Origin of the sequence: Serratia sp. ASV30, from assembly GCF_016428815.1 — a bacterium.
GTDB lineage: Bacteria > Pseudomonadota > Gammaproteobacteria > Enterobacterales > Enterobacteriaceae > Chania > Chania fonticola_C.
Window position 1 is genome coordinate 53868 of the sequence record NZ_JAELTL010000010.1, and the last position, 57671, is coordinate 111538.

Annotated in this window: 54 protein-coding genes (2 of these 54 cut by a window edge); 22 read left to right on the forward strand and 32 right to left on the reverse strand. The window is 55.5% G+C overall.

Translation table 11 applies throughout. The features are described 5' to 3' along the window. Positions 1-265: the final stretch of an Abi family protein gene (locus tag JHD74_RS06465; RefSeq protein ID WP_199062152.1), read on the forward strand. 698 nt of this gene lie to the left of the window's left edge; only the last 265 of its 963 coding nucleotides appear in the window; its start codon lies beyond the left edge, outside the window; the stop codon is at positions 263-265. Positions 266-277: 12 nt separating this feature from the next. Here the strand turns inward: JHD74_RS06465 and JHD74_RS06470 are convergent, their stop codons facing one another. Further along, positions 278-709, reverse strand: coding sequence for a hypothetical protein (locus tag JHD74_RS06470; protein WP_199062153.1), 432 nt, complete (start codon positions 707-709; stop codon positions 278-280). Between the two features lie 1353 nt (positions 710-2062). On the opposite strand from JHD74_RS06470, the gene xisR reads away from it, so the two are divergent. Further along, complete coding sequence (gene xisR / locus JHD74_RS06475) at positions 2063-2317, forward strand: excisionase family protein (RefSeq protein ID WP_199062154.1); 255 nt, start codon at positions 2063-2065, stop codon at positions 2315-2317. A 56-nt stretch (positions 2318-2373) separates the two neighbouring features. Here the strand turns inward: xisR and JHD74_RS06480 are convergent, their stop codons facing one another. Then, entirely contained in the window at positions 2374-2745 is a 372-nt protein-coding gene (locus tag JHD74_RS06480) for a hypothetical protein (protein WP_199062155.1), read from the reverse strand. 318 nt (positions 2746-3063) lie between these two features. On the opposite strand from JHD74_RS06480, the gene JHD74_RS06485 reads away from it, so the two are divergent. The 3 genes from JHD74_RS06485 to JHD74_RS06495 all read left to right on the forward strand — a co-directional run bounded on the left by JHD74_RS06485 (position 3064) and on the right by JHD74_RS06495 (position 5723). After that, positions 3064-3327, forward strand: a complete 264-nt coding sequence (locus tag JHD74_RS06485) for an excisionase (protein ID WP_199062157.1) — start codon at positions 3064-3066, stop codon at positions 3325-3327. A gap of 335 nt (positions 3328-3662) precedes the next feature. Then, positions 3663-5168 carry a PLP-dependent aminotransferase family protein gene (locus tag JHD74_RS06490; protein ID WP_199062159.1) on the forward strand — a complete coding sequence of 502 codons (1506 nt, stop codon included), beginning with the start codon at positions 3663-3665 and terminating at the stop codon, positions 5166-5168. Between the two features lie 99 nt (positions 5169-5267). Further along, on the forward strand, positions 5268-5723 hold the full coding sequence (locus tag JHD74_RS06495; RefSeq protein WP_024527889.1) for a GNAT family N-acetyltransferase: 456 nt from the start codon (positions 5268-5270) through the stop codon (positions 5721-5723). A 46-nt stretch (positions 5724-5769) separates the two neighbouring features. Here JHD74_RS06495 and rhaM read toward each other — a convergent pair whose 3' ends face one another. The 5 genes from rhaM to rhaB all read right to left on the reverse strand — a co-directional run bounded on the left by rhaM (position 5770) and on the right by rhaB (position 10820). Beyond that, positions 5770-6084 carry an L-rhamnose mutarotase gene (rhaM, locus tag JHD74_RS06500; protein WP_199062161.1) on the reverse strand — a complete coding sequence of 105 codons (315 nt, stop codon included), beginning with the start codon at positions 6082-6084 and terminating at the stop codon, positions 5770-5772. Between the two features lie 16 nt (positions 6085-6100). Continuing rightward, positions 6101-7249, reverse strand: a complete 1149-nt coding sequence (gene fucO / locus JHD74_RS06505; RefSeq protein ID WP_024527891.1) for a lactaldehyde reductase — start codon at positions 7247-7249, stop codon at positions 6101-6103. 67 nt (positions 7250-7316) lie between these two features. Continuing rightward, positions 7317-8141 carry a rhamnulose-1-phosphate aldolase gene (gene rhaD, locus JHD74_RS06510; RefSeq protein ID WP_065683752.1) on the reverse strand — a complete coding sequence of 275 codons (825 nt, stop codon included), beginning with the start codon at positions 8139-8141 and terminating at the stop codon, positions 7317-7319. A gap of 10 nt (positions 8142-8151) precedes the next feature. Then, complete coding sequence (locus tag JHD74_RS06515; RefSeq protein ID WP_024527893.1) at positions 8152-9408, reverse strand: L-rhamnose isomerase; 1257 nt, start codon at positions 9406-9408, stop codon at positions 8152-8154. Then, the gene (rhaB, locus tag JHD74_RS06520; RefSeq protein WP_233169468.1) at positions 9405-10820 is read right to left on the reverse strand and encodes a rhamnulokinase; all 1416 of its coding nucleotides are present in this window, start codon (positions 10818-10820) and stop codon (positions 9405-9407) included. The genes JHD74_RS06515 and rhaB overlap by 4 nt, the downstream gene beginning before the upstream one ends. Before the next feature lie 376 nt (positions 10821-11196). Here rhaB and rhaS point away from each other — a divergent pair, with 376 nt between their 5' ends. Further along, positions 11197-12018 carry an HTH-type transcriptional activator RhaS gene (rhaS, locus tag JHD74_RS06525; protein ID WP_024482890.1) on the forward strand — a complete coding sequence of 274 codons (822 nt, stop codon included), beginning with the start codon at positions 11197-11199 and terminating at the stop codon, positions 12016-12018. Positions 12019-12103: 85 nt separating this feature from the next. Further along, positions 12104-12943: an HTH-type transcriptional activator RhaR gene (rhaR, locus tag JHD74_RS06530; protein WP_024527895.1), complete on the forward strand. Its 840-nt coding sequence runs from the start codon at positions 12104-12106 to the stop codon at positions 12941-12943. A gap of 3 nt (positions 12944-12946) precedes the next feature. On the opposite strand, the gene JHD74_RS06535 is transcribed toward rhaR, so the two are convergent. From JHD74_RS06535 to cpxR, 5 genes are all read right to left on the reverse strand, one after another. Beyond that, on the reverse strand, positions 12947-14371 hold the full coding sequence (locus JHD74_RS06535) for an L-fucose/L-arabinose isomerase family protein (protein WP_199062165.1): 1425 nt from the start codon (positions 14369-14371) through the stop codon (positions 12947-12949). Between the two features lie 10 nt (positions 14372-14381). Continuing rightward, on the reverse strand, positions 14382-15416 hold the full coding sequence (gene rhaT, locus JHD74_RS06540; protein ID WP_024527897.1) for an L-rhamnose/proton symporter RhaT: 1035 nt from the start codon (positions 15414-15416) through the stop codon (positions 14382-14384). 215 nt (positions 15417-15631) lie between these two features. After that, positions 15632-16105, reverse strand: coding sequence for a tRNA (uridine(34)/cytosine(34)/5-carboxymethylaminomethyluridine(34)-2'-O)-methyltransferase TrmL (gene trmL, locus JHD74_RS06545; RefSeq protein ID WP_021807233.1), 474 nt, complete (start codon positions 16103-16105; stop codon positions 15632-15634). Between the two features lie 57 nt (positions 16106-16162). Next, positions 16163-17533, reverse strand: coding sequence for an envelope stress sensor histidine kinase CpxA (gene cpxA, locus JHD74_RS06550; protein WP_024527898.1), 1371 nt, complete (start codon positions 17531-17533; stop codon positions 16163-16165). Then, the gene (cpxR, locus tag JHD74_RS06555) at positions 17530-18228 is read right to left on the reverse strand and encodes an envelope stress response regulator transcription factor CpxR (protein ID WP_021181873.1); all 699 of its coding nucleotides are present in this window, start codon (positions 18226-18228) and stop codon (positions 17530-17532) included. The genes cpxA and cpxR overlap by 4 nt, the downstream gene beginning before the upstream one ends. Positions 18229-18377: 149 nt before the next feature. Between cpxR and cpxP the strand changes: the two genes are divergently transcribed. From cpxP to JHD74_RS06575, 4 genes are all read left to right on the forward strand, one after another. Beyond that, positions 18378-18872 (forward strand): cell-envelope stress modulator CpxP, encoded by a 495-nt coding sequence (cpxP, locus tag JHD74_RS06560; protein WP_024527899.1) that lies wholly within the window; start codon positions 18378-18380, stop codon positions 18870-18872. Positions 18873-19195: 323 nt separating this feature from the next. Then, complete coding sequence (gene fieF, locus JHD74_RS06565; protein WP_071683735.1) at positions 19196-20098, forward strand: CDF family cation-efflux transporter FieF; 903 nt, start codon at positions 19196-19198, stop codon at positions 20096-20098. A gap of 233 nt (positions 20099-20331) precedes the next feature. After that, positions 20332-21294, forward strand: coding sequence for a 6-phosphofructokinase (gene pfkA / locus JHD74_RS06570; protein ID WP_024527901.1), 963 nt, complete (start codon positions 20332-20334; stop codon positions 21292-21294). A gap of 262 nt (positions 21295-21556) precedes the next feature. Next, on the forward strand, positions 21557-22546 hold the full coding sequence (locus JHD74_RS06575) for a sulfate ABC transporter substrate-binding protein (protein WP_074029934.1): 990 nt from the start codon (positions 21557-21559) through the stop codon (positions 22544-22546). A gap of 65 nt (positions 22547-22611) precedes the next feature. On the opposite strand, the gene tpiA is transcribed toward JHD74_RS06575, so the two are convergent. Beyond that, positions 22612-23379, reverse strand: coding sequence for a triose-phosphate isomerase (gene tpiA, locus JHD74_RS06580; RefSeq protein ID WP_024482884.1), 768 nt, complete (start codon positions 23377-23379; stop codon positions 22612-22614). A gap of 127 nt (positions 23380-23506) precedes the next feature. After that, positions 23507-24094 carry a DUF1454 family protein gene (locus tag JHD74_RS06585; protein ID WP_024527902.1) on the reverse strand — a complete coding sequence of 196 codons (588 nt, stop codon included), beginning with the start codon at positions 24092-24094 and terminating at the stop codon, positions 23507-23509. 195 nt (positions 24095-24289) lie between these two features. On the opposite strand from JHD74_RS06585, the gene JHD74_RS06590 reads away from it, so the two are divergent. Further along, positions 24290-24709 (forward strand): DUF805 domain-containing protein, encoded by a 420-nt coding sequence (locus JHD74_RS06590; RefSeq protein ID WP_021181880.1) that lies wholly within the window; start codon positions 24290-24292, stop codon positions 24707-24709. A gap of 1 nt (position 24710) precedes the next feature. On the opposite strand, the gene fpr is transcribed toward JHD74_RS06590, so the two are convergent. Together fpr and JHD74_RS06600 are read right to left on the reverse strand one after the other, a co-directional pair. Beyond that, positions 24711-25457 (reverse strand): ferredoxin--NADP(+) reductase, encoded by a 747-nt coding sequence (fpr, locus tag JHD74_RS06595; RefSeq protein WP_021181881.1) that lies wholly within the window; start codon positions 25455-25457, stop codon positions 24711-24713. A gap of 4 nt (positions 25458-25461) precedes the next feature. Next, the gene (locus tag JHD74_RS06600; protein WP_021807227.1) at positions 25462-26085 is read right to left on the reverse strand and encodes a metalloregulator ArsR/SmtB family transcription factor; all 624 of its coding nucleotides are present in this window, start codon (positions 26083-26085) and stop codon (positions 25462-25464) included. 308 nt (positions 26086-26393) lie between these two features. On the opposite strand from JHD74_RS06600, the gene emrD reads away from it, so the two are divergent. Then, positions 26394-27578: a multidrug efflux MFS transporter EmrD gene (gene emrD, locus JHD74_RS06605; RefSeq protein ID WP_024527903.1), complete on the forward strand. Its 1185-nt coding sequence runs from the start codon at positions 26394-26396 to the stop codon at positions 27576-27578. Positions 27579-27611: 33 nt separating this feature from the next. Here emrD and glpX read toward each other — a convergent pair whose 3' ends face one another. The 3 genes from glpX to JHD74_RS06620 form a co-directional block, all read right to left on the reverse strand. Beyond that, entirely contained in the window at positions 27612-28622 is a 1011-nt protein-coding gene (gene glpX, locus JHD74_RS06610; protein WP_199062167.1) for a class II fructose-bisphosphatase, read from the reverse strand. A 120-nt stretch (positions 28623-28742) separates the two neighbouring features. After that, positions 28743-30251, reverse strand: a complete 1509-nt coding sequence (gene glpK / locus JHD74_RS06615) for a glycerol kinase GlpK (protein WP_074029938.1) — start codon at positions 30249-30251, stop codon at positions 28743-28745. Positions 30252-30294: 43 nt separating this feature from the next. Further along, the gene (locus JHD74_RS06620) at positions 30295-31140 is read right to left on the reverse strand and encodes an MIP/aquaporin family protein (RefSeq protein ID WP_199062170.1); all 846 of its coding nucleotides are present in this window, start codon (positions 31138-31140) and stop codon (positions 30295-30297) included. 521 nt (positions 31141-31661) lie between these two features. Between JHD74_RS06620 and zapB the strand changes: the two genes are divergently transcribed. Beyond that, positions 31662-31901: a septal ring assembly protein ZapB gene (zapB, locus tag JHD74_RS06625; protein WP_021181887.1), complete on the forward strand. Its 240-nt coding sequence runs from the start codon at positions 31662-31664 to the stop codon at positions 31899-31901. A gap of 54 nt (positions 31902-31955) precedes the next feature. On the opposite strand, the gene rraA is transcribed toward zapB, so the two are convergent. The 7 genes from rraA to priA all read right to left on the reverse strand — a co-directional run bounded on the left by rraA (position 31956) and on the right by priA (position 40188). Continuing rightward, on the reverse strand, positions 31956-32441 hold the full coding sequence (rraA, locus tag JHD74_RS06630; protein WP_021181888.1) for a ribonuclease E activity regulator RraA: 486 nt from the start codon (positions 32439-32441) through the stop codon (positions 31956-31958). A 104-nt stretch (positions 32442-32545) separates the two neighbouring features. Beyond that, positions 32546-33463 carry a 1,4-dihydroxy-2-naphthoate polyprenyltransferase gene (locus JHD74_RS06635; protein ID WP_024527907.1) on the reverse strand — a complete coding sequence of 306 codons (918 nt, stop codon included), beginning with the start codon at positions 33461-33463 and terminating at the stop codon, positions 32546-32548. Between the two features lie 97 nt (positions 33464-33560). Continuing rightward, positions 33561-34895: an HslU--HslV peptidase ATPase subunit gene (gene hslU / locus JHD74_RS06640; RefSeq protein ID WP_024482876.1), complete on the reverse strand. Its 1335-nt coding sequence runs from the start codon at positions 34893-34895 to the stop codon at positions 33561-33563. A 12-nt stretch (positions 34896-34907) separates the two neighbouring features. Next, complete coding sequence (gene hslV / locus JHD74_RS06645) at positions 34908-35438, reverse strand: ATP-dependent protease subunit HslV (protein ID WP_024527908.1); 531 nt, start codon at positions 35436-35438, stop codon at positions 34908-34910. A 102-nt stretch (positions 35439-35540) separates the two neighbouring features. Beyond that, positions 35541-36488 (reverse strand): cell division protein FtsN, encoded by a 948-nt coding sequence (gene ftsN / locus JHD74_RS06650; protein WP_074029940.1) that lies wholly within the window; start codon positions 36486-36488, stop codon positions 35541-35543. A 195-nt stretch (positions 36489-36683) separates the two neighbouring features. Continuing rightward, positions 36684-37712, reverse strand: a complete 1029-nt coding sequence (cytR, locus tag JHD74_RS06655; protein ID WP_024482873.1) for a DNA-binding transcriptional regulator CytR — start codon at positions 37710-37712, stop codon at positions 36684-36686. A gap of 280 nt (positions 37713-37992) precedes the next feature. Beyond that, on the reverse strand, positions 37993-40188 hold the full coding sequence (priA, locus tag JHD74_RS06660) for a primosomal protein N' (protein ID WP_024527910.1): 2196 nt from the start codon (positions 40186-40188) through the stop codon (positions 37993-37995). Positions 40189-40387: 199 nt separating this feature from the next. Between priA and rpmE the strand changes: the two genes are divergently transcribed. Then, complete coding sequence (gene rpmE / locus JHD74_RS06665; RefSeq protein WP_021181895.1) at positions 40388-40603, forward strand: 50S ribosomal protein L31; 216 nt, start codon at positions 40388-40390, stop codon at positions 40601-40603. A 72-nt stretch (positions 40604-40675) separates the two neighbouring features. Here rpmE and metJ read toward each other — a convergent pair whose 3' ends face one another. After that, positions 40676-40993, reverse strand: a complete 318-nt coding sequence (metJ, locus tag JHD74_RS06670) for a met regulon transcriptional regulator MetJ (RefSeq protein WP_006317756.1) — start codon at positions 40991-40993, stop codon at positions 40676-40678. 317 nt (positions 40994-41310) lie between these two features. Between metJ and metB the strand changes: the two genes are divergently transcribed. The 3 genes from metB (at position 41311) to metF (ending at position 46024) form a co-directional block, all read left to right on the forward strand. Then, positions 41311-42471: a cystathionine gamma-synthase gene (gene metB, locus JHD74_RS06675; protein WP_021181896.1), complete on the forward strand. Its 1161-nt coding sequence runs from the start codon at positions 41311-41313 to the stop codon at positions 42469-42471. Between the two features lie 3 nt (positions 42472-42474). After that, positions 42475-44910, forward strand: coding sequence for a bifunctional aspartate kinase/homoserine dehydrogenase II (locus JHD74_RS06680; protein WP_024527912.1), 2436 nt, complete (start codon positions 42475-42477; stop codon positions 44908-44910). 214 nt (positions 44911-45124) lie between these two features. Next, entirely contained in the window at positions 45125-46024 is a 900-nt protein-coding gene (metF, locus tag JHD74_RS06685) for a methylenetetrahydrofolate reductase (protein WP_024527913.1), read from the forward strand. A 36-nt stretch (positions 46025-46060) separates the two neighbouring features. Here the strand turns inward: metF and rihC are convergent, their stop codons facing one another. The 4 genes from rihC to argE form a co-directional block, all read right to left on the reverse strand. Beyond that, positions 46061-46996, reverse strand: coding sequence for a ribonucleoside hydrolase RihC (gene rihC, locus JHD74_RS06690; protein ID WP_199062172.1), 936 nt, complete (start codon positions 46994-46996; stop codon positions 46061-46063). Between the two features lie 78 nt (positions 46997-47074). Beyond that, positions 47075-48445, reverse strand: a complete 1371-nt coding sequence (dcuC, locus tag JHD74_RS06695; RefSeq protein ID WP_024527915.1) for a C4-dicarboxylate transporter DcuC — start codon at positions 48443-48445, stop codon at positions 47075-47077. A gap of 301 nt (positions 48446-48746) precedes the next feature. Then, the gene (gene ppc / locus JHD74_RS06700; protein WP_024527916.1) at positions 48747-51383 is read right to left on the reverse strand and encodes a phosphoenolpyruvate carboxylase; all 2637 of its coding nucleotides are present in this window, start codon (positions 51381-51383) and stop codon (positions 48747-48749) included. Positions 51384-51698: 315 nt separating this feature from the next. Then, entirely contained in the window at positions 51699-52844 is a 1146-nt protein-coding gene (gene argE, locus JHD74_RS06705) for an acetylornithine deacetylase (protein WP_074029946.1), read from the reverse strand. Positions 52845-53062: 218 nt separating this feature from the next. On the opposite strand from argE, the gene argC reads away from it, so the two are divergent. From argC to argH, 4 genes are all read left to right on the forward strand, one after another. Further along, positions 53063-54067 (forward strand): N-acetyl-gamma-glutamyl-phosphate reductase, encoded by a 1005-nt coding sequence (gene argC / locus JHD74_RS06710; protein WP_024482861.1) that lies wholly within the window; start codon positions 53063-53065, stop codon positions 54065-54067. A gap of 20 nt (positions 54068-54087) precedes the next feature. After that, the gene (argB, locus tag JHD74_RS06715) at positions 54088-54861 is read left to right on the forward strand and encodes an acetylglutamate kinase (RefSeq protein ID WP_199062174.1); all 774 of its coding nucleotides are present in this window, start codon (positions 54088-54090) and stop codon (positions 54859-54861) included. Between the two features lie 26 nt (positions 54862-54887). Then, positions 54888-56105, forward strand: coding sequence for an argininosuccinate synthase (locus tag JHD74_RS06720; protein WP_074029951.1), 1218 nt, complete (start codon positions 54888-54890; stop codon positions 56103-56105). A 74-nt stretch (positions 56106-56179) separates the two neighbouring features. Further along, the gene (gene argH, locus JHD74_RS06725; protein ID WP_074029953.1) at positions 56180-57553 is read left to right on the forward strand and encodes an argininosuccinate lyase; all 1374 of its coding nucleotides are present in this window, start codon (positions 56180-56182) and stop codon (positions 57551-57553) included. Positions 57554-57583: 30 nt separating this feature from the next. Here the strand turns inward: argH and JHD74_RS06730 are convergent, their stop codons facing one another. After that, positions 57584-57671, reverse strand: the end of a protein-coding gene (locus JHD74_RS06730) for a type II toxin-antitoxin system HicB family antitoxin (RefSeq protein ID WP_074029954.1). 239 nt of this gene lie beyond the right edge of the window; the window shows 88 of its 327 coding nt (coding positions 240-327); its start codon lies beyond the right edge, outside the window; the stop codon is at positions 57584-57586.

Below are 57671 nucleotides of genomic sequence, written 5' to 3' on the forward strand. Positions count from 1 at the left end.
CAAAGTTAACGAGCCAAAGATAATGCCATTACCAAACCATCCTTATTTCGAACGTTTGAACATGAACGACGATGCTTATGAAAGGATGTACGGGATGATAGCCGTGCTATGGCTATTGGTGAAAGAAATTGGCCCCGGTTCAACCTGGATTAGGCATGTTGCTGACTTGATAGATACCAAGCCACTTTTACCAGGGTGTAATTTGACGGCGATGGGGTTCCCTAACAATGAGGGGTTCCCCCGAAAATTATTTGATATTGAATAAATTAGCTTTGTGTTATCCGGTCAGGGCGGCAGTAATCAGGTTGGTATTATTCCCCTGACGCTTCCAGGCGCTGTAAATGTCCTTATCCCATGCCTTACCCGCCTTGGTCTGATAGCCAGCATCATTGAGCCGCTCAGCGATGATCCGGCCATTGTCCAAACCTTCCCCGATAGTCTGGGCAACAATGGCAATCACAGCCTTTTCATTGTACGGGTGTGGAGGTATGCCTGACTTACCGGCAACTAGGGCCGCCGCTGCCATTTCCATTCGCTCCACCAGCGCCAGCATACGCTTATCAGAATCAGCCACAGGGCGATTTAGCTTGCTCCTGATGGCATCGACCAGCCAAGCCGACTTATCGCTACCTGACTCCGCCACGGCCTGATTAAAGGCATCCTGTAAATCTGCCGGAACCCGGAACGCCACTAAGTTGGATTTGCTCACACTCGCACCTCGATAGCCAGTTGATAGGCATACAGTGTACTACTGTATAACAGTGTTATACATAGCTGGTGGCTGAATTTAAGGACTTGATAGAGGGCGATGATTCTTTCCCTGGCTGGTGGAGTTTCGCGACCAGTACGCACAAGACAAGATGATCGCCACTGAACCAACACGAAAAGCCCCTTTGTTGGTTCAAAACGGCCTTGTGTTGGTTCACTTTTTGAAAATAAAGTCATATAAAACAATTATCTTTACAAATTGAACCAACTGAACCGACTGAACCAACATACTTTTGTTTATATATAGAGAATCCCAGAGCAAAAAAACGCTTTCAAACGGTGGAATGCGGCTTGGCGGGGAGCTAACCACTTTAAATGTGTGATTTGCGTCACAAAGTGGTTTTTGGCTATTTCGGTACGCACTCAAAAGTACGCAGACCGGTACGCAGCGAAAACGCACCTAACGGTAAGATTACGGTAAGGTCACACGATGGTCGCACTAAGGTTTACCTGGATTGTTGCGAACTGAGCCAAATAGTTGGCTGAGTGGTGTTGTGGTTTCCAGTCGTGAGGTTTCCAAACAGGTTTCCACCGAAAACAGGGTTCGAAATTTTGGATTAGTTAGGATGATAGGGTCGCTGGGTATAGTAGTATCAACAGAGCTTATCCCATGTACCGCCTTTCCCCGTCCTGCTTTGCACACCTCAAAAATGATTCAGCACGTCCAAAGTAACCAGGGCAGCCAGGAGGGAAGGTTGCCAAGGCGGTTGCCACCAAAACGGAGGGTTTCACCGTGGCAACCATATGCCGCTAAATTTATACTGGTTAATACAGAATGAACACCAAGCGTAGACACATCAACAGCACCTACCCCGCGCACCGCTTGCCTCTGGGTGGTGTTGAGAGCCTCATAATAGATTAAGCCCGTCTTAAATAAATTGGCCCGGTTAGCTTTATTTGGATTGTCATCCTGCGTCCGCATCCAACCAGATTAGTTTTATTATGTTTGTCTTAGTGGCGACCAACAGCGGTTGCTGGCAATGGTTAACCCCTTCTACGTGCTGCCCTTGATCAACCTGATGGGGTAATCAAAACGGCAGAGCATGTAAAGCCTGATGGTAAAGCACCTGCACGAATGTAAGCCTGTGGAGCGGTTCGCGGTCCTGGTCCGCACCGAAAAGGCTGTATCTGATTGCGCACCTGGTATCCATGCGCGGGGTATCCACTTTGGTATCCACAGAAATGATGTGTTTTCGCAACCAAGCATTGATCTCGCTGTGCCACCAATCACAGGATGCTATCTACCCCGCTCCAGAACATCCGAGTCAAAAAACTATCTAACCGAGGAAATATGATGGATGAAAATAACAGATTTCAGCTTGTGCCCAACAAGTGGGTTTCTGAAAGGCTTCTGATAACACTTACCGGCCTCACAACGCACATGATCCAGCATGCCCGCCGCACATCATGGATGGAGGGGCGTGAATATCGGCATATAGCAGCCGACATGCAACCGAAGCAGAACAGCACGATTATGTATAACCGGCATGAAATTGATAATTGGGTGGAGCGACAAAAGCCAGCGACCCGCAGGAAAATCAATAAGTGAATCGTTGCCCGGCCTTATCAAGGCTATGAGGAATTGCTATTACTGCGGTGGTGGCATTAGTTGATTCGGATTGCCTCACCATCTATCGCGTCACGCTTCCCGCCATCATCACGCAGCACCTTACAGTAACCTGGTAGACCATAACGGGAGCAGTTACACCAAACGCCAGCGCCGTCGCCTGATTGCGTAGTATCCTGCCGCTGTTCGTAGCTGATTACCTTTTCTAGCAGGCCGTCTTTCGTCATTGCTTCCAGCGTTCGCCGGGTAGATTCGATCTGGTGGCGGTTATCATGCGAGGTTGTACCGTGGAGCAGGTAGGCTACACCAGACACATCAAAGGGTGGGGACCCAATCTCACTCGTCACCCACGCGAGGTTGTCCGGTTCGAAATAGCTCAATATCTCTTTTTTGCGGTTGGTCATTCTCATGGCTGGTGGGTTCCTTAATGTGGGATACATCTATCCTACAATAAGAAATCACAACCGGCGGGGCATTCTTCACCATGATGTGAGATTATCCCATATGTACCCAAATGGACGCGGGCAGATCTCAGGGTTGGATCGGTTGAGCGGGCCTTTTACCATGGACGATAGGTGTGACGGTGGAAGGGTGAAAAATAGTCTAAATGGTTGAGCGCTTCGTTTTACCGTGTACAAACGATAGGCATAAGAGAAAGTCGCATTATATAAATCCAGTCACGAAAGTGGCTAAATGCTGATGCTCAATGAGCACATCCAGGGGGAGTTATGGCACCTAAAAAATTGACACTGAGAGAATGGAATAGCCGCTTGCCTCGTCCACGCAGTGAGGAAACAGTGCGTCGCTGGATACGCGCCGGAAGGATTTACCCAGCTCCAGTGATTGATGGCCGAGAATACCTTTTTGATGAATATGCTGTACGCATTGACAAGCCAAACTCGCGAGCCTCATTGCTATCAAGGATCCATAGTGACCAAGGAAAGTCCTTACCCAAGACCAACTCGTCTATCAAAGGGGGCGGTAAAAGTTGAATGTCCCATGATGCGGGATTATCCCGTATGTATCAGGGGGCAAAAATGTCCTTTGGTTTTGGTTCGATGTCTGGGCTATCATCCGAACGGCTTTTGAGCCAGATTTGGGTATGACTTTTCATTTTGGGACTACGTTAGGGACTATGAAATGAGGGGTTAATCAATTGATTTGATTTATAACAATGGGTTATGTGATTAATTCAAATACGGCGACGGTATCTGAGTAACCCCTCAGTGGTAATATCCCCAAATCCCATGTAAACGCCGTGTGATGGCAATATCACACGGCGGTTTGTCGCTTACACCTTATGTTTTTCTCTCAGTGGAGCTGCGCCTTGAACCGCCTGACCGAAAAGCAGCTCCAGACTCTCTTGCTGCAAAAAAACCTCGCCAAGCAAACAGTCCCCGAAGTTTCATTAACTACTGCGCTGGCCGCTGCTTTCAAGACGATGATCCAGCAGGGTGAGTTCATCACGGGGCAACGTTTACCGGCCAGCCGTGCGTTGGCAGCCTCACTGCAGTTATCCCGAGGGACCATTGAGAACTGTTATACGGCGCTGGAAACCGAGGGATACGTCTGCAGAGAGGTGGGTCGGGGAAGCTTTGTTGCGCAAAGGCAGCAACCTTTGCTGGGTCTGACTAGTGAGCACTCAGCTGCACCTTCCGGCAGCCAGGTCACATTGAGCCGGAGATCGTCACAGCATACCAGGCCTGAATCAGGCAACCTGCCCCAGCAGCGGGCATTTGGCCCCGGCATGCCTGAAACCCGCAATTTTCCGATCCATACCTGGCTCAGGTTATATCAGCAAACCGTCAAAGAAGAGGGGTTGTCTATCTCGGCAGGCAGCAACTTGCAGGGCAATATTCACCTGCGGGAAGCCATTTGTGACTTCCTGCTGGCCGAGCGGGGCGTGAAGGCAAAGGCCGATCGAATTCTGATTGTGAGCAGTACGCAGCAGTCGCTGTCTTTATGTGCGCAGGTCCTGGCAGATGCTGACGATAGCGTCTTTATCGAAAATCCGGGGTATACCGGTGCGATTAAAGCCTTCCAGGCGGCACAACTCAAGCCGATCCCGATTACCGTGGATGAACAGGGGATTTGCACCGATGAAATCATTCACTCGCAGGCTAATGCCAGATTTGTCTATGTCACCCCTTCCAACCAATATCCGACCGGTCGAGCACTTTCGCTGGCCAGGCGGTTGGCATTGATTGAGGCGGCAAAAGTTCGGGATATGTGGATCATTGAAGATGACTACGACAGCGAGTTTCATTACCAAGGCATTGCGACGGCCTGTTTGCAGGGGTTAGACCCCCATCAGCGCACCATTTATATGGGCACGTTCAGTAAAACCCTGTTCCCGGATCTGCATGTGGCTTATATGGTACTGCCAGAAGCGCTGGTAAAACCCATGACCACCGCGCGGGCGAATACGGACAGCCAGGTTTCGGGGATCGCTCAGCGCACGCTGGCAAAATTTATTATGCAGGGACATTACCGAGAACATGTCCTGACGATGAAGAAAATATATTCATCGCGTGCGGCGTTGTTTATTAACGAGATCAACAAGCACTGCGGCTTAAAGGTGAAGGTTATTGTACCTAACTGCGGCTTGCAAATACTCTGCCTGGTGGAAAGTAAACAGCTTGAGCAAGAGGTTGCCCATCGCGCTGCGCAGAATAAGTTAACCCTGAAAAGCCTTTCCGAGTTTTGTACGGCAGATATTCCCTTATCTGGCTGGCTGCTGGGCTTCGCGGCGCTGGATCCTATTGAGATAGCCTATAACGTCGAGCAGTTTTCCCAGTTGCTAACGCGCTGTTTAAACGAGATGGATACTTAGCCGCTGAAATGGTCCGGTGTCTATAGCGGATTGGTCCATTAACCCCACCCTATGGCATCGCCTATACTTGCGCCACTTTGAACATGCAGGGGTAGGACTATGTTGATGACTAAAAATGGCGTTACCATTAGGGACATAATCGCTTCAGATAGAGCGGGTTGGGAGCATCTGTGGCAGCAATATCTGCACTTTTATCGTGCCGATGTCAGCGCCGAAATCACCGAAAAAACCTTTATCCGCCTGTGCCAAAAACAGGATTTGGTTGGGCTGGTTGCCGTTAACGATCAGGGGCAGATCCTCGGCTTTATGCATTTGGTATATCATGCCTCGACATGGAGCGATAAAAACTATTGTTATATTGAGGATCTGTTCGTTGATAAAAGCGCGCGGGGACAAAACGTGGCGGAGAGCCTATTTACTGAAGCTTATCAACAGGCGGAAGTGAGAGAGTCAAGCCGCGTTTACTGGATGACCCAGGAGTTCAACTCCTCTGCCCGTTCGCTGTACGATAAAATCGGCCAAAGAACCTCGTTTATTATTTATAGTAAAAAATAGTACGGCGTTAATAATAAGGCGACGGGGTTTAACCGTCGCCTGTTGATTATTCTAGATAAAACACTTCACGCAGCGGTGAGCTGACCGGGCTATGATCAGGATTGCTCGGCATCACGTCGCCCATATGCTGCCACCAGCGCTGGCAGACGGCGGTGTTGGCCACTGCATCCCAACGTTCTTCTGACTCCATCTCCACATAGCCAAACAGCAGGTGGCGTGCTTCGTCCAGGAAGATGGAATAGTGGTGTGCACCGTGCTCCTTCAGCACCTGTTCCAGCTCTGGCCAGATCGGGCTGTGGCGGCGCTGGTATTCGGCGTGTGCATCTGGGTTTACCTGCATCACAAAAGCTTTACGGATCATAGGTTTTCCTTAAAGATCACAGCGCGGCTAAATACAGCGCACGAACCTGTTCGCGATCTGCCGTGCGTGGGTTGCAAGGGGCGCATGGGTCAGCCAGCGCTTTATCCAACCAGCCTTCGATATCCGCTTCCTTGATACCCAGGGCCGAGAAACCTGCCGGGATACCCACGCGCAGCGAAAGCGCGTGAATGGCGGCTATCGCCTGATGGCTGGCCTGTTCTTCGTTCATGCCTTGCGTGTCTGCCCCCATTGCCTGCGCAATACGGGCAAAGCGAGCCACGGCATTCGGGCGGTTAAACTCTTCGATTACCGGCAGCAGGATGGCATTGCAAACGCCGTGTGGCAGATTGTGGGTCGCGCCTGGCTGGTGAGCCAATGCGTGCACCAGGCCAAGCCCGGCGCTGTTGAACGCCATCCCCGCCAGGTATTGCCCATAGGCCATCATTTCCCGCGCTTGCAGGTTTTTGCCGTCATCTACCGCGGCAGGCAGCCAGGTGCTAATCAGGCGGATGGCTTCCAGCGCTGAGTGATCGGTCAGAGGATGAGCGCCCACGGAAACATAGGCTTCCACCGCGTGGGTCAGCGCGTCCATACCGGTGGCGGCAGTCACGCTGGCGGGAATATCCAACATCACCTGCGGGTCGTCCACGGCGATGTCAGGGATGATGTTGGTGTCGATGATCACTTCTTTGACGTGGCGCAGGCTGTCGATGATCACCGCGTTGCTGGTCATCTCGGCTGCGGTGCCCGCAGTGGTATTGATCGCCACCAAAGCTACGCCCGGATGTTTGACTTTGCCAACGCCGGAATAGGCGGTAGAGGGGCCAGGGTTGCCGGTGAGGATTTTGATCGCCTTGGCGGTATCGATCGGGCTGCCGCCACCGAAGGCAATGAGATAGTCGCACTGCTGCTGTTTGAACGCTTGCCAGCCTTGCTGCACCAGTCCTTCGGTAGGGTTGGGAAATACCTCATTGAACATGGCATAAGGCAGAGCATGCTGCTGCATGGCGCTGAATAGCCCTTCCAGCAGGCCGAGCTCAACCAACTGACCGTCGGTGACGATCAGCGCCTTACCCCATTGCTTCTGTGCCAGCAGCTTGACCATATCTTCAATGGCGCCGCAGCCGTGCAAACTGATTTTCGGTAATGCCAGCATGAAACTCATGATATTGCTCCTGAAATGAGAAACCGTTGTGATGCGCCCGCCGTAGCGGACGCAGGGCACCGATGTCTCAATCCTTGAGCGCGGCGGCCAGTGGCGTTACGCCGAAACGCTTGGCCAGCGCCGTCAGTTGGCTGCCGGAAATGGTTTGCTTCTTGCCACCCATCGACAGCACTTTCACCATGATCTCGGCCGATTTTTCTGCGGTGTCGATCAGGCCGAAAGCGTCGTCCAGCGTTGGGCCAGAGCCGAAAATGCCATGGAACGGCCACAGTACCAGACTGTGTTCCTGCATCTGTTCGGCGGTCTGGGTGCCGATGCCGTCGGTTCCTGGCACCATCCAGGGCACGATGCCTATGCCGTCTGGGAACACCACCAGGCACTCGGTGCTGCCTTCCCACAACAGGCGGGTGAAGCTGGCGTTGTCCAATTCCTGCACAAAGCTTAGGGCGATCAGGTTGGTGGCATGGCAGTGCATGATGACGCGATCACGGCCAGAGGTGACGTTCATGCGCACGATGTGCGACTGGAAATGCGCCGCCAGTTCCGAGGTCGGAAAACCTCCCTGGGAAAGCCCCCAGTGGATGTGGTATGCGGTGCCGTTGTGGTTCAGTTGCAACAGCACCAGATTCTCTTGCGGCGCCAACTGCACGTTGCGGAAGAACTTGCCTGAACCGGTGACCAGGAACCAGCAGTTGGCCAGTTCGGTTGCCGGTTGCGTTAGCTCTACGCACCGCGGATCGGCCACGAAATCGCTACGGAAAGGCTCAACATCTTCCGCCAAAAGCCGCAGGCTGACGTTGCCGCCGTTGCGCTCATCCCAGCCTTTTAGCCACATGTCGCTGGTGGCTTTGATCATGCCCTGGACGAACCAGGAGGAAACTATCTGTTGCATTGCGCTACCCTTAACGTTGGCTGAGGATCTGTTGTTCGTAGTTGCGTACGTTGTTGAGCCAGCTGGCATCGGCCGGGACATCGTTACGCTGACAGTAGGTTTCCCACACGGCTTGCCATGGCAGGCATTTCTGTTCTTCCAGCAAGGCCAGGCGGGCGGTGTAATCGCCGCTCTCTTCGATCTTGCGCAGCATCTCGGTCGGCTCCAGCAGCGCACGCAGCAGGGCTTTCTTCATGTTGCGGGTACCGATCACCCAGGCGGCGATGCGGTTGATGGAGGCGTCGAAGAAGTCCAGGCCGATGTGGACGCGGTTGAACAGGTTGTTGCGCACGATCTCACCGGCAATCGCCTGCGTTTCGTCGTCCAGCAGCACCACGTGGTCACTGTCCCAGCGTACCGGGCGGCTAACGTGCAGCAGCAGGCGTGGTACATACAGCATGGCGCTGGAGATCTTGTCGGAGATCACTTCGGTTGGGTGGAAGTGGCCCGCATCCAGACAGAGTGCGGTCTGGCGGCTGGTGGCATAGCCGAGATAAAACTCGTTGGAACCCACGGTGTAGCTCTCTGCGCCAATGCCGAACAGCTTGCTTTCCACCGCGTCGATATGGTGTGCCGGGTCGAGTTTTTCGCTAATTACTTCGTCCAGCGCGCTCATCAGACGCTGGCGCGGTGCCAGGCGATCGATCGGCGTATCTTTCATACCGTCCGGGATCCAGATGTTCATCACCGAAGGCGTACCGAGCTGTTCGCCAAAATAGGCCGAGACGCGGCGGCTAGCCTGGCAATGTTCAATCCAGAACTGACGGATTTCCGGGTTGGCATGTGACAGCGTAAAACCGTCGGCGCTCAGCGGGTGCGAGAAGCATGACGGGTTGAAATCCAGCCCCAACTGGTGCTGTTTGGCCCACTCCACCCAGTTTTTAAAATGGCGTGGTTCAATTTTGTTACGGGCTACCGGGGCATCCGACTCCAGATAGATCGCGTGCAGGTTCAGGCGTTTCGGGCCAGGGATCAGCGCCAAAGCCTGTTCCAGATCGGCCCGCAGCTCTTTGGCGTTGCGCGCTTTGCCCGGGTAGTTGCCGGTGGCCTGAATGCCGCCGGTCAGGGAGCCTTCCGGATTTTCGAACCCGGCCACGTCATCTCCTTGCCAGCAGTGCATCGACACTGGCAGGGTTTCCATAGCGCTAATCGCGGCTTCAACGTCCACGCCAACGGCAGCAAAGCGCTGTTTTGCCAGTTCCCAAGCTTGATCGATCGAGCTTTTCATATGCAAAGTTCCTTAGGTAATTGACTCAACGACTGAAATTGCGACCAGTGGGCGGCAAAGTCTGGATTGTCGCGAGGGGTAAAGTGTTGTAGTGGGAAGTTCTGTGCCACGATGCGGCGGAATTGCCCAATGTCGCTGACGGCGTCCAAGGCCATCAACTGGCAGCCGACGTTGCCCAGGGTTGAGGCTTCGATTGGCCCGGCGCTGATGGCCAGCCCGCAGGCATCGGCACACAGCTGATTAAGAAAATGGTTCTGGCTGCCGCCGCCGACGATATGCAGATGGCTGAGTGGGCGGCCGTGCATCGTCGCCAACTCCTGTGCGACCTGGCGGTAGAGCATGGCGAGGCTGTCGAAGATGCAGCGCACCAGTTGGGCTGCGGTTTCCGGCACCGGCATCCCGCGCTCGCGGCAGCTGTCCTGAATGGTTTGGCACATGTTGGCCGGGTTGATAAAACGATCGTCATTGGGGTTAACCAATGAACGACAGGCTGGCTGTTGGGCCGCCTGAGCGATCAGGGCTGGCAGATCGCTGATGTTCAATTCCTGCGTGGCGCGTTGCAGCAGCCAAAGGCCCATGATGTTTTTCAGCACCCGATAGCCCGTTGCGCCGCCCTCATTGGTGATATTGGCCGCCAATGATGCCGGGTGAACCACCGGGACTGGGCTTTCGATGCCCATCAGCGACCAGGTGCCGGAGCTGAGATAGGCGGCATTGGCATCTTGCAATGGCGTTGCAAGTACCGCGCTGGCGGTGTCGTGCGTTGCCACGGCAATCACCGGGATCTGCTGGCCGCTGGGGCTGGTCCAATAGCCCACGCGGTTGCCTGGTGGCGTTGGTTTGCCAAACCAGCTGGCAGGTACCCCGGCCCAGGCCAACAGTTCCTCATCCCATTGATCACTTTCAATATTCAGGAGCTGGGTGGTGCTGGCATTGGTGTATTCCCAGTTCAGTTCCCCTGTCAGGCGAAAGTGCAGGTAATCTGGGATCAGCAGCAGGTGAGCCACGCGATCTAACCGTTCTGGCTGCTGTTCGCGCAGGGCACGCAGTTGGTACAGCGTATTGAAAGGCAGGAATTGAATGCCGGTGCGTTGATAGATATTGCTGCGGCCCAGATCCTGCTGGGCTGTTGCCATCAGCCCCTGGGTGCGGGCATCACGGTAGGACACGGCCTGGCCGACCCGCTCACCTTGCGCATCCAACAGTACAAAATCGACACCCCAGGTATCTATGCCGATGCTATCAAGGCGAATGCCTTCGGCATCAAGCTGTGCGAGTGCCTGGCGGATATTGCCTTCCAGCGCATCCAGATCCCAGCAGTCTTGCCCGGCCCGGTGCTGCAAACGGTTGGTGAAGCGGCTGACTTCACGCAACTGGAGTTGTTGCTGTTGCGGTTGATAGCTCGCCAGCATCACTCGTCCACTGGAGGCTCCAAGATCGATGGCGACAGTATTGCGAATAGTCATGAGAGAAAGCCCGTGATTGCTTGATGCGAGCAGTGTAGGAAGTTGCCGCTGCCTGGGCCTTCTCGCCACTGCCAACGCCTGAGAGGGATTGGCAAAATGGCAAAGGTAAAGGTGAAGTAGCTCACAATTTGCGACTCGAGCCGGTTTTCGCCCGGTTGTGACCTTGTACGCATTTCTCAACATTGCTACGGCTTTCTTAAAAAACGCGCAGCTTTAGCGCGCTTTTCGGTCAAAACCTTAAGGTTTGTTGCCGGGCGCTTCTCTTACTATCGATTACCGACGTTGCGCGGTAATCCCGCCGCGCCAAAGCTCTGGGGGCAAGATGAACCTATTGCACAGTAGTGATTTTTTCCCTTCCTGCAGCGCGCCCGTGGTGATCGAACCCCGCGAACCGCAGCAGGCTTTTCCAGAACATCATCATGATTTTTACGAAATTGTGATTGTCGAACAGGGGGCGGGGGTGCATGTGTTTAATGGCAATCCCTATACCCTTAACAGCGGTTGCGTCTGTTTTGTGCGCGATCACGATCGCCACCTGTTTGAACAGACCGACGGCCTGATCCTGACCAATATTCTGTTCCGGGCGCCGGACGCCTTCCGCTTTGTCTCCGGCGTGGAGCAGTTCCTGCCGCGCGAGGCCGATGGCGTCTACCCGGCCCATTGGCGTATCAGCCAGCAGGTGTTGCAACAGGTCAAGGGGCTGATTGCGCAGCTCGCGGCGGCACCTGCAGGTGAGCGGCCAGAAGAGATAGCGCTGCATGAAAGTGTCTTTATGCAGCTGTTGGTGCAGCTGTGGCAGGGCTGTCTGGCCCGGCAGGGGGACGATCAGGAGGGGCGTTTGCATCAGCTGTTGGACTGGCTCCAGGGCCACTATGCTGAATCGATCGAATGGTCCGAACTGGCCGATCGCTTTGCCATCCCGCTGCGTACGCTGCACCGGCAGCTGAAACAGCACACCAACATGACGCCACAGCGCTACCTGACCCACCTGCGTTTGCTACAGGCTCGCCATATGTTGTGCCACAGCGATAGCAGCATCACCGATATCGCTTTTCGCTGCGGTTTCGGCGACAGCAACCATTTTTCGACCCTGTTCAAGCGTGAGTTTACCTGCCCACCCCGTGCGCTACGTGGTATGCGCTAGCAGCGTGAAAATCACGACTGCATCAATTTTCCTCGCCGCGTGTTCGGCAATAATGCCCAGTCGTGCCAACCAGGAAAGGTGTGAGATGAGGGAGACGTTACTGTTAGAGAGCCGCGATTATCTGCCCTCGGTACAGATGCCGGTGGCCGTGGCGGAGCGCTATCCCCAGATGGGATTTGCCACGCATACTCACCAGTTTTGCGAGATTGTGATCGTTTGGCGTGGCAATGGCCTGCACGTGCTGAACGATCGCCCTTACCGGATCACCTGCGGGGATATTTTTTATATCCGTGCCAGCGATTGCCACAGCTACGAGTCGGTACACGATCTGGTGCTGGATAACGTCATCTATTGCCCGGAGCGTCTGCGGTTGAATGCCCAGTGGGAAAGCCTGCTACCGCCGTTTGATACCTCCAGCGAGCGCTACTGGCGGCTCTCTACCCAAGGCATGGCGCAGGCCCGGCCGATTATCGCCCAGCTTTCGCAGGAGAGCCGTAAAACCGACTCGTTATCGATCCAGTTGACGGAGGCTTTGTTGCTGCAATTGGCGATCGTGCTCAAACGCTATCGCTATGCGGTGGACTGCGTGCATATGTTGCCGGACGGCGAACAGTTGGATTTGCTGATGGCAGCGTTGCAGAACGGCATCGACGGCGACTTTGATCTGCCGGCTTTTTGCCGGCAGCATCAGTTGACCGAGCGGGCGCTGAAGCTGCTGTTCCGCCAGCAAACCGGCATGACCATCAACCACTATCTGCGCCAGATCCGTTTATGCCAGGCCAAGCGCCTGCTACGCCGCAGTGAATACCGCATCAGCGATATTGCCGCCCGATGCGGGTTTGAAGACAGCAACTATTTTTCCGTGGTGTTCACGCGCGAGGCCGGAATGACCCCGCGCGAGTATCGCCAACGGTTTATCGCCTAGGGGCTAGGCGATCCGGTTCGTGCGGATATGCAATATCTGGGCGAGTTTTTCCAGCCGTTCTCCCTGATGGCCAATGCCGATAGCGCAGTGGTGGGCAGGGCCAGCCAAGGACCACTCACGGGTAAAGGTCCTGGCATCCAGGCTGAAACGGTAGCGGCTGTTGGTATTGCCGATATCCAGCGTTTCCCCCGCCACCGAAAGCCCTTCGGCATACTGCAACACGACGTCGCCGTCACGTTCCTCAACCACAGACAAGAAGGTGACCGGGCCGTTTTTCACCGACATCTGAATCGAAACGCCACAACCCGGCTTGCCGTGATACACCGGCAGCGGCACCAGGCGTACATCGCCCTCTGCCATCAGCGGATGCGCAGGCCCATCGTGGCCCCATAGCACAGCGTCATCCTCGAATTCGATGCCGTAAGGTTCGGAGAAGGATCCACCAGCTCCCAGCAGGGCGAGGATTTTCATGGCGATCGCGTTTTTGACTTCGTATTCACCAGCGACCGGGATGCCTTTTTGGGTCAGCAGGGTGTTACCTGCAATCACCGACGTAACGATATTCTCGTAATCATTGCCGTTTTGCCCTTCGTAATAATAGGCCATTGCGCCCAGCCCATGCCGTTCTACCAGCCGATCCAGCGCGCAGGCGGTATGCGCAGCGCGTTGCAATTCGGCCTCTGAACAGAGCTCGTCCACCACAAAGGCGTTGTGCATTTCATCCCGCTTAAGCTGGATTTGCGCTGTGGTACTTTGTTGGCGCAGAGCGTTCAGCTCGCACATTTCCAGCGGTTTGAAACGCACACCAAGCCGTGCGGAAAGGTTGGTCAGATTGCTGTAGACGTCGATCATCCCGTCGTAATAGTGGCCGAGCAGGCCGATCTGCGTGGTGCGTAACGCATTACGCAACGCGAAAGCGGTCAGCCAGTTGTCCAACTCCTGCCAGACCTGCGGATCGCCCTGTAATGCCCCCACCAGCAGTTGATACTCGATCCCGGCGCGATTAAACACGTTGGCCAATTCGGGAGCGCTACACGCCTGGCAATGGGCAAGCCATTCGCCAGTGCGATCGCCGCGATCTGCCATGGCGCGTATTTTCTGGTAGGGCAAACCGGCCTCTGGCTGCAAGGCTAATACCAACACCGGTTTACCCAGGGCTTGCACCAGCGGTAATACGGTGGCACTCAGCGCGTAGGTGCTGATGTAAAGCACCACCACGTCTACCGGCTGGTGGCGAGCCTCTGCCAACAACGCATCGGCGGCAGCGACCGAATCCACCAGCCCACCACGCTGAATCAGGTGACCGCTGGAAAGGCGTTCGGCGATCTGTTCGAGGTAACCTTCAAGGCGGGGCTTAAGGCCGCTAAACTGCGGCCAGTAAGTGTCAAGCCCGATACCAAATAGCAAGATATTCAAAGGACTATTCATCTTTCGCCCCTCAAGATGCCATGCCCAAGCCAACGATGTTGGCAGCCAGTATAATCACCAGGCAACCGAGGCATAGCACTGCCACCGGCTTTCTGGTCCCGCATTTCCACTCTTTCAGCAGTAGCCCGACGATGCCGCCGCACAGTACGTAGAAACTCATGTGCAGCATCCAGCTCATGTAGTCGTATTGTGCCGGGATCTTGGCGTGGCCCCAGGCGTAGAAGAAGAATTGCAGATACCACATCAGCCCGGCCAGCATCGAGAACAGCACGTTGGCGACCAGCAGCTTTTTCGGCAGTGAGAAATCGGCTTTCACCGAGATATTTTTCAAGGTGGCCAGGCGGATCAGGCAGTAGCCCAGGTTGATCAACGCGCCGCCGCCCATAATCACCACATAGCTTGGCAGGGCAACATACAACGGGTCGATGCCCAGTGCTCCGGCGGCTTCATGCATCGGTTTGGCCGCGTCCATGGCGAAGGACATCCCGGCGGAGAAAATGCCGCACATCACCGCCAGCGCCAGTCCCTTCTTGAGGCTGAACTCCTCGGCGCGGATGCCCATGGCCCGCTCTTTCAGCAAACCGGCATAGCTGACGATCACCACGCCGACCAACGCCACAAATACCCCAACCAGCGACAGGCGGCCACCTGCAGTGCCGAACAGTAGTTCAAAGCGGCCCTGCAATAGCGGTGTCATCAATGTGCCTATGATCAACGTGATGCCGATGGCGATACCAATCCCCATAGACATCCCGAGATAGCGCATGGTCAGGCCATAGTTGATATTACCGATCCCCCACATAGCGCCAAACAGGAATACCGGTAGCAGGGTGGCGGCGCTGAATGAGCCGTAATACTGCCAAAAATCGGGCAGCAGCATATAGCTGATGGCCCAAGGCAGGATCAGCCAGGAAACGAAACCGCCGATCGACCACATGGTTTCCCAAGACCAGTTTTTGACCTGTTTGAATGGTGCGTAGAAGCAGGCCGCACTGGCCGCCCCGACCAGGTGCCAGAGTATCCCTAGCAGAATGGCATTGTTCATCTTGTTATCCTTGTTGTTGTTGGCGTGGTGACGTAGAGCGCAGAGACCACGGATGAACAGGGAGTCTAAAGAGACACTAGGGAAGGAACCTTCGGTTGGCTGCCGGTTGCCGGGAGAGCATGGCAAAATTCAGCGGGTGCGGGTGTTGACGATCACAAATTTGGCAGGGCGGCGATCGGGCGATGTCTGGCTGGCAGGCGATCGCCCAATAGGGATTACTCTTTAAGCAGTGCGCCCGCATAACCCAGTTGGCGCCAGGCTTCGTAAACTACCACTGAGACGGCATTGGACAGATTCATGCTGCGGCTTTGGGCCTGCATGGGAATACGGATCTTCTGCTGTGCGGGCAACGCATCCAGAATGCTGGCGGGCAGGCCACGGGTTTCCGGGCCAAACAGCAGATAGTCCCCAGCCTGATAGCTGACAGCGCTATGCGCCGGTGTGCCTTTGGTGGTCAGGGCAAACAGCCGCTGTGGATTTTCGCTGGCGAGGAAGGCGGCATAGTCGGCATGGCGCTTGATGCAGGCAAATTCATGATAATCCAACCCGGCACGGCGCAGGCGTTTGTCGTCCCACGGGAAGCCCATAGGTTCGATAAGATGCAGTTGGAAACCGGTGTTGGCGCACAGGCGAATGATGTTGCCGGTGTTCGGCGGAATTTCAGGTTCAAATAAAACGATATTCAGCATGTAAAAAGCCCCCCATGACGAGGGGCGCAGAATAGCAAAATCTTTGGGTGCTGGCGATTAGCGCTGATGCAGCGGCAACCACAGCACCAGACGCAGGCCACCCAGCGGGCTGTCTTCCGCTTTCACCCAGCCGCGATGCTGATTGACGGCGGATTCGACGATGGCCAAGCCCAGCCCGGTCCCGCCGGATTGACGATCGCGTGCTTCATCGGTGCGGTAGAACGGCCGGAAAATCTGCTCACGATCTTCCGGGCTGACGCCTGGGCCATCATCGTCCACCACGATGGTGATCCCCTGATTATCGGCGCTGAATGCCACCGCGATGCGCGTATTGGAATAACGCAGGGCATTACGCACAATATTCTCCAGCGCACTGTCCAGGGCACCTGCGTTGCCGTAAATCGTCCATGGGCCAGGAGGGGAGGTGACCTCCAGCTGTTTGCCCATCTGTTCGGCTTCGAAACTGGCGTTGTCCAGCACGTCGGCCCACAGTTCGTTGGCCTTCAGCAGTTCGCGCACCAGCTCGCTTTTCTGTTGGCCACGGGAGAGCAACAGCAGATCGTTAATCATCGAATCCAGCCGTTGGGCTTCGGTTTCGATACGTGCCAGTTCATGGCCTTCACCGTGGCGGCGACGCATCAGGGCGGTTGCCAGCTGTAGACGCGTTAACGGGGTGCGCAATTCGTGGGAGATATCGGAAATCAGCCGTTGCTGGGCCGTCATCATCCTTTCGAGCGCGCTGACCATCTGGTTGAAACTGGCCCCGGTGGCAAGGAATTCCTGCGGCCCGGCTTCCAGCTCTGGGTGTTGCTTAAGGTTGCCACGGGCTACATCATCGGCGGCATTTTTCAACTTACGCGCCGGTTTGGCCAGGCTCCAGGCTAGCCACAGCAACAGTGGGGCACTGATCAACATGGTGACGATCAGCAGCAACAGCGGCCGGTCGAACATCAGGTTGATAAAATCGGACTGCGAGCTGCTGGCCGGGCGGATCAGGTACAACTGGTAATTGTCTTCACCATCACGCACCGAGAACGGGCCAACCAGTTCGACGCGGCCATATTTTTTCTTTTGCGGTTGGTCGGAGTTGTCCGACTGGCCGATAAAGTTGCGCACGATCTGCATTTCGTTGCGCTGCGCGCCGATCACTCGCCCTTCGCTGGTCACCAACAACAGTCGCTGGCCCGGCGGTGCCCATTTTTCGATGGCGCGGAACAGGCGGCGCCACCACATCAGATCGTTGGCCGGATCGTTTTGCAGTTCGGCTTCGACATGCTGTTCCAGCATCAACCCCTGCCGCTGTTCGCTTTCCAGCAGCGTGGTCATTTGGCGGGAGTCGAGTTTGGGCACCATCAACACCAACATCAGCACCAGGGCCAATGTGAACCAGAAAATGGCGAAGATGCGTGCCGTCAAGCTGTTGATCATGCTGCAGATACCATCAAATAGCCCCGTCCGCGCAGGGTTTTGAACCAAGGATGCCCATCTTTGCGGTCCGGCAGTTTGCGCCGCAGGTTGGAGATATGCATATCAATGGCGCGATCGAACGGCGTCAGGCGTTTGCCCAGCACTTCCTGGCTGAGGAGTTCACGAGAAACTACCTGGCCGAGATGCTGTGCCAGCAGATAGAGCAGGGTAAATTCGGTGCCTGTCAGATCCAGTACTTGCCCGTCGAAGCTGGCTTCCTGGCGGCCGGGGTTCAGTTGCAGGCCGTCAACGTCCAGCGTAGGTGCGCTGGTATCCACATTCTGCTGCTGTTCGCTCCAGTTGGAACGGCGCAGAATGGCCCGGATGCGGGCAACCAATTCGCGATCGTTAAAGGGTTTTGCCAGGTAGTCGTCCGCACCCAGTTCCAGGCCAAGGACCCGGTCCAATTCGCTGCCGCGAGCGGTTAGCATGATCACCGGCGTCTGGTGGTGCTGACGCAATTCTTTCAGCGTATCGATACCGTTTTTCTTCGGCATCATGATATCGAGCAACAGCAGATCGATGGAGCTGTCCAGTAACGACAACGCCTGTTCACCGTCGTGAGCCACGACGATGTTAAAGCCTTCCATTTCAAGCAGTTCTTTCAGTAGCGAGGTGAGCTCGCGGTCGTCGTCAACTAACAGAATTTTGTGCATATGTGATTTACCTCCTGACGCAAAATACGTCATCAACTGTTGCTATTCCATGACTTTACGTAGTTTTACATGCACTGACGCATGTTTGCAGGTGCAGCGATACACTGCTCCTCGTTGATTCGCAAAGTGAGAAAGCTCGAGGAGTAAAAATGGTTAAGGTGACCGCAGTAGTTATGGCATCAATTTTGGCATTAGGTTCTACCGCTGCCTTTGCTGCTGATACTACACCGGAAACTGTCCAACCTCCTGCTAATGATGCACTGTTGAGAGCGCTTGGCCAGAATCACATGTTCGACGGCGTTCGCTTGACCGAACATCAACGCCAGCAAATGCGCGATTTGATGCGCCAGGCCCGTTACGATCTGCCTGGTGTTAATGTAGACGAAGTGGAAACCATGCATAAGCTGGTCACCGCAGATAAATTTGATGAAGCCGCCGTGCAGGCCCAGGCGGAAAAAATGGCTCAGGAACAGGTTAAGCGCCAGGTCGAAATGGCCCGGGTACGCAACCAAATGTATAACCTGCTGACGCCAGAGCAAAAAAGTGTTTTAGACCAGAAGCATCAGCAGCGTGTGCAGCTGATGAAGCAACAGATTTCTGGTTTGCAGCAAACTTCTGCCCAGAAGTTGAGTATGACTGAGTAATCCCCTGTTTTTCCTTGCCATAGACACCATCCCTGTCTTCCCCCTCATGATGAGGGGGTTTTTTTTATTTCCATAAAATAAATTTACTTAAAAAACAATTGATTAATTCTATGCTAGACGGCGGCGGATTTTCAAAAACCGTTGAGTGTGGACGCGCCTTCTAACCTGGATACCTTATGAATACTTATCTAGGGAGAGCGACATTACTGCACGTTTTGCCAGATTTTTTTGCTTAGCTGACAAGCATCCCATCATGATGGCGGGACTTTTTTTACCCCGCATTCCGTTATACTAAAGCCCATAAACTTTGGTTGGGGTTTTTTATGGAACAGCAATATGCGCGGCTGGTGCAGTCCGCTGCTTTAGCCGCCACCGGAATGGCCTCCGTTCTACTGTTGATCAAGATCGTTGCCTGGTATCTCACCGGATCGGTCAGCCTGTTGGCGGCTTTAGTGGATTCGTTGGTGGATATTGCCGCATCGTTAACCAACCTGCTGGTGGTACGCTACTCGTTGCAGCCGGCTGATGAAGAGCACACCTTTGGCCATGGCAAGGCCGAGTCGCTGGCGGCGCTGGCGCAAAGCATGTTTATCTCCGGTTCTGCCCTGTTCCTGTTCTTGACCGGCTTCCAGCATCTGTATTCTCCGCAGCCCCTGAATTCGCCGGGTATAGGGGTAGCAGTGACTATCATTGCGTTGATTAGCACTCTCATCCTGGTGACCTATCAGCGCTGGGTGGTCAGAAAAACACGCAGCCAGGCGGTACGGGCCGATATGCTGCATTATCAGTCAGATGTGATGATGAATGGTGCTATTTTGATAGCACTTGGGCTAAGCTGGTACGGATTTCACCGTGCGGACGCGCTGTTTGCCCTGGGCATTGGGGTTTATATTCTCTACAGCGCGCTGCGTATGGGATACGAGGCGGTGCAGTCCCTGCTGGATCGCGCCTTGCCGGATGAAGAGCGTCAGGCAATTATCGATGTGGTATCGTCGTGGCCGGGTGTGAAAGGTGCGCACGATCTGCGTACGCGGCAGTCTGGGCCAACGCGGTTTATCCAGTTGCATTTGGAAATGGAAGACACCCTGCCGTTGATGCAGGCGCATATTCTGGCAGAACAGGTGGAGCAGGCATTGTTGCATCGTTTCCCTGGGGCCGACGTGATTATTCACCAGGATCCCTGCTCTGTTGTTCCTCAAGGCCGACAGGGGCATTGGGAACTATAATCAACAGACATAGGTCAATGTTGGGTGGATTGAGAAATCACGGTGTTAGCACGCCGTGCCATGTGAAGTTTTTTCCTTGATGTTGCGTGACCTGAATCAATTCAGCTGGGTGTTTTTGTTATAATATCCAGCAATAAAAGCCGTAAAGCTGGTTTTGCGCCGTTGGAGAGATACCCGGTGAGTCGGCGAATACAGAATTCTTAAGAAATTGCATCTACAGTTCAGAGGTAGTCATGATCAAGAAAATCGGTGTACTGACGAGTGGCGGTGACGCCCCAGGTATGAACGCTGCCATCCGTGGCGTTGTGCGTGCTGCGCTCACAGAAGGTCTGGAAGTATTTGGTATTTACGATGGCTACCTTGGTTTGTACGAAGATCGCATGGAGCAATTAGACCGCTATAGCGTGTCTGACATGATCAACCGTGGTGGCACCTTCCTGGGTTCTGCGCGTTTTCCAGAGTTCAGGGATGACAGCGTGCGCGCCAAGGCGATTGAAAACCTGAAAAACCGCGGCATTGATGCGCTGGTGGTCATCGGCGGTGACGGCTCCTACATGGGGGCGAAACGCCTGACCGAAGAAGGTTTCCCATGCATCGGTTTGCCTGGCACCATCGATAACGACGTTGCAGGCACCGACTACACCATCGGTTACTTCACCGCGTTGGAAACCGTGGTGGAAGCAATTGACCGTCTGCGCGACACCTCTTCATCACACCAACGTATCTCTATCGTGGAAGTGATGGGGCGTTACTGTGGCGACCTGACCCTGGCGGCGGCCATTGCCGGTGGTTGTGAATTTATCGTCCTGCCGGAAATCGAATTCAGCCGTGACGATCTGGTTAATGAAATCAAAGCCGGTATTGCCAAAGGTAAAAAGCACGCCATCGTGGCGATCACCGAGCATATCTGTGACATCGACGAACTGGCGCGCCACATCGAGCAGGAAACCAAGCGTGAAACCCGTGCTACCGTATTGGGCCACATCCAGCGTGGTGGTTCACCGGTTGCCTATGACCGTATTCTGGCTTCTCGCATGGGCGCGTACTCCATCGACCTGCTGCTGCAAGGTTACGGTGGCCGTTGTGTAGGGATCCAGAACGAGAAGATGGTGCACCACGACATCGTTGACGCGATCGAAAACATGAAGCGTCCGTTCAAAGGTGACTGGTTGGAAACGGCGAAAAAGCTGTACTAATCCGCCCCTGATGCTGCTAAGCGGGCGCGGTATATACGGCGCCCCTTCGGGCGAACATGTTCGCCTCTACAAGTTCAGCCGCATTGGCACTTGGTCATCAATCTAGAGCCTCCGTTTGGGAGGCTTTTTTTCGTCTGTCATCGCTATATTCCAGAATGGTCTAGTACCACATTTTTTATTCTTTAATTGTGAGGGAAGTTTCTGGCAGGCTTTGATGCTAAATCAACCGCTTGAGGTTGCGTCATTTTCTGGGGGAACGGCAATGCAAAAATGGGGTGTGGGTCTGACTTTACTGCTGTTGGCATCGAGTGCCATGGCGAAAGATATTCAACTGCTGAACGTCTCATACGATCCAACGCGTGAGTTCTACCAGGAATATAACACGGCGTTTGGTCAGTATTGGCAGCAGCAGACTGGCGATAAGGTTACCGTGCGTCAGTCACATGGCGGTTCAGGCAAGCAGGCGACCTCGGTGATTAATGGCATCGAAGCGGATGTGGTCACGCTGGCGCTGGCATACGACGTGGACGCCATTGCCGAACGTGGCCGTATTGATAAAGCGTGGATCAAGCGCCTGCCAGACAACTCAGCACCTTATACCTCGACCATCGTTTTCCTGGTGCGTAAAGGCAACCCAAAACAGATCCATGATTGGGCTGATCTGGTGAAGCCCGGCGTGTCGGTTATTACACCGAACCCGAAAACCTCTGGCGGTGCCCGTTGGAACTATCTGGCTGCCTGGGGTTATGCCCTGCACCAGAACGGTGGTGATAAAGCCAAGGCTCAGGAGTTCGTTAAAGAGCTGTACCGCAATGTGGAAGTGCTGGATTCCGGCGCACGTGGCGCAACCAATACCTTCGTTGAGCGCGGCATCGGTGATGTGCTGATCGCTTGGGAAAACGAAGCCTTGCTGGCAGAAAAAGAGCTGGGTAAAGACAAATTTGAAATCATCACTCCGAGCGAATCCATTCTGGCCGAACCGACGGTATCTGTGGTGGACAAGGTCGTTGATAAACGTGGCACCCGTGATGTGGCCACGGCTTACCTGAAGTATCTGTATTCCCCGGAAGGTCAGACTATTGCGGCCAACAACTACTACCGTCCGCGTGATGCAGCCGTTGCAGCCAAATTCGCCGAGCAGTTCCCAAAACTGAAGCTGTTCACCGTGGATGATACTTTTGGCGGTTGGACTGAAGCGCAGAAGGTGCACTTTGCTACCGGCGGGATCTTTGACGAAATCAGCAAGCGCTGATCGCCATCTGTGAGCCATAAAAAACCCCGGCAAGCCGGGGTTTTTTTATTTCAGGCCGGATGAAATCAGGCTTTTTTCGCTTGGGCAGCGGCTTTGACGATCACGGCGAAAGCGTCAGCTTTCAGCGATGCGCCGCCAACCAGCGCGCCGTCGATGTCTGGCTGAGCAAACAGCTCTGCGGCGTTCTTATCGTTCACGGAACCGCCGTACTGGATGATCACTTCGGCTGCCACTGCAGCGTCTTGCTTGGCGATATGGTCACGGATAAATTTGTGTACTGCCTGAGCTTGCGCTGGGGTGGCAGATTTACCGGTACCGATAGCCCACACTGGCTCATAAGCGATGACGGTGCCTTTGAACGCTTCAGCGCCCTGGGTTTTCAGCACGGCGTCGATCTGGCGCGCACAAACTTCTTCGGTTTTACCCGCTTCGTTTTCTGCTTCGGTTTCACCGATGCACAGCACTGGGATCAGGCCAGCGGCTTTCAACACGGCAAATTTCTCTGCGATCGCGGCGTCGGTTTCTTTGTGATAGGTACGGCGCTCTGAGTGGCCGATGATGATGTATTCAGCACCCACGTCTTTGAGCATGGTGGCAGAAACTTCACCGGTGAAGGCGCCAGACAGGTTGATGTCGACGTTCTGTGCGCCCAGTGCGATGCGGCTGCCGCCCAGTTCGTGCTTGGCCAGATCCAGATACATGACTGGAGGTGCGATGGCAACGCCACAACCGTCAACGCTGCTCAGTTCTTTACGCAAGGCGGCGATCAGTTCGTTAACCATGTGAACGCTGCCGTTAAGCTTCCAGTTACCCATTACTAATGGATGACGCATGTGTTTTCCTCCAAAAAGGGGACGCGAGAGTCTAAATGACAACTGCCGGACAGGCAGTTTACCTGCCCAACAGTATAGAGATGAATCAGTGCAAAGGCTTTGCTTTTTGTCATTAATTGCTGGGGTATCAGGGTTCAGATAGCGTTAGCTTAATCGGTTCAACGGCGAAGGTTACCCCCTTATCGCCGTTATCTGCCACCACATAGCGTATTGCCCCGACCTGTTGCTGGTAGAAGTAGGAGCCTTTGCCTTTTTCCAGCAGGTTGTTCACCTTGATAATGCTTTCTTCCACGGTGAGTGTCGGTTCAAACTGTCGGCTCAGGGCCGCCATGTAGTTCACCGCGATGGCTTTGGCCGCTTTTTCTTCGCCATCCTGCAACAGTAAATGGGTAATCTGCATGGTTTTAATCTTACCGGTGCCTTTTTCCAGTGCGGTAGAGGCGTACAGGTTTTCGTTAATCTTGCTGGCTGCGCGGGTCAGTAAAGGAGAGTCATCCTCTCTGGAGGGGACGACGCGAAACTCACCAATTGGCAGCGTTGGGTTGTCGCGGTTGTATTTTTCGCGAAATTGCACCACCGTCAGATCGAAGGTGGGCGCGCCAGCCAGTAAATAGGGCGCGTTCGCCGGAGCTTCGGTAGGCGTATCCGGTGGATCGGCCCAAGCACTGCCGATAGGGAAACACAGGCAGGCTATAACGATGATTTTTTTCAGCATGGTATACGGCATCGGTAACAAAGATGACTCCGATTAAAACGATAACCCGGGTGAATTGTCAAAAATTCCTCGTGATTGTCGTTTGCTGACGCAAGGCGGTGCGATGGTTTGCGTTTTGCCGGGGCTAGCTCAACCCGGTATGGCCTATGTTACACTGCGGCGCAGAATATGGGCAGGCCAAGAGTGCATGAATCGATGAGCTTACAGCAATGGTGTTTTTCCTTTAAGGGCCGTATCGGGCGGCGCGACTTCTGGATCTGGATGGCAGTCTGGGTGGTGCTGATGGCGGTGGCTTTCACGCTGGCCAACTACGATGTGGTAGCGATCCAAACCATCGCCTTTTGCATCGTGGCGCTGTTGTGGCCAACGGCGGCGGTGCTGGTCAAGCGCCTGCACGATCGTAATAAAAAGGGCTGGTGGGCGTTGCTGTTGATCCTGGCGTGGATATTGGCGGCTGGTAACTGGCAGATGTTGGCGCCGGTCTGGCAGTGGGGCGTGGGGCGTTTTATTCCGACGCTGATTGTGGTGATGATGGCGATCGATCTGGGGGCTTTTCTTGGCACCCCAGGGGATAACCGATTCGGGCCAGAGGCCGAACCGGTAAAATTCCGCTGAACTACCAGTAATGCTCGCTGGTGATATGGCCCGGCTTGCGGCGCAGATGTTTGCGCATCTGGTACTTCTCTTTCAGCGTTTGCTGGGTATCTCGCACCATCTGCGGGTTGCCGCACAGCATCACATGGCTGGTTTCGGCATCCAGGGTCAAACCAACCGCCGCTTCCAGCCGCCCATCCTCCAGCAGAGCCGGAACGCGCCCGGTCAATGAGCCAGCTACTTCTTCGCGGCTGACCACGGTTTGAATGCGTAGTTTGCCGTTAAAACGCTGTTGCAGCTGCTGCATCAGCGGCAGGTAGCTGAGATCGCGAGCAAATCGTGCGGCGTGCACCAATACCAGGTTGTTGAAGCGATCCAGATCTTTGCCTTCTTGCAGGATCGACAGATAAGGGCCGATGGCGGTGCCGGTCGCCAGCATCCATAAGGTATCGCAGTCTGGCACTTCTTCGAGCACAAAGAATCCGGCGGCTTCTTTGGTGACCATCACCTCCGCTCCGGGCTGCAACTGATGGAGGCTTGGGCTGAGTTTTCCTTCTGGCACTGTGACCAGATAAAACTCCAGGTTAGGATCGCTGGGGGCATTAACGTAAGAATAGGCACGCTGAACGCGCTCGCCGTCTATTTCTAGTGACAGCTTGGCAAACTGCCCTGCGGTGAAACTGTCGATCGGGGCATTGACGGTGATGCTGAACAAGCCATCGGTCCAATGTTGTACCCCTGTCACTTTGCCGTTAACCCATTCAGCCATACTTTTAACGCTCCCGTGGTCGGATCAAATAAGCACAATGTCGTGAGCCGGAGATGGCATGCGCGGTACGTTCTATCCGGTAGCCTTTACCAAACAGGCGGTGGAACAGTTGCAGTTCGGAGTTGCACAGGTTGCTGCAAGTATGGGCCGCCACGCCGATTGGGCAGTGGTTTTCCACCAGCAACATCCCCTGCGGGCTTTCCAACAGTTCCGCCATGTAGCCGTCACGCTGGCGTAGGTTAACCAGGCGATTGAGCTTGCTGAGATGGTCTTCTTCCTCTGCCAGCTCATCGGCGTACCGGTGATAGAGTTTATCCTCGCGAGCACGGATCAGCTTTTCTATGCCTTCGGCACCGAACAGCTCATGTGCTGACTCCAGCAGGATCGCCGAAAGCCGATCGTGTCCGTCGGCAAACTGGGCATGGCCCTGTTGGGTCAAAGACCAGTAACGCGTCGGGCGGCCTACTTTGGCGCGCGTTTCCTCGTAGCAAACCAGCTCACGTTGTTCAAGGGATTGCAGATGCTGGCGGATCCCCATCGGCGTGATTTCCAGCCGCTCTGCCAGCATTTTGGCAGAATGAGGACCCAAGGTTTTTAACTGCAATAAAATCAGCTCTGGTGTTTTCATAAAACCCAAATCCCTGTGGCGGTATCTTATTTCAAGTTGATGGAAATAATTATCGATTAAGTGTTAAAGCTAATCTGATGCAAGTTTATCATTTTTAACTCTTTCCCGTTATGACAACAGATACGTACAGTTTGATTTACGAGACTGGTAGCGATAGATGCCAGTGTGACGGCGATCTATATTTGTCTGAAACTCGCTAAAAAAATTAGATTTGTTAGCTTATGCGACGCTGAGAAGCTGCTCTGTGGTTCCCCCTGGGTTATTGGGCGGGGTTGAGTGTCGCAACACTGAATAAGCTAATGAAGATAATGAGAAAAATTGAGAACTTCCACCTGCTGGTGATGCTGATCCTGCTGGTTGCCGTCGGTCAGATGGCGCAAACCATTTATGTGCCGATTATCGCCGATATTGCCCGCGATCTCTCGGTGCCCTCCGGCTCAGTGCAGCGCGTCATGGCGGCTTACCTGCTGACCTATGGTTTCTCACAGTTGATCTACGGACCGCTTTCCGATCGCATTGGCCGCCGCCCGGTGATCCTGGCTGGCATGATGATTTTCCTGCTCGGCGCCTTGGGCGCTTTGCTGGCCAACAGTCTATCGATGTTGGTGGCTGCCAGCGCGGTTCAAGGGATGGGCACCGGCGTGGCGGGCGTGATGGCCAGAACCATGCCGCGCGACTTGTATGCGGGCACTTCCCTACGCTACGCCAATAGCCTGCTGAATATGGGCATTCTGGTCAGCCCGCTGTTGGCTCCGGTAATTGGCGGGGGGTTGGCGATGATGTTTGGTTGGCGGGCTTGTTATGGCTTCCTGCTGGTGTTGTGCGCCAGTGTAGCGTTTGCCATGTTCCGTTGGTTGCCGGAAACCCGGCCGCAGCAGACGGAAAAACGCCGTATGTTCTCCAGCTTCCGCCAACTGTTGGCGGATGGCACTTTCAGCTGCTATCTGGTGATGTTGATCGGCGCTCTGGCCGGTATCGCCGTCTTTGAAGCCAGCTGTGGCGTGTTGATGGGGGGAGTGTTGGGCCTGAGCGGGTTGACCGTCAGTATCCTGTTTATCCTGCCGATCCCGGCTGCGTTCTTTGGAGCCTGGTATGCCGGGCGTGATGGCAAAACCTTCCACAGCCTGATGTGGCATTCGGTGATCAGTTGCCTGTTGGCCGGCCTGATGATGTGGATCCCTGGCTGGTTCGGGGTGATGAATATCTGGACGCTGATCGTGCCTGCGGCGTTGTTCTTCTTTGGTGCCGGGATGCTATTCCCCCTGGCGACCACCGGTGCGATGGAGCCATTCCCTTACCTGGCCGGGGCGGCGGGTGCCCTGGTGGGTGGTATGCAGAATATGGGGTCTGGCCTGGCGACCTGGCTGTCAGCCATGCTGCCGCAAACCGGGCAGTTCAGCCTTGGCTTGCTGATGTTTGCCATGGCGTTGCTGATTTTGCTGTGCTGGTGGCCGCTATCGAGCCGTATGCAGCATCAGGGACATACCGCCTGATAGAGACGGGGCGCGCTCTGCGCCCCCTAGGCGTTAAAGCAGGAATTCGTGCAGCGCTGCGTCTTTGCGATCCAGATAGTGGGTCGAACGGATGCGGCGGATAGTGCGCGATTTGCCCCGGATTAACAGGGTTTCGGTGGTGGCCATATTACCTTTGCGGCTGATGCCCTCCAGCAGATCGCCCTTGGTGATGCCCGTCGCGGCAAAGATCACGTTATCGTTGCGCGCCATTTCATCCAGCACCAACACCTTACCGGCTTCGATGCCCATTTCTTTACAGCGGGCCAGCTCCTGCTCGCCGATACGGCGATTATCTTCGTTATCCCCTTTGACCTGATGACGAGCCAGCAGGCGGGCTTGCATATCGCCATCCAGCGCACGGATCACCGCCGCGGAGATCACGCCTTCCGGTGCGCCACCGATGCCGTACATCACATCCACTTCGCTTTCCGGCATACAGGTCAGGATCGACGCGGCGACATCACCGTCGGGAATAGCGAAAACCTTCACCCCGAGCTGCTGCATTTCTGCGATCACTGCATCGTGGCGTGGTTTAGCCAGAGTGATCACAGTCAGCTCAGTCAGTGGCTTACCTAGGCGGGCCGCGATGTTGTTCAGGTTGGTGGCTAGCGGCAAGTTGAGGTCGATCACTCCACGCGCCTGCGGGCCGACGACCAGTTTTTCCATGTACATATCAGGAGCGTGCAGGAAGGTGCCGCGATCGCCTACCGCCAGGACTGCCAGCGCATTGGATTGCCCCATTGCGGTCATGCGCGTGCCTTCGATGGGATCGACGGCGATATCCACCGCATCGCCAATCCCGGTGCCGACGTTTTCACCGATATACAGCATCGGAGCTTCATCAATCTCACCTTCACCGATCACGATCCGGCCATCGATATCCACCCTGTTGAGCATAATGCGCATGGCATTGACGGCGGCACCGTCGGCGGCGTTTTTGTCGCCGCGTCCCAACCATTTATAACCCGCAAGTGCGGCGGCTTCGGTAACGCGGGAAAATTCGATGGCTAATTCACGTTTCATGGCAAACCTGTCAGTGAGTAAAGGGAAGAGAATATCGGCAAAGTTTATCACAGGGGGGAGGCGGCAGGGCGAGGCAAAAAAACGCTGCCCGTAGGCAGCGCTGTTGCAGAGTAAAACGAATCAGTCGTGATCTTCCCAGGCTTGCGCACGAGCCACGGCCTTTTTCCAGCCGCTATAGCGGAAGTTACGCTCGGTAGTTTCGATACCTGGGCGGAATTCACGCTCGATGGTGGCTTTGCTCTTCACCTCATCCAGATCGTTCCAGTAGCCAATCGCCAACCCGGCCAGGAAGGCTGCGCCCAACGCTGTCACTTCACGCACTTCAGGACGCTCGACACGGGTGCCGAGGATATCGGACTGGAACTGCATCAGGAAGTTGTTGGCTACCGCACCACCATCCACACGCAGTGCTTGCAGACGGGTATTGGCATCGGCTTGCATGGCATCCAGCACGTCGCGAGTCTGGTAGGCGATAGACTCCAGCGTGGCGCGGATGATGTGGTTGCTGTTGACGCCACGGGTCAGGCCGAAGATGGCGCCACGGGCATACGGGTCCCAGTAGGGGGCACCCAGGCCGGTAAAGGCGGGAACCACGTAGACGCCATTGCTGTCTTTGACCTTGGTCGCGAAGTATTCGGAGTCGGCGGCATCGCTGATCAGTTTCAGCTCGTCGCGCAGCCACTGGATAGAGGCGCCGCCAATAAATACCGCACCTTCCAGCGCATAGTTCACTTCACCGCGTGGGCCGCAGGCGATGGTAGTCAGCAGGCCGTGGTTGGAACGCACGGCCTCTTTGCCGGTATTCATCAACAGGAAGCAGCCGGTGCCGTAGGTGTTTTTCGCCATACCCGGCTGGACGCAGAGTTGGCCATACAGCGCCGCCTGCTGGTCACCGGCGATCCCGGCGATAGGAATACGCGTCCCGCCTTTACCCCCGATGTTGGTCTGGCCATACACTTCGGAAGAAGGACGGACGTTTGGCAGCATGGCGCGCGGGATATCCAGCGCTTCCAGCATACGATCGTCCCAGTCCAGCTCATGGATGTTGAACATCATGGTACGCGAGGCGTTGGTGTAGTCGGTCACGTGAACCCGCCCTTGGGTCATCTTCCACACCAGCCAGGTGTCGACGGTACCAAACAGCAGTTCACCGCGCTTGGCACGTTCGCGCGCGCCTTCGACGTGGTCGAGGATCCATTTGACCTTGGTACCGGAGAAGTAAGGGTCGACCACCAGGCCGGTATTGTGGCGGATATACTCTTCCAAGCCATCACGCTTGAGTTTTTCACAGATGTCGGCGGTGCGGCGGCACTGCCAGACGATCGCGTTATAAATCGGTTTACCGGTCTCTTTTTCCCAGACGATGGTGGTTTCACGCTGGTTGGTGATGCCGATGCCAGCGATCTGGTCAGAACTTATATCGGCCTTGGCCAGCACTTCGACCAAGGTGGAACTTTGTGAGGACCAGATTTCCATCGGGTCGTGTTCTACCCAGCCGGCCTTCGGATAGATCTGCGTAAATTCACGCTGTGAAACCGCAACAATATTGGCATCGTGATCGAGCACTACGGCACGTGAACTGGTGGTTCCCTGGTCGAGGGCGACAATGTATTTTTTTTCGGTTGTCATAATTTTGAGTCCTACTGTGGTTAACCGTTTAAAGCCGTGCCAATCACGCTTTACGTTGTTCTGATTGAGGGGCAGGTTGCTCTTCTTCGAGGCAAACGTCACAAGGCAGATGGCGACCGATCAGCGCGCGGTAACCAAAGGCACCCAAACCGGCACCGACGATAGGGCCGAAGACTGGCACCAGGAAGTAAGGGATGTCGCGAGCGCCGGTGAAGGCTACCTTGCCCCAGCCTGCCAGATAGGCGAACAGTTTCGGGCCGAAGTCACGTGCCGGGTTCAGTGCAAAGCCGGTTAATGGTCCCATAGAGGCACCGATGACGGCAATCAGAATACCGATCAACAGCGGTGCCAGCGGGCCGCGTGGAATGCCGTTGCCGTCATCGGTCAGAGCCAGGATCAGGCACATCAGGATGGCGGTGATCACGGTTTCTACCAGGAAGGCCTGGCCAACGGAGATATGTGCGTTGGGATACGTCGAGAAAATACCGGCCAATTCGAGGCTTTCATTGCTGCCACGCACCATCTGGTGGGCGGCTTCAAAATCGAAGAACAGACTGTAATACAGCCCGTAGACCAGTGCTGCCGCGCAAAAGGCCCCCGCAATCTGCGCAACGATGTAAGGAAGTACTTTGCGTCCATCAAAGCAGGCGAACAGCCACAGCGCGAGCGTGACGGCCGGGTTCAGGTGAGCACCGGAAATGGCGGCGGTCAGATAGATGGCCATCGCCACCCCCAGGCCCCAAATGATGCTGATTTCCCACTGGCCGAAGCTGGCACCTGCCAGTTTCAGCGCTGCAACACAGCCTACGCCAAAGAAAATCAACAGACCGGTGCCGAGGAATTCAGCGATGCACTGGCCTTTTAAGGTCGGACTGATGGTTTGGCTCATAATATTATTGTCCTGCAGACGACGGTTATAGGTTATCTAGGCTTGGCGCGTTGGCGTTTTGGCCCTGAGCTACAGAGTTTTTCTTCACGTCCTCTTATCGGCTGAGGACGTGATGTAAATTTATCGTTAACGAGCATAAACGAGAAATAGCGAAATCAAAATGTGTGTGCCTCGTCATAAAATTGAGCGAATTCGCGTTGTTCGGTGTTCTTTCTGCACCATAAAACGGTGATCTGACCAGTTATTTTGTCTCTATTTGTTAACAACCCTGCCGTTGGGCAGCGGCGACTTTCAGCTTTGACCGATAGCCACGGTAGGAAAATTGCAACAGAGTGCGCGTTGGGTCGGTATGTTGCTAGACACTGGGGGGCTGGCTACTTACAATCGTTTTTATTGCGGGAAAGGTTTTATCGAGACAGGCGCTGGGCCTGTTGGTTACGCGAGCATATTCGCAGTCGCTGCAGCTAAGGTTGCGGCGCTACTTATGGATGTACGCCTTGCTATCATGAGGGGACTGAAGAATGTCATTTGAAGTATTTGAAAAACTGGAAGCAAAAGTTCAGCAGGCGATCGATACCATCACGCTGTTGCAGATGGAAATTGAAGAGCTGAAAGAGAAAAACAATTCCCTGTCTCAGGAAGTTCAGAGCGCTGCGGGTAACCACGAGTCACTGGTCCGTGAAAACCAGCAGCTGAAAGAAGAGCAGCACGTGTGGCAAGATCGCCTGCGCGCATTGCTGGGTAAAATGGAAGAAGTCTGATCCATTCGCACCAACGAAAAGGGCGCCTCAGGCGCCCTTTGTCATTTTCTGCGGTTACTCGATATCGAGCGGATCTTCAGAAAGGATGATGCCGGTGTTGTCGGCATACAGATGATCGCCAGAGAAGAAGGTAACACCGCCAAAATTCACGCGGATATCACTTTCGCCTATCGCTTCGCTGGTGGCTCCTACCGGGATCGCGGCCATCGCCTGAATGCCGATGTCCAGTTCTTCCAGATCGTCCACCTGGCGCACCGCACCGTAAACCACGATGCCTTCCCATTCGTTCTGAGTCGCCAGACGGGCCAGCTCCGCGTCAATCAGGGCACGGCGTACTGAGCCGCCGCCGTCGATCACTAATACGCGGCCACGGCCGTTTTCTTCGAGCAGTTCAAACAGCAGGCCGTTATCCTCGAAGCATTTCACCGTAGTGATTTGCCCGCCAAATGAAGTACGCCCGCCAAAGTTGGAGAACAGAGGCTCAACTACGTTGACCTCTTCCTGATAGATATCGCAAAGTTCGGAAGTATCGTATTTCATAGGATTTTACGTCTGTTTGCCGCTGGAATAACCAGTATATCCCTTTATTCGCCCCGTTGGCAAAATCATCAGTGCCAGGATGCGTTCTGGTACGCAAGTCTCAACTAACTGAGCACCACGCCAATTGCAAATAGCACGTTGGCGAGCAAAGCGGCCTTGACCATATGTTCCAGCATCGGGCGCATACCGACGGCCGTAGGGTCACGTAAGACACGCATGCCGTGGCGGTACAGCAGCGGGATGGCCAACACAAACAGCCAGCCCCATAGGCTATGCAGGTTAAGCAGGGTAAACAGGGCAAAACAGACCACGGCGGCGATCAGCAGCGTTGCGTGGTAATAGCGCGCATTCTGTGGCCCAAGGCGGACGGCCAGGGTATTTTTGCCGTTAGCGCGGTCACTTTCGATATCGCGCAGATTATTGATGTTCAACACCGCCGCCGCGAGCAGGCCACAGGCGGTGGCTGGCAACATCACGACGCTATCGAAAGTGTGAGTCTGTAGATAGTAAGTGCCTGCCACGCTGAGCCAGCCGAAAAACACCAATACCGAAATATCGCCCAGCCCGAGATAACCGTAAGGTTTGGTGCCCACGGTGTAGGTAATGGCCGCGACAATCGCTAGCCCGCCCAGCACCAGGAAGCCCACCACATCGCTGGGTTTTTCACAGGCGACGGCGATTAGCCAGCAACCGGAAATGGCGATCAGCACCACCGTCAGCATCAAGGCCCGTTTCATCTGGCTTTGGGTGATCATGCCCTTTTGCATGCCGCGCAACGGACCGATACGGTCTTCTTTATCGCTGCCTTTTACCGCATCACCGTAATCGTTGGCCAGGTTGGATAGGATCTGCAGCAGACCTGCGGTCAGCAGAGCCAACAGCGCCACGCCGGGCTTCAGGCTGCCCTGCCAGGCGGCGATCGCGGAACCGACAACGATGGAGGCAAAGGCCAATGGCAGGGTTCGTGGTCGTAAACTTTCCAGCCAGGCTCTGGCCGGGGTGGTGGTGGTTGATGAGCTCATATTTCGCTTCAGTAAGTCAAAAGACGGTGTCCGTTAAAAATAAATGTGGGAGGCAATGCCTCCCACAAAGATAACTGACAGGACAGTGATAGAGCGATTATAGGATAAAACGACTCAGATCTTCATCCGCTACCAGTTCATCCAGATGATTGCGCACGTATTCCGCGTCAATTGTAATGGATTGGCCGCCAATTTCACTCGCATCGTACGAAATATCTTCCATCAGACGCTCCAGCACGGTGTGCAGACGACGTGCGCCGATGTTTTCGGTGCTTTCGTTAACCTGCCAGGCGGCTTCAGCGATGCGGCGGATACCGTCAGCGGTGAAATCGATGGTGACGCCTTCGGTGGCCATCAACGCTTTGTACTGCTCGGTAAGCGACGCACTTGGCTCGGTCAGGATACGTTCAAAATCTTCCGTGGTCAGCGCTTGCAGCTCAACGCGGATTGGCAGACGGCCTTGCAGTTCCGGGATTAGGTCGGAAGGGCTGGCAGTCTGGAACGCACCGGAGGCGATAAACAGAATGTGATCGGTCTTCACCATGCCGTGCTTGGTGGATACCGTACAGCCTTCCACCAGCGGCAGCAAATCGCGTTGGACGCCCTCGCGGGACACGTCCGGGCCGGAGCTCTGGCCGCTGCGCTTACAGATTTTGTCGATCTCATCGATAAACACGATACCGTGCTGCTCAACGGCTTCCACCGCCTGCTCTTTCAGCTCTTCCGGGTTGACCAGCTTGGCCGCTTCTTCTTCGATCAGCAGCTTGAAGGCTTCCTTGATCTTCACTTTACGCGGTTTCTGCTTCTGCCCACCGAGGTTTTGGAACATCGATTGCAGCTGGTTGGTCATCTCTTCCATGCCCGGAGGCGCCATGATTTCCACGCCCATCGGGGCAGAAGCCAGATCGATTTCGATTTCTTTATCGTCCAACTGGCCTTCACGCAGTTTCTTACGGAATGCCTGGCGAGCGGCAGAAGGTTCATTCTGCTCTTCTGCCTGGCCCCAGTTGTTCTTGGCCGGTGGGATCAGCACGTCAAGAATGCGTTCTTCTGCCATCTCTTCCGCACGGGTGCGGTTTTTCTCGATCGATTGCAGACGCACCATTTTCACGGCGGCATCGGTCAGATCGCGGATGATAGAGTCCACTTCCTTACCCACATAGCCCACTTCGGTGAACTTGGTGGCTTCTACCTTGATGAAGGGAGCGTTGGCCAGTTTTGCCAGACGACGGGCGATCTCGGTTTTACCGACGCCGGTTGGGCCGATCATCAGAATATTTTTTGGGGTCACTTCGTGACGCAGCATCTCGTTGAGCTGCATCCGGCGCCAGCGGTTACGCAGGGCAATGGCGACAGCACGTTTGGCTTTGTTTTGGCCGATGATGTAGCTGTCCAGTTCGCTGACGATCTCGCGCGGGGTCATTTCAGACATGGTATTCGATCCTTACGCTTTGGAAGGCAATTCTTCGATGGTGTGACAATGGTTGGTGTAAATACAGATGTCGCCGGCGATGGTCAGGGATTTCTCCACGATTTCGCGGGCGCTCATTTCGGTATTTTCCAACAGCGCACGTGCGGCCGACTGGGCATAAGGGCCACCGGAGCCGATCGCAATCAAATCATTTTCTGGCTGAATTACGTCACCGTTACCGGTGATGATCAGCGAGGACGTCTCATCGGCTACCGCCAGCAGGGCTTCCAGCTTGCGTAGCATGCGGTCGGTACGCCAGTCTTTTGCCAGCTCAACGGCCGCTTTCACCAGATGGCCCTGGTGCATCTCCAGCTTGCGCTCGAACAGTTCGAACAGGGTAAAAGCGTCAGCCGTACCCCCGGCGAAACCGGCAATCACTTTATCGTTATACAGGCGACGGACTTTTTTGACGTTGCCCTTCATTACCGTGTTGCCCAGTGTGGCCTGGCCATCGCCACCGATCACTACCTGGCCGTTGCGGCGTACGCTTACAATTGTTGTCACGAGCAGACCCTCGTTGCGGACGGAAAGAAGTCCCCGCAGCCTCTGCGTTGGCAGAGACTACGAGGCATATTGAGACTATAGATGGGGGGAGATTGACGCTTTTCAACCCCCGACGGAGAGGGGAATGCAACTTGACATGCCCATGCCCTTCAGGCGGGACAGGGTTTTGTCTGCGGCGGCGCGGCTGCTGTATGGGCCAAGCATCACGCGATTCCAGCCACCACCTGCGGTGACTCGGCTTTCAACCCCTTCAAACGCCAACTGTGCCCGAACCGACTCGGCCTGATCGGCTGCGCGGAACGAACCACATTGCACCATCCACTTCTGCTTCGACTCAGGCTTGGTTTCCGGCTTGGCCGCTTCCGTTTTTACTTCTTGTTTCACTTCTGGCTGACGAGTCTGCACTGGCGGAGTCACGGCCTGGGGTTTGGGTTGCTGTACCTGCGGCTTCGGCTGCTGCACTTGTTGTTGGTGCTGCTGTACCGGTTGTTGCTGCACGGGTGCTGCGCCGTTGTTGAACGGGTTGCGAGGCTGAGTGACCTGCTGTTGCTGCGCTGGTGGTGCTATCTGCTGTACCGGCGGTTGTACCTGCTGTTGCCGCCCACCGTTACGCAACTGTGAAGGATCGTTGTAAGGCACTTCAGACAGCTGCGTTGGGCGCTGCTGCATATCGGCCTGCATCTGCTCCAGCAATTGGCGTTGTTCGTCGGTCAACTGAGTTTTGGAATTGACCTCTCCCCCGGCCGTTGGCTCGGTAGGTGTCTTGACGCCGATCTGGCGGTTCTCCAGCTCTTTGATGTAACGCCAACGCTCTTCCGGCTTCGGTGGCAGACCATTGCCCGGGCGTGTGCCATGCGTAGGCAACATCGGCGTTTCATCCGGTTTATTGTGGGTAATGAAATAAAGACCACCGATAAAGACAACCAGAATGGCGACGGCAAGCGCCACCACGGTTTTGGATACCTTTGGAGAACTGCGTTTTTTACGGCTGGGGGTCTTGCGCCGCGCTGCTCCTGAGCGCCCGCGGCCTACATAGTCTCTCTGTGCCACTATAATTCCGCTGTGTCGTGATGAGGTTAAAACCTATCCTCTGGCTATTTTATCGGCCATTTTGCATCAGCTTACTGCCCTGTAGGTGTAGGCAGGCTCCGGGGAGCGGTTCTGGCAAAATGACCACAACAATGATCATTACGCCGGTTTGGCCGGCGCTGGGTCAGCCATGTTACTTAACCCAAAAATATTTGACTAGCGTTTAGGGGCCGCGGTGCTGCCTCTGATGATCAATTCACTGTCCAGTAACCGGGAACCGCTGTTCACGGTTTGCCCATGTAACTGTTCCAGCAGCAGCAACATTGCCTGCTGGCCAATCTGGAAGCGGGGCTGCGCCACGGTGGTCAGCGGCGGATCGCAATACTGCGCCAGCTTGATATCGTCAAAGCCGACAATCGACAGATCCTGCGGTACCCGCAAGCCCAGCTTTTTCGCCTGGGACAATACGCCGATCGCCATGACGTCGCTGTGACAAAAGACCGCCGTTGGCGGTTTCGGCAGTGCCATCAGTGAGGCTAACGCCTGTGCACCAGCTTCGTAGGTGAAATCACCCCGGGTAATATAGCTGCTTTCGACGGTAATGCCATTACGGCGTAGCGCCTGAATGTAGCCTTGCAACCGATAATGGCTCAGCGGCATCTGTTCTGGCCCGGCGATACAGGCGATCTGTTTATGGCCAAGCTGATGCAGATAATGTACGGCTTCAAACGCGGCGGTCAGGTTGTCGATATGCACCGTTGGCAGTTCCAGCTCCGGTGCAAACTCGTTGGCCATCACCATCGGCGGCAGGTTGCGTTGCTCTTCCTTGCTGGCGTCGAAAGGCAGGTTGGAGCCAAGCAGCAGCATGCCATCGATTTGTTTGGTGATGATCAGGTTAACGAAGGTGCGTTCCTGCTGGTTCTGCTGCGCACAGTCGCCGATCAGCACCAGGTAACCCTGCTGCGCTGCCGTTTGCTCGATCCCCTGGATCACGTCGGCAAAAAACGGATCGCAGATGTCCGGGACGATCACCAGGATAGTGCGGGATTCATTGCGTTTGATATTGCGTGTCAGGGCATGAGGGGAGTAACCCACGGCCAGCACGGCCTGTTCCACTTTCTGGCGCGTTGGCGTTGACACCTTTTCCGGATTCATCAGCGCACGCGACACGGTTGCCGTGGAAACGCCGGCCATTTCGGCAACGTCTTTCATGGTCGCCATGGGTAATTCTTGCTTGTGTTCCAACGCCTTTCTCCTTGCGTCAGCACCCGGCTAACGCGGTTACTTCAGTTTGCTCACAAATTCTGGCATGCAGTGGTGGTGGTGTTATTTTTAGCGTCATCCACATTCAAGCATTCCATTGCCTGGCTGAAAAAATGCCTTCACCGCCATTCTAAACAGATTACGGGCCGCTTTTGTTACCTAATTTGCATGAAAAGTGTGACGCAGGAAGGTTTTTTCGTGTTCGCTCGCAAATTGTGGTGTAAACGTTTGCTTTTAACCGTGGAATTAAGATTTTTCTTAATCAGCTATCAATGGGATCAACGTCTAACGTCCATTTGACTTTACGCGCCTGCGGCAGGGTGCCAATCAATGGCAACGTGCTCTTTATCAGGTGCTGTAACAGTTTTCTGGATGGGTGCTGCAACAACAGTTGCCAGCGGAAGCGACCCCCGCGTTTGGGTTGCAGGGCAGGAACCGGGCCCATGACCCACAGAGAGTCATCTTTCAGCGGGCTGGCTTCCAACAGATTGCGTAGCTGCTGTAAGAACAGCGGTGCCTGCTGATTATCGTGATCTTCCGAACGCACGATGATGTGGCTGGTGTAGGGCGGCAGGAAGACGCTGTTACGCTCGGCCAGGGTTTGCTTGGCAAAGGCGTCGTAGCCCTGTTGCAGCAGGATTTGCAGTAGCGGGTGCTCTGGGTGATGGGTTTGCAGCAGCACCTCGCCCTGCTTGCCTGCCCGCCCGGCACGGCCTGAAACCTGAGTATAGAGCTGGGCAAAACGCTCGGCTGAACGGAAATCGGCGGAGAACAGTGCGCCGTCCACGTCGAGCAATGCCACCAGCGTGACATCCGGGAAGTGGTGGCCTTTAGCCAGCATTTGCGTGCCGATCAGGATACGCGGGCCGCCACGGTGAATATCGGCCAGATGCTGTTCCAGTGACCCCTTGCGGCTGGTGGTATCGCGATCGATACGGGTAATCGCGGTTTCCGGGAACAGGGGAGCCAGTTCATTCTCCAACTGCTCGGTACCGACGCCGACGGAAACCAGGTTGGTGGTACCGCACTGCGGGCACTGATGTGGCACTGGGCGTTGGCTGTCGCAGTGGTGGCAGCGTAGCTGGCGTTGATGCTGGTGGAACGTATAGTAATGGTCGCAGCGCTGGCATTCGGCGATCCAGCCACACTCATGGCACAGCAGCGCGGGGGCATAGCCACGACGGTTAAGGAACAGGATCACTTGGTTGCCGTTCTTCAGGTGGTGCTGCATGCTTTTCAGCAGGGGCTGAGAGAGCCCGACCTTCAGCGGCAAGCCTTTCAAATCGATCAGATGCTGATTGGCCGGTTTGGCGTTGCCTGCCCGCTGGGTCAGTTTGAGCTGACGGTATTTGCCTAACTGCACGTTGTGCAGCGTTTCCAGCGCTGGCGTCGCCGAGCCCATCACCAGCGGGATGTTTTCGGCGTGAGCGCGGAACACCGCCAGATCGCGAGCGTGATAGCGCCAGCCTTCCTGCTGTTTATAGGAGCTGTCGTGTTCTTCGTCGATGATGATCACCCCAAGGCGCGAGAAGGGGGTGAACAACGCCGAGCGGGTACCGATCACAATGGCGGCTTCACCGCTGCGCGCGCGCAGCCAAACGGCCAGCCGTTCGCTGTCGTTCAGGCCGGAGTGCAGGACTTCTACCGGCGCGTTGAAGCGTTCGCGAAAGCGAGCGATGGTCTGCGGGGTGAGGCCGATCTCCGGCACCAACACCAGTGCCTGCTTACCTTTCGCCAGGATATTTTCCAGTACGCTGAGATAAACTTCGGTTTTGCCGGATCCGGTAACCCCGGCCAGCAGCCAGGCGGCAAACTGGCCGTCTTCACTGCGGATCGCACCCACGGCGGTGGCCTGTTCGGTGTTGAGCCGCAGCCGTTCACCGAGTACGGCAAAGCCTGGCCGCCAGTCCTGAGTTGCCACCGTTTGCGAACGCAGGTCGATCAAGCCTTTGGCTCGTAGCGCCTGGAGTGCGCTTTCCGTCAGCTCCAGTTCGCTGACCTGATGCCGATACACCGGGCGTTGCAGCAGTGCCGCCAGTGCCTGTTGCTGCTTTGGCGCACGCTTCAGGCTTTCCGGCGGGGTTGCGCGCCCCTGTTCGGTAGCAAACCATTGCCACAGCGGGGCGGCCTCTGCGGGTTTACCCTGACGCAGCAGAATGGGGAGCGCATGGAACAACACTTCACCGATCGGGTAATGGTAGTAATCGCTGGCCCACAGCAGGATGCGCCACAGGCTGGTGGTGAACAGCGAGTCGTTATCCAGCAGGCTATCGATGGGCTTGAGCTTTTCCAGCGGCAGTTCACTGCTCTCGCTACTGCCAGTGATGATGCCTATCGCCCGTTGCTTTCCCCAAGGCACACTGACGCGCGCGCCGATGACCGGCTGCAGGCCGGCGGGCAGCAGATAATCGAAGGTGCGGGCAAGGGGAACCGGTAGAGCAACGTGTACAACAGGCATGTGGCTGTCCAGGTAGAAAAAAGTGTTGGCTAGTTTACACGGTAGGCTGGCAAATGTACGGATCCGATTGCGCGCTACATTTTATTCTGTATAATTTGCCGCCTTTGGTATAATCCCATATCAAAACCTATTATCAACCACGTGTGGTGTCTGGCGGAACAGGGCTGGATAGCGACACGGCCTTAACTGAGGTTCTCCCATGAAAAAAGGTATTCACCCTAAATACGAAGAAGTTACTGCAAACTGCTCTTGCGGTAACGTGATCAAAATCCGCTCTACCGTGGGTCACGATCTGAACCTGGACGTTTGTGGCGAATGCCACCCGTTCTACACTGGCAAGCAGCGTGATGTTGCTACCGGTGGCCGCGTTGACCGCTTCAACAAGCGTTTCAGCGTACCAGGCGTTAAGAAATAAGTTTTCTTATCGTCAGATGAAAAAGGCGCCTTCGGGCGCCTTTTTTCGTTTTTGCCTTCGGTACAGGCAGGATCAATATTCCCAGGTATCAGGGTCGACACCCAATTCTCGCATCAGTACTTTCGCGGCTTCCGGGATTTCATCGCTGCGTTCTTTGCGCAGGTCTTCATCGTTCGGCAGCGGCTGGCCGGTAAAGGCGTGCAGGAATGCTTCACACAGCAGTTCGCTGTTGGTGGCGTGGCGCAGGTTGTTGACCTGGCGACGAGTCCGTTCATCCGTCAGGATTTTCAGCACCTTCAGCGGAATAGATACCGTGATTTTTTTGACTTGCTCGCTCTTTTTACCGTGTTCAGCGTAAGGGCTGACATACTCGCCGTTCCACTCAGCCATGGGACACCTTAAATTTGTCTGAAAAATACAAAATTCTAAAAACCGGCCAATTATGCCCGATCTTCACTGTGCTCACTAAATAAATGTCTACTTTACGCGATAAGGGTCACTGAATCTGATGATTTAATAGGCTATGCCTATGCATTATTGGGCTAACATCTTATCGTCATGACAAACCGCCATAATTTTAGCGGGTATTGTCCCTTTGCTCAATCTATACGCAAAGAAGTTTAGATGTCCAGATGTATTGACGTCTATATCCGCTGCGGTTAATCTTTAGACCTTATTCCCCCACTTTCCGAGAGCCGAGCCACCCTATGACGCGTAAACCAGCCACGATTGCCGTACGTAGCGGTCTGAATGATGACGAACAGTACGGCTGTGTCGTCCCGCCGATCCATCTTTCCAGTACCTATAACTTCACCGATTTCAACCAGCCCCGAGCTCATGATTACTCACGTCGTGGTAACCCGACGCGTGATGTCGTGCAGCGTGCGCTGGCAGAGTTGGAAGGAGGTGCGGGGGCGGTGATGACCGGGAGCGGGATGTCGGCGATCCATCTGGTGACCACGGTATTTCTCAAACCGGGCGATCTGCTGGTGGCCCCTCATGATTGCTACGGTGGCAGCTACCGCCTGTTCGACAGCCTGAGCAAACGCGGAGCGTATCGAGTGCTGTTTGTCGATCAGGGGAATGAAGCCGCATTGCGCGATGCGTTGGCTCAAAAGCCGAAGTTGGTGCTGATCGAAAGCCCAAGCAACCCGTTATTACGCGTGGTGGATATTGCCGCCATCTGTAAAGCGGCCCACGAAGCTGGTGCGCTGACCGTGGTGGACAACACCTTCCTCAGCCCGGCGCTGCAACAGCCGATCGAACTGGGTGCCGACCTGGTCGTCCACTCTTGTACCAAATACCTCAACGGCCACTCCGACGTGGTCGCGGGCGCGGTGATCGCTAAAGATAAAGATCTGGCGGTCGAGCTGGCTTGGTGGGCCAACAATATTGGCGTCACCGGCGCGGCATTCGATAGCTATTTGTTATTGCGGGGGATGCGTACCCTGTCGCCGCGTATCAAGGCTGCACAACATAATGCCGAGGCGATTGTCGGCTATTTACAGCAGCAACCCTTGGTCAAAAAGCTGTATCATCCTTCCTTGCCAGAAAACCCTGGCCATGAGATTGCGTGCCGTCAGCAACGTGGGTTCGGTGCCATGCTCAGCTTTGAACTGGATGGGGATGAAGCGCTGCTGCGCCGCTTCCTGTCTGCTCTGGAGCTGTTTACGCTGGCGGAATCCCTGGGTGGCGTAGAAAGCCTGATCTCACATGCGGCAACCATGACTCACGCCGGTATGGCGCCAGAAGCGCGTGCCGCAGCGGGGATTTCCGAAAGCCTGCTGCGTGTTTCCGTGGGGATTGAAGACAGCGAAGATTTGATTGCCGATCTGGAACAAGCCTTCCAGGCGGCGGCTACGAGGTAAGTCATGAATGCAATTGCGGTAGCAGGGCCGGTTAGCGGACGTCAACTGCACAAATTTGGCGGCAGCAGCCTGGCAGATGTGAAGTGTTATCTGCGGGTGGCCGGGATCATGGCCGAATACAGCCAGCCGGGTGACATGATGGTGGTGTCGGCGGCGGGTAGCACCACCAACCAACTGATCAGCTGGCTGAAGCTCAGCCAGAGCGATCGTCTTTCCGCGCATCAGGTGCAGCAAACGCTGCGCCGTTATCACAGTGAGCTGATCGGCGGGTTGTTGCCTGTAGAAACGGCGGAACCGCTGATTGCCGAATTTATCCACGATCTTGAACGCCTGGCGATCCTGCTGGACGGCAAGGTTGATGATGCGGTGTATGCCGAAGTGGTGGGGCATGGTGAGATCTGGTCAGCCCGCCTGATGGCTGCGGTGCTGAACAAGCAGGACATGCAGGCGGCATGGCTGGACGCGCGTGATTTCCTGCGTGCCGAACGCGCGGCGCAACCGCAGGTTGACGAAGGCCGTTCCTATCCGTTATTGCAGCAACTGCTGGCACAACATCCGGGCAAACGTCTGGTAGTGACCGGCTTTATTTCGCGTAATGACAGCGGTGAAACCGTGCTGTTGGGGCGCAACGGCAGTGACTATTCCGCCACGCAGGTTGGCGCATTGGCCGGTGTGGAGCGAGTCACCATCTGGAGCGACGTGGCCGGGGTTTACAGCGCCGATCCGCGCAAAGTGAAAGATGCCTGTCTATTGCCGCTGTTGCGTCTGGATGAGGCTAGCGAACTGGCCCGTCTGGCGGCTCCGGTGCTGCATACTCGTACCTTGCAGCCGGTGTCTGGCAGCGATATCGATCTGCAACTGCGTTGCAGCTATCAGCCTGAGCAGGGGTCGACCCGTATCGAGCGCGTGCTGGCTTCCGGCACCGGTGCCAAAATTGTCACCAGCCACGATGATGTCTGCCTGATCGAACTCAGCGTTGCGCCGCAGCATGACTTCAAGCTGGCGCAGAAAGAGTTGGATCTGGTGCTCAAACGTGCACAGATCAAACCCTTGGCCGTAGGGGTTCATCCTGACCGTAACCTGCTCCAGCTGTGCTACACCTCGGAAGTGGTGGGTAGCGTGCTGCGCATTTTGCAGGAGGCCGGATTACCGGGTGAACTGCAACTGCGTGAAGGGTTGGCGCTGGTAGCGTTGGTGGGCGCGGGCGTGTGCAAGAATCCACTGCATAGCCATCGTTTCTATCAGCAGTTGAAGGACCAGCCGGTGGAGTTCATCTGGCAGGCAGAAGATGGCATCAGCCTGGTGGCAGTGCTGCGTCAGGGGCCGACCGGTCTGCTGATCCAGGGCCTGCACCAAACGTTGTTCCGCGCGGAAAAGCGTATTGGCCTGGTGCTGTTTGGCAAAGGCAATATTGGTTCGCGCTGGCTGGAACTGTTTGCTCGCGAACAGAAGAATATCTCTGCGCGCAGCGGCTTTGAGTTTAGCCTGGCAGGGGTGGTGGATAGCCGTCGCAGCCTGCTCAATTATGAAGGGTTGGACGCCAGCCGCGCGCTGGCGTTCTTTGAGGATGAAGCCCAGGAACTGGACGAAGAGTCGCTGTTCCTGTGGATGCGGGCGCACCCGTTCGACGATCTGGTGGTGCTCGACGTCACCGCCAGCGGGGAGTTGGCGGAGCAATATCTGGACTTTGCCAGCTATGGCTTCCATGTGATCAGCGCCAACAAGCTGGCGGGGGCCTCGTGCAGCGCCAATTACCGCCAGATCCGCGATGCGTTTGCCAAAACGGGCCGCCACTGGCTGTATAACGCCACCGTGGGGGCCGGGCTACCGGTGAACCATACCGTGCGCGATCTGCGCGACAGCGGGGACAGCATCCTGGCGATCAGCGGCATCTTCTCCGGCACGCTTTCCTGGCTGTTCCTGCAGTTTGACGGCACGGTGCCGTTCACCGAGCTGGTGGATCAAGCCTGGCAGCAGGGGCTGACGGAGCCGGATCCGCGTGTTGACCTGTCTGGACAAGACGTGATGCGTAAGCTGGTGATCCTGGCGCGTGAGGCGGGTTATGACATTGAACCTAACCAGGTGAGGGTGGAGTCGCTGGTGCCTGCAGGCGCGGAGCAAGGCTCCATCGATCAGTTCTTCGAGAACGGCGATGCGCTGAATCAGCAAATGCTACAGCGTTTCGAAGCGGCCAACGAAATGGGCCTGGTGTTGCGCCACGTGGCGCGTTTCGATGCCAATGGCAAAGCGCGCGTTGGCGTTGAGGCCGTGCGGCCAGAACATCCGCTGGCTTCGCTGCTGCCTTGTGACAACGTGTTTGCCATCGAGAGCCGCTGGTATCGCGACAACCCGCTGGTCATCCGTGGGCCAGGGGCCGGTCGCGACGTGACTGCTGGAGCCATCCAGTCCGACCTTAATCGCTTGGCACAACTGCTTTAAATCTTCGCTTTAACCTCGGGGGTGGCGCTACGCTGCCCCCGTTCAATCCTTCAACATGAAATTCTCTCATCTTGCGTGAGGATTAATCATCGTATCTCCCTCACTTTCCTGTTGACTCTTCAGGCAACATCCGGCATTTTCTATCTAGACGTCTAAACGTATAGACGCTTATTATAACGAAGCAAAACAGTGATCGATAAGAGGCGGACAGGGTATGAGTTTTTATCACGCAAACCAGCGGGAAGCGCTGAATCAGAGTCTGGCAGAGTTAAACGGCCAGATTAACGTGTCGTTCGAGTTCTTCCCGCCGCGCACCAGCGAGATGGAAGATACCTTGTGGCAGTCGATCGATCGCCTGAGCAGCCTCAAACCCAAGTTTGTCTCTGTGACCTACGGTGCCAACTCGGGTGAGCGCGACCGTACCCACAGCATCATCAAGGGGATCAAAGAGCGTACTGGTCTGGAAGCTGCCCCTCACCTGACCTGTATTGATGCCAGCCCGGCGCAGCTGCGTGAGATCGCTACCGATTACTGGAACAGCGGTATCCGCCATATTGTCGCGCTGCGCGGTGATTTACCGCCAGGCGGTGGCAAGCCGGAAATGTATGCGGCCGATCTGGTCACGCTGCTCAAAGACGTCGGCGACTTTGATATTTCTGTCGCGGCCTATCCGGAAGTGCATCCGGAAGCGAAAAGCGCCCAGTCAGACCTGATCAACCTGAAACGTAAAATCGATGCCGGTGCCAACCGTGCCATCACCCAGTTCTTCTTCGACGTAGAAAGCTATCTGCGTTTTCGTGATCGTTGTGTGACCGCTGGCATCGACGTAGAAATCGTGCCGGGCATTCTGCCCGTATCCAACTTCAAACAGCTCCAGCGCTTTGCCACCATGACCAACGTGCGGGTGCCAAGCTGGATGACCAGCATGTTTGCCGGGCTGGATGACGATGCGGAAACCCGCAAGATGGTCGGTGCCAATATCGCCATGGATATGGTGAAGATCCTGAGCCGCGAAGGGGTCAAAGATTTCCACTTCTATACGCTCAACCGTGCGGAAATGAGCTACGCCATCTGCCATACCCTGGGCGTGCGTCCTGGTGCAGTGGTTGGCTGATAGATAGCGGTTGCCGTTGCGGCAACCGCGCCATCATCAAGGAACGGCCGGTTGCGTGAGCATCTCCAGGAACCACTGCCGGAATCCTTCGACATCGATTTCCAGACAAACCTCGGCATTGGCTGGCCGTTTCAGACGGTTGGCCAGATCGACGCAGGTCGTTCCTCTGGTCAGTTCACCTTGCGTTTCTACCGCCACATGGCAGGCTTGAGTGGTAAACAGCTCGGGTTTTGCCAGATAGGCCAGAGCGCATAGGTCATGCATTTTCAGCCCACGGCTCATACTCCCACCCCGATAGTGTTGGAACAGGCTATGCAGCATGGCCCCGGTGCGGTTCAGCGTGGGTAAGCTGGCAATCATCTCGGCGGTGAGCGTAGCCCGGTTGGTGACGTCCAGCCCGCACATGACAATCGGGATACCGCTGGTAAACACCATGCTGGCGGCCTCGGGATCCACGTAGATATTAAACTCCGCGTTTGGCGTATGGTTGCCACGGCTGGCGGAGCCTCCCATCATGACGATCCGCGCGATAGATGGCTTACATTCCGGGTAGAGCGTGAGCAACAGGGCAATGTTGGTTAACGGGCCAATCGGCACCAAGACTAGCGGCTCCTTGCTGGCCAGAAGCAGGTCGCGCATCACTTCAACGGCATGACCGTCAACGATCTGCCGTGTCGATTCTTCAAACTCGTACCCATCCAGGCCGGAGTTGCCGTGAATATGGCTGGCATCCTCCAGTTTACGCACCAGCGGAGCCGCTGCCCCGCGAGCTACGGGGGTGGACGCACCCAGGAAATGCAGCAGGCGCAGCGCATTGTTGGTGGTTTTATCCACGCTGACGTTGCCTGCCACCGTACTCACCAGGCGCAGGTCGATTTTTGGATGAAACAGCGCGGCAACCAGCGCGACGGCGTCATCAATACCGGGATCGGTATCCAGGATCATGGCAATAGGTGCAGAGCTAGAGGACATAATATCTCCCATACAGGATGGATCAGGCGTTAGCGCTGAAGGTCAAAATAGCTGGCGATAGTGCTCATTGGCATCTCCTCAGAACGAATAGCGGATCAGCGTGAAAATCAGGGTGGCGATAAACCCGATCAGCAACGGCACCGAGGTTCTTTTGACCACCTCAATCGGGCTGACTTTGACTACTGATGCCACGATGATCACCACTGCAGAGACTGGCGACATCGCACGGATAAGGTTTGAGGTCAGCTGCATCGGCAGGGCAATCATCACCGGATCGACGTGAGCCTGGGTGGCTATCGAGGGAATAAGCTCGATAAAGGAGTAGAACACCGCATTACCGCTACCGCTGATCAGCGTGATCAGCGCGGTCAGGCCGGAGAAGATAAACATCAGGCCGATCCCGGCGTTATTGACCTCTTTAACCAGCGAGGCTACGGTGCCGATGGCCCCGATGGCGGTCAACCCGGCTACCAGGGTGCTGGCAGCCACGATCAACACCACCACCTGTGAGAAGCCTTGCCCCATACCGGTAAAGAACAGCGACGAGTTTTTCATTTGCTCGCGCAGGTCGCCCTTGCGGATCAGTTCCACAATAAAGGCCAGGGCAAACGAGAACAGGGTAATTTCCACCAGGCCGATTTTGATCTGGCGGAAGAACAGGCCAAATATCACGATCAGGAGTAACGGGATTAGTGGGAACAGGGCATAGTAAGCCGGAGGAAGCTGGCTGTTGGTGGCCAATTTACTCTCATCGACGTCGGTAAACGCGGCTGCACCCTGGCGCTTATCCATGTACTTTTGCCAGAAATAGTGCGCGATGCCGATAATGGCCAGCACCGGCAGTGAGATAACGGCATGGTGCAGGGTGACGTAGTCCACCACGTGCTCGAAACCCAGGATTTTGGCTGCGACCACATTATCACCACCCAGCGGAGTGGGCACGATGGTGGCGGTAGTGGCAATAACCCCGGCGGCGCTGAGCGAGGACATGTTTGCCACCCGCAGAATGGGGTAGAGCGTGGCCATTAAAATCACGGCGAGGGAGGCGGCGCTGGGAATAATCAACGACAACAGTGACCCTATCCAGAATACGATCGGCACCAGAATATAGGGGGAGCGGATCTTCGCGATGGGTTTTGACATGATTTTAACCGCGACATCGTTTGCGCCAATGTGCGACATATAAGCGGAAAAGCCGAACAGCACCATGATGATGATGCCCGCCCGGCTAAACTGCTTGATGAAATCCAGCTCGATTTGTTTTAACGGATCCAACCAGACGGTTCCCGTCCCCGTTCCAGCGCTCAAAATCGGCAAGCCCAAGGTGGCTGCCGCCAACATGAGTACGATCCCTGCGCTAAACAACACCAGCTTGGTGTCGTAGTTCTTGGCAATGGCGTAACCGGCCACGACGAGTACTGCCAAGCTGATTAATAGTGCTACATCCATTTACTTTCCCTGCCATCATCAATCTTCATGATAAATATCTTTCTGTGAAGATATTTTCAAGAAGGTAAGGTCTTTGTCTATCACCAGTAACAATTAGTACCGGTAATCCTGACGGAATTCTTTGCATAATCAACACAAAAGGTGTGGCCAAACGGAGCATGGACTCAGAATAATAGTATTGATAACCCGCAGCGAGTGACCGCTGGGACAAAATCCGCAGATTAGGGACGGGGGGATAACCGGGGGAAAATAAGCACCGACGCCGATCGCATCGGTGCTTGCAGTAAATGATGAAGCAATATTAGCCGGTGTTGCGCATCCCGGCCGCCACGCCAGCAATAGTGACCATCAGTGCCTGCTCAACGCGGGCATCCGGGTGCTCCTGCTGACGTGAACGGTGCAGCAGCTCGGCCTGCAACACGTTTAGCGGGTCGGTGTAGACGTTGCGCAACGCGATAGATTCGGCGATCCACGGCAGGTCTTCCATCAGATGATCGTCGTTGGCGATGGTCAGCACCACCTTGATATCGCTGGCCAACTGTTCCCGCAGCTGTTTGCCCAGCGGCCATAGGGCCTTGTCTACCAGGCGTTGATCGTAGTATTCCGCCAGCCACAGGTCGGCTTTGGCATAGACCATTTCCAGCATTGCGATACGGGTAGAGAAGAACGGCCAGTTGTGGCACATGGCTTCCAACTGATCCTGCTTACCGGCCTTCACCGCTTCTTGCAGGCCAGCACCGGCACCCAGCCAGGCTGGCAGCATCAGGCGGTTCTGCGTCCAGGCGAAAATCCACGGAATGGCGCGCAGGCTTTCAACACCGCCGTTCGGGCGGCGTTTGGCCGGGCGTGAACCCAATGGCAGTTTCCCCAGTTCCTGCTCTGGCGTAGCGGCGCGGAAGTAAGGTACAAATTCAGGGTTTTCACGCACGTAACCGCGATACATGTTGCACGAGGTTTCGGACAGTTCATCCATCAGCGTGCGCCATTCTGGCTTAGGCTCCGGCGGTGGCAGCAGGTTGGCTTCCAACACCGCACCGGCGTACAGCGCCAGGCTGCTGATGGTGACTTCTGGCAGGCCGAATTTAAAGCGGATCATCTCGCCCTGTTCGGTCACGCGCAGGCCACCTTTCAGGCTACCTGGTGGTTGGGACAGCAGAGCGGCGTGCGCAGGTGCGCCACCACGGCCAATTGAGCCACCACGGCCATGGAACAGCGTCAGCGCTACTCCGGCCTTCTCACAGGTTTTGATCAGTGCGTCCTGTGCACGGTATTGCGCCCAGGAGGCCGCCATCACGCCAGCATCTTTTGCCGAGTCGGAATAGCCGATCATGACCATCTGTTTGCCCTGAATAAAGCCGCGGTACCAGTCGATGTTCAGCAACTGGGTCATCACGTCTTCGGCGTTGTTCAGATCGTCGAGGGTTTCGAACAGTGGGGCCACAGGTAGCGCGAATGGGCAACCAGTCTCCTTCAACAACAGGTGCACGGCCAAGACGTCGGACGGGGTACGAGCCATGGAAATGACGTAGGCGGCGATCGAACCTTGTGGCGCTTCGGCGACCACCTTGCAGGTTTCCAGCACTTCCTGAGTGTCTGCACTCGGCTCCCACTTCAGTGGCACCAGCGGACGCTTGGAGTTCAGCTCACGGATCAGGAATGCCTGTTTGTCGGCTTCTGACCAGCTCTCATAATCCCCCAGGCCCAGATAGCGGGTCAGTTCGGCAATGGCTTCGGTATGGCGGGTGCTTTCCTGGCGCACGTCGATACGCACCAGCGGCACGCCAAAGCAGCGTACGCGGCGCAGCGTGTCCAGTAGTTGGCCATTGGCGATAATGCTCATGCCACAGGCCACCAAAGATTGGTAGCAGGCGTACAGCGGTTCCCACAACTGCTCGTTATTTTCCAGCAGGTCGTGCGGACGCAGCACGCGCTCACCCTTCAGGCGGCCTTCAAGGTAGGCCTGGGAGCTCATCAGCTGGCTGCGCAGTTGCTTCATCAATTCGCGATAAGGTTCTTGTACTTCGTCACCGCCGGCAAGTTCGCGCAGCTCAGGAGTACATTCGGTCATCGATAGCTCGGAGACCAGCACCTGAATATCACGGGTGAACAGATCGCAGGCCTTCCAGCGGCTCAGCAACAGCACGTGACGGGTAATTTCGGCGGTTACGTTCGGGTTGCCGTCGCGGTCGCCGCCCATCCAGGAGGTGAAGCGGATAGGCACGGCTTCTACCGGTAGGCGGTAATCGATGGAGTTTTCCAACTGTTCGTTGAACTCGCGCAGGAAGGCCGGTACACCTTCCCACAGGCTGTTTTCCACCACGGCAAAGCCCCATTTGGCTTCATCGACCGGGGATGGGCGATTCTTGCGGATCTCGTCGGTATGCCAGGATTGCGCGACCAACTGGCGCAGACGGCGCATGATTTTATTGCGTTCGTAGTCGGCCAGGTCGTTATGGTCCAGCTGGCTCAGGCAGGTGTTCACCTCAACCAGCTTGTGGATCAGGGTGCGGCGGGTGATTTCCGTTGGGTGAGCGGTCAGGACCAGCTCGATGGAAAGATCGTCCACCGCCTTTTGCAGCTGTTTGTTATCCAGCTTGTTGTCTTTCAGCTTGGTAAACAACTGCGCCAAGGCTTCCGGGTTGCTAGCCGCTTCGCCGTGTGGCGAGATGCTGTGGTATTGCTCGGCAACGTTGGTCAGATTAAGGAATTGGCTGAAGGCGCGGGCAACGGGCAGCAGCTCATCGTTGGACAGGTTCTGCAGCGTGGAGAGCAGCTCCTGACGATGCGCCTCGTTACCGGCACGTGAAGATTTGGAAAGCTTACGGATAGTTTCAACGCGATCGAGAATATGCTCGCCCAGCGCTTCTTTAATGGTATCGCCTAGCAGTTTGCCGAGCATACTGACATTACTTCGCATTGCCGAATATTGTTCGTTCATATAATCCCTGACCCAGTTCTTTGCATACTTATCATCCTCCGATCGTGGTGTTTTTCGCCACTACCTGAACACGATGAGTACGTGATTTTTCATCTTGTAAGTAAATTTCACGTGCCGTCGCAGCCTGCCGGTTTTATCTGGTCACGTGCCTGTCCAATCATCAATTGACACTATTTTTAGCAAAAAAACATCAAATTCGGCGTATTTTCTGAAATTTAATTACGCGCGGCCGGTTATCAGTCTGGCTTATCGGCTTAAATTACTACGTCTTAAGAGGTAGGGAATGGTAACCCATTCCCCTGTTGTTATTAAGGTTTATTGCCGGCAGAAATGGTCGACCAACTGACCCAGCAGCTTACGCGTTGGCTCAATAAATGCGGTATCCAGATACTCATCCGGCTGATGCGCCTGATTGATCGAACCTGGGCCGAGCACCAGCGTTGGGCACACTTCCTGGACGAACGGCGCTTCGGTGCAGTAGTTGACCACTTCGGTGCGTGAACCCAGCAGTTTTTCAATCACTGCCACCATGTGATGGTCGGTTGGGCATTCGTAACCAGGGATCGGCGGATGTAGCTCATCGATCGTCAAGCGGCCCGGCCAACGTTGGCTTACCGGTGCCAACGCTTCGTGCAGGAGTTCGTTGATGTTATCCAGCGTCATCCCCGGCAGCGGGCGGATATCCATATGCAGTTCACAGCAGGCACAGATACGGTTAGCCGCATCGCCGCCGCTGATATGGCCAAAGTTCATGGTTGGGTAAGGCACCGCAAACGCCGGGTTGTTGTAGCGCTCTTGTAGGGTTTTGCGCAATTCCATCAGATGCCCAATCGACTCATGCATCAGATCGATAGCATTGACACCGCGCGCCGGATCGCTCGAATGGCCCGACTGACCAACGATGCGGATCGCACTGGAGATATGGCCTTTATGCGCGCGCACCGGTTGCAGCGAGGTTGGCTCGCCGATGATGGCAAAGTCCGGGCGGATTTTGCTGGAGGCAGCAAAGTAGCGTGCGCCAGCCATCGTCGTTTCTTCATCGGCGGTAGCCAGAATGTACAACGGCTTGGTCAGCTTACTGGCATCGATATCGCGTACCGCATCCAGAATAAAGGCGAAGAAGCCCTTCATGTCGGCGGTCCCCAGCCCGTACAGCTTGTTGTCGTGCTCGGTCAGGGTAAAGGGATCTCGTGTCCAGCGCCCCTGATCGTAAGGCACCGTGTCCGTATGGCCCGCCAGCAGCAGGCCGCCGCTGCCTTCACCGAGGCTGGCCAGCAGGTTGAATTTGTTGCGGGTGTCCGGCACGGGCTGCACGTCGACGCGGAAGCCCAAATCGTTGAACCAGCCGGCTAGCAAGTTGATTAATGCTTCATTACTCTGATCGAGGGCGCCATCGGTGGCGCTGATCGATGGAGTGGCGATCAACGCCCGGTACAGCTCAATAAATGGAGGTAATTTCATCTTCACTGTTGACAGCCTTTGGTTAGGATAGTATCAATATTCATGCATTTATTTTGAATAAAAATACAGTAAGCTAGAGCGTAAGGGAACCTGCAACCCGGATGTTGATAAAAACATCACGCTCAACCACGTGGGTGAACCGCGCAACAACGCGACCAAGCCCTGCTACCAGGGTCGCCGTGACTCTTAGATTGCTAGCCAAGAAGGTGAAAGGCCACATGTTGAATACGCTGATTGTTGGTGCCAGCGGTTATGCCGGAGCAGAGCTCACGGCTTACCTGAATCGCCACCCACACATGAACATAACCGCTTTAGCGGTTTCAGCGCAAAGTGCAGATGCAGGAAAATTGCTTTCCGAGCTGCACCCTCAATTAAAAGGCATCGTCGATCTGCCATTACAGCCGCTGGTTGACGTTGCCGCAGCGGCCAAAGGCATCGACGTTGTTTTCCTCGCGACTGCCCATGAGGTGAGCCACGACATCGCGCCAGCATTCCTGGCCGCGGGTTGCGTGGTGTTCGATCTCTCCGGCGCATTCCGCGTGCAGGATGCTGATTTTTATCAACAGTATTATGGTTTTACACACCAGCATGCCGACTGGCTGGCGCAGGCAGTTTACGGCCTGGCGGAGTGGCAGAGTGAAAAACTCAAGCAGGCGCAGTTGATTGCCGTGCCGGGCTGCTACCCAACGGCGGCGCAGCTGGCGCTCAAACCGCTGCTCGACAAGCAATTACTGAACCTGGATCAATGGCCGGTCATCAACGCCGTTAGCGGCGTGAGTGGTGCAGGGCGTAAAGCCAGCGTCACGACCAGTTTCTGTGAAGTCAGCCTGCAACCTTATGGCCTGTTCAATCATCGTCATCAGCCAGAAATTTCTGCCCATCTTGGGGTGCCGGTTATCTTTACGCCACACTTGGGAAACTTCCCTCGGGGTATTCTGGAAACCATCACCTGCCGCCTGAACAAGGGCGTCACCGCGCAGGACGTGGCAGCGGCTTACCATGCGGCGTATGACGACAAACCGTTGGTGCGGTTGTATGACCAAGGGGTGCCGGCACTGAAATCCGTGGTGGGCCTGCCGTTCTGCGATATCGGCTTTGCCGTGCAGGGCGAGCATCTGATCGCCGTAGCCGCAGAAGACAACCTGTTGAAAGGTGCGGCCGCTCAGGCGGTGCAGTGTCTGAATATCCGTTTCGGCTTCCCTGAAACCCAATCCTTACTTTAAATCAGCGTGAGTAAACAGCAATGAATCCATTGATTATCAAACTAGGTGGCGTGCTACTGGACAGTGAGGAAGCGCTGGAGCGTTTGTTTACCGCGCTGGATGTCTATCGCCAGGAACATCAGCGCCCGCTGGTGATCGTTCACGGCGGCGGCTGCGTGGTGGATGAATTGATGAAACAGCTCTCCCTGCCGGTAGTGAAGAAGAACGGCCTGCGCGTTACTCCAGCCGATCAGATCGACATCATCACCGGCGCACTGGCAGGAACGGCCAATAAAACCCTGCTGGCCTGGGCGGTGAAGCACAAAATTAATGCGGTTGGCCTGAGCCTGGCGGACGGTGGCAGCGTTGCGGTAACTCAGTTGGACCCAGTGTTGGGCCACGTGGGCCACGCAGTACCAGGAACGCCTGCGCTGCTCAATACCTTGTTGGGCGCTGGCTACCTGCCAGTGGTCAGCTCCATCGGCATCACTGCCGAAGGCCAACTGATGAACGTAAACGCCGATCAGGCTGCGACGGCCCTGGCCGCCACGCTGGGGGCGGATTTAATCTTGCTGTCGGATGTCAGCGGTATTCTCGACGGCAAAGGGCAGCGCATCGCGGAAATGACCGCACAAAAAGCCGAGCAACTGATTGCTCAAGGCATCATTACCGATGGTATGGTGGTGAAGGTCAATGCGGCGCTGGATGCTGCACGTACCCTTGGCCGCCCGGTAGATATCGCCAGCTGGCGTAATGCCGAAAAGCTCCCTGCTCTGTTTAATGGTGTGTCGATTGGCACCCGGATCCTCGCTTAAATTTAGAATTAAAAAGGAATAACACAATGCAAAACAAAGGCATCAAGAAAATCGTTCTGGCGTACTCCGGCGGTCTGGATACTTCGGCCATCATTCCGTGGCTGAAAGAGAACTACGGTGGCTGTGAAGTGGTAGCCTTCGTGGCAGACATCGGCCAGGAGCGCGGCGATCTGGAAGGCGTTGAGCAGAAAGCTCTGCAATCCGGTGCCTCTGAGTGTCATGTTGTCGATCTGCGTGAAGAGTTTATCCGTGACTATGTTTATCCGGTGCTGCAGACCGGTGCACTGTACGAAGGCAGCTACCTGCTGGGTACCTCAATGGCACGTCCGATCATTGCCAAGGCTCAGGTTGAGCTGGCGCTGAAAGTGGGTGCCGATGCGCTGTGCCACGGGGCCACCGGTAAAGGCAACGATCAGGTGCGTTTCGAAACCACCTATACCGCATTGGCTCCGCACCTGAAGGTGGTCGCGCCTTGGCGTGAGTGGAACCTGCGTTCCCGTGAGGCCCTGCTGGATTACCTGAAAGCGCGTAATATCCCAACCACCGCTTCGCTGGAGAAGATCTACAGCCGTGACGAAAACGCCTGGCACATCTCTACCGAAGGCGGCGTGCTGGAAAGCCCGTGGAATGCACCAAACAAAGATTGCTGGGTCTGGACTGTCGATCCGTTGGAAGCCCCGGACAAGCCAGAACAAGTGACCGTCACCGTAGAGAAAGGCTGCGTGGTTGCCGTTAACGGTGAAGCCATGAGCCCGTACAAGTGCCTGGAAGCCCTGAACGTGCTGGGTGCCAAACATGGCGTGGGCCGTATCGATATCGTGGAAAACCGTCTGGTAGGCATCAAATCCCGTGGTTGCTATGAAACCCCAGGAGGCACCATTATGGTTGCTGCGCTGCGTGGGGTCGAGCAGTTGGTACTGGATCGTGATAGCTTTAAATGGCGTGAGCAGTTGGGCCTGGAAATGTCCTATGTGGTCTACGATGGTCGCTGGTTTGCTCCGCTGCGTCGTTCCATTCAGGCTTCCGCACAAGCGCTGGCGGAAGAAGTTAACGGCGAAGTGGTATTGCAACTGTATAAAGGCCAGGTGACGGCAATCCAGAAGAAATCGGCCAACAGCCTGTACTCAGAAGAATTTGCGACCTTTGGCGAAGACGAAGTTTACGATCACAGCCATGCGGGTGGTTTTATCCGTCTGTTCTCGCTCTCTTCCCGTATCCGCGCGTTGAACGAGAAGAAAAAGTAACGTCGTTGGTTTAGCGTCAATTTGAGGGGCGCAGCATGCTGCGCCCTTTCGCATACTTATTCAGGAGCAAGATTATGGCACTTTGGGGCGGACGGTTTAGTCAGGCAGCGGATCAGCGGTTCAAACAGTTAAATGATTCCCTGCGCTTCGACTATCGCCTGGCGGAACAGGATATTGTGGGCTCCGTCGCCTGGTCAAAAGCGCTGGTGACCGTCAACGTACTGACGTCAGCAGAGCAACAGCAGCTTGAGCAGGCACTGAACGTGCTGCTGGAAGAAGTGCAGGCCGATCCTCTGGCGATCGTTAACAGCGACGCAGAAGATATTCACAGCTGGGTCGAGCAGAAGCTGATCGAGAAAGTCGGCGATCTGGGCAAAAAGCTGCATACCGGCCGTAGCCGTAACGATCAGGTGGCCACCGATCTGAAACTGTGGTGCAAACATCAGGTTAGTGAACTGCATCAGGCATTGGTACAGCTGCAACAGGCGCTGGTAGAAACCGCCGAAGCCAATCAGGATGCGGTGATGCCGGGTTACACCCACCTCCAGCGTGCCCAGCCGGTAACTTTTGCCCACTGGTGCCTCGCTTACGTTGAGATGCTGGCGCGTGATGAAAGCCGCCTGCAGGATACGTTGAAACGTCTGGACGTTAGCCCGCTGGGTAGCGGTGCCTTGGCCGGAACTGCTTATCCGATCGACCGTGAACAACTGGCTGGCTGGTTGGGTTTTGCCTCTGCCACGCGCAACAGCCTGGACAGCGTCTCCGATCGTGATCACGTGCTGGAGCTGCTGTCCAATGCTGCCATCAGCATGGTGCACCTGTCGCGCTTTGCCGAAGATCTGATCTTCTTCAACAGCGGCGAAGCGGCGTTTGTCGAGCTTTCGGATCGCGTGACCTCAGGTTCATCCCTGATGCCACAGAAGAAAAACCCGGACGCGTTAGAGCTGATCCGTGGCAAGTCTGGCCGTGTGCAAGGGGCCTTGACCGGCATGATGATGACGTTGAAAGGCCTGCCGTTGGCTTACAACAAAGACATGCAGGAAGACAAAGAAGGGCTGTTCGACGCGCTCGACACGTGGATGGATTGCCTGCAGATGGCGGCATTGGTGCTGGACGGCATTCAGGTGAAGCGCCCGCGTTGCCAAGAAGCGGCACAGCAAGGCTATGCCAACGCCACCGAACTGGCAGACTATCTGGTTGCCAAAGGTGTGCCGTTCCGCGAAGCGCACCACATTGTGGGTGAAGCAGTAGTGGAAGCGATCCGCCAGGGCAAGCCGTTGGAAGACCTGCCGCTGAGCGATTTGCAGAAGTTCAACAGCGTGATTGGAGACGACGTTTATCCGATCCTGTCGTTGCAATCTTGCCTGGATAAGCGCGCGGCCAAGGGCGGCGTTTCTCCACAACAGGTTGCCTATGCGATCGCCGAGGCCAAAAAACGCCTGTTCTAAGCTACGCTTGAGGGCAGCGCAATGCTGCCCTTATCCTGCCAATCGGGCGCACAAATAACGGTTCAGGCTAACGCCTTCATCCATAGCATTTATCGCCAGACGGCGATGCTGTTCCGGG

Coding starts and splice junctions, on each gene's coding strand:
- xisR (WP_199062154.1), top strand. CDS start 2,063: ATGGATGAAAATAACAGATTTCAGCTTGTGCCCAACAAGTGGGTTTCT.
- JHD74_RS06480 (WP_199062155.1), bottom strand. CDS start 2,745: ATGAGAATGACCAACCGCAAAAAAGAGATATTGAGCTATTTCGAACCG.
- JHD74_RS06485 (WP_199062157.1), top strand. CDS start 3,064: ATGGCACCTAAAAAATTGACACTGAGAGAATGGAATAGCCGCTTGCCT.
- JHD74_RS06495 (WP_024527889.1), top strand. CDS start 5,268: ATGTTGATGACTAAAAATGGCGTTACCATTAGGGACATAATCGCTTCA.
- rhaM (WP_199062161.1), bottom strand. CDS start 6,084: ATGATCCGTAAAGCTTTTGTGATGCAGGTAAACCCAGATGCACACGCC.
- fucO (WP_024527891.1), bottom strand. CDS start 7,249: ATGAGTTTCATGCTGGCATTACCGAAAATCAGTTTGCACGGCTGCGGC.
- rhaD (WP_065683752.1), bottom strand. CDS start 8,141: ATGCAACAGATAGTTTCCTCCTGGTTCGTCCAGGGCATGATCAAAGCC.
- JHD74_RS06515 (WP_024527893.1), bottom strand. CDS start 9,408: ATGAAAAGCTCGATCGATCAAGCTTGGGAACTGGCAAAACAGCGCTTT.
- rhaB (WP_233169468.1), bottom strand. CDS start 10,820: ATGCTGGCGAGCTATCAACCGCAACAGCAACAACTCCAGTTGCGTGAA.
- rhaS (WP_024482890.1), top strand. CDS start 11,197: ATGAACCTATTGCACAGTAGTGATTTTTTCCCTTCCTGCAGCGCGCCC.
- rhaR (WP_024527895.1), top strand. CDS start 12,104: ATGAGGGAGACGTTACTGTTAGAGAGCCGCGATTATCTGCCCTCGGTA.
- JHD74_RS06535 (WP_199062165.1), bottom strand. CDS start 14,371: ATGAATAGTCCTTTGAATATCTTGCTATTTGGTATCGGGCTTGACACT.
- rhaT (WP_024527897.1), bottom strand. CDS start 15,416: ATGAACAATGCCATTCTGCTAGGGATACTCTGGCACCTGGTCGGGGCG.
- trmL (WP_021807233.1), bottom strand. CDS start 16,105: ATGCTGAATATCGTTTTATTTGAACCTGAAATTCCGCCGAACACCGGC.
- cpxA (WP_024527898.1), bottom strand. CDS start 17,533: ATGATCAACAGCTTGACGGCACGCATCTTCGCCATTTTCTGGTTCACA.
- cpxR (WP_021181873.1), bottom strand. CDS start 18,228: ATGCACAAAATTCTGTTAGTTGACGACGACCGCGAGCTCACCTCGCTA.
- cpxP (WP_024527899.1), top strand. CDS start 18,378: ATGGTTAAGGTGACCGCAGTAGTTATGGCATCAATTTTGGCATTAGGT.
- fieF (WP_071683735.1), top strand. CDS start 19,196: ATGGAACAGCAATATGCGCGGCTGGTGCAGTCCGCTGCTTTAGCCGCC.
- pfkA (WP_024527901.1), top strand. CDS start 20,332: ATGATCAAGAAAATCGGTGTACTGACGAGTGGCGGTGACGCCCCAGGT.
- JHD74_RS06575 (WP_074029934.1), top strand. CDS start 21,557: ATGCAAAAATGGGGTGTGGGTCTGACTTTACTGCTGTTGGCATCGAGT.
- tpiA (WP_024482884.1), bottom strand. CDS start 23,379: ATGCGTCATCCATTAGTAATGGGTAACTGGAAGCTTAACGGCAGCGTT.
- JHD74_RS06585 (WP_024527902.1), bottom strand. CDS start 24,094: ATGCTGAAAAAAATCATCGTTATAGCCTGCCTGTGTTTCCCTATCGGC.
- JHD74_RS06590 (WP_021181880.1), top strand. CDS start 24,290: ATGAGCTTACAGCAATGGTGTTTTTCCTTTAAGGGCCGTATCGGGCGG.
- fpr (WP_021181881.1), bottom strand. CDS start 25,457: ATGGCTGAATGGGTTAACGGCAAAGTGACAGGGGTACAACATTGGACC.
- JHD74_RS06600 (WP_021807227.1), bottom strand. CDS start 26,085: ATGAAAACACCAGAGCTGATTTTATTGCAGTTAAAAACCTTGGGTCCT.
- emrD (WP_024527903.1), top strand. CDS start 26,394: ATGAGAAAAATTGAGAACTTCCACCTGCTGGTGATGCTGATCCTGCTG.
- glpX (WP_199062167.1), bottom strand. CDS start 28,622: ATGAAACGTGAATTAGCCATCGAATTTTCCCGCGTTACCGAAGCCGCC.
- glpK (WP_074029938.1), bottom strand. CDS start 30,251: ATGACAACCGAAAAAAAATACATTGTCGCCCTCGACCAGGGAACCACC.
- JHD74_RS06620 (WP_199062170.1), bottom strand. CDS start 31,140: ATGAGCCAAACCATCAGTCCGACCTTAAAAGGCCAGTGCATCGCTGAA.
- zapB (WP_021181887.1), top strand. CDS start 31,662: ATGTCATTTGAAGTATTTGAAAAACTGGAAGCAAAAGTTCAGCAGGCG.
- rraA (WP_021181888.1), bottom strand. CDS start 32,441: ATGAAATACGATACTTCCGAACTTTGCGATATCTATCAGGAAGAGGTC.
- JHD74_RS06635 (WP_024527907.1), bottom strand. CDS start 33,463: ATGAGCTCATCAACCACCACCACCCCGGCCAGAGCCTGGCTGGAAAGT.
- hslU (WP_024482876.1), bottom strand. CDS start 34,895: ATGTCTGAAATGACCCCGCGCGAGATCGTCAGCGAACTGGACAGCTAC.
- priA (WP_024527910.1), bottom strand. CDS start 40,188: ATGCCTGTTGTACACGTTGCTCTACCGGTTCCCCTTGCCCGCACCTTC.
- rpmE (WP_021181895.1), top strand. CDS start 40,388: ATGAAAAAAGGTATTCACCCTAAATACGAAGAAGTTACTGCAAACTGC.
- metJ (WP_006317756.1), bottom strand. CDS start 40,993: ATGGCTGAGTGGAACGGCGAGTATGTCAGCCCTTACGCTGAACACGGT.
- metB (WP_021181896.1), top strand. CDS start 41,311: ATGACGCGTAAACCAGCCACGATTGCCGTACGTAGCGGTCTGAATGAT.
- JHD74_RS06680 (WP_024527912.1), top strand. CDS start 42,475: ATGAATGCAATTGCGGTAGCAGGGCCGGTTAGCGGACGTCAACTGCAC.
- metF (WP_024527913.1), top strand. CDS start 45,125: ATGAGTTTTTATCACGCAAACCAGCGGGAAGCGCTGAATCAGAGTCTG.
- rihC (WP_199062172.1), bottom strand. CDS start 46,996: ATGTCCTCTAGCTCTGCACCTATTGCCATGATCCTGGATACCGATCCC.
- dcuC (WP_024527915.1), bottom strand. CDS start 48,445: ATGGATGTAGCACTATTAATCAGCTTGGCAGTACTCGTCGTGGCCGGT.
- ppc (WP_024527916.1), bottom strand. CDS start 51,383: ATGAACGAACAATATTCGGCAATGCGAAGTAATGTCAGTATGCTCGGC.
- argE (WP_074029946.1), bottom strand. CDS start 52,844: ATGAAATTACCTCCATTTATTGAGCTGTACCGGGCGTTGATCGCCACT.
- argC (WP_024482861.1), top strand. CDS start 53,063: ATGTTGAATACGCTGATTGTTGGTGCCAGCGGTTATGCCGGAGCAGAG.
- argB (WP_199062174.1), top strand. CDS start 54,088: ATGAATCCATTGATTATCAAACTAGGTGGCGTGCTACTGGACAGTGAG.
- JHD74_RS06720 (WP_074029951.1), top strand. CDS start 54,888: ATGCAAAACAAAGGCATCAAGAAAATCGTTCTGGCGTACTCCGGCGGT.
- argH (WP_074029953.1), top strand. CDS start 56,180: ATGGCACTTTGGGGCGGACGGTTTAGTCAGGCAGCGGATCAGCGGTTC.